The 54355-nt window shown below is 66.4% G+C and carries 57 protein-coding genes and 1 riboswitch (2 of these 58 running past the window's edge); of the genes, 33 read left to right on the top strand and 24 right to left on the bottom strand.

Annotated elements, in window-relative coordinates:
- From AC3WJB_RS14790 to AC3WJB_RS14740, 11 genes are all read left to right on the top strand, one after another.
- Nucleotides 1–23, top strand: the end of a protein-coding gene (locus tag AC3WJB_RS14790; RefSeq protein ID WP_492682858.1) for a PqiB family protein. The gene continues 1699 nt to the left of window position 1, outside the view; 23 of the gene's 1722 nt are visible here — the last part of the coding sequence; its start codon lies off the left edge, out of view; its stop codon occupies nt 21–23.
- On the top strand, nt 20–649 hold the full coding sequence (locus AC3WJB_RS14785; RefSeq protein WP_492682856.1) for a PqiC family protein: 630 nt from the start codon (nt 20–22) through the stop codon (nt 647–649). Before AC3WJB_RS14790 ends, AC3WJB_RS14785 begins: the two co-directional genes overlap by 4 nt.
- 304 nt (nt 650–953) lie before the next feature.
- Nucleotides 954–3740 carry a leucine--tRNA ligase gene (leuS, locus tag AC3WJB_RS14780; protein ID WP_492682854.1) on the top strand — a complete coding sequence of 929 codons (2787 nt, stop codon included), beginning with the start codon at nt 954–956 and terminating at the stop codon, nt 3738–3740.
- Nucleotides 3737–4282, top strand: coding sequence for an LPS-assembly lipoprotein LptE (locus tag AC3WJB_RS14775; RefSeq protein WP_492682852.1), 546 nt, complete (start codon nt 3737–3739; stop codon nt 4280–4282). The genes leuS and AC3WJB_RS14775 overlap by 4 nt, the downstream gene beginning before the upstream one ends.
- The gene (gene holA / locus AC3WJB_RS14770; RefSeq protein WP_492682850.1) at nt 4282–5292 is read left to right on the top strand and encodes a DNA polymerase III subunit delta; all 1011 of its coding nucleotides are present in this window, start codon (nt 4282–4284) and stop codon (nt 5290–5292) included. Before AC3WJB_RS14775 ends, holA begins: the two co-directional genes overlap by 1 nt.
- The gene (gene nadD / locus AC3WJB_RS14765) at nt 5289–5954 is read left to right on the top strand and encodes a nicotinate-nucleotide adenylyltransferase (protein ID WP_492682848.1); all 666 of its coding nucleotides are present in this window, start codon (nt 5289–5291) and stop codon (nt 5952–5954) included. Before holA ends, nadD begins: the two co-directional genes overlap by 4 nt.
- A gap of 83 nt (nt 5955–6037) precedes the next feature.
- On the top strand, nt 6038–6319 hold the full coding sequence (locus AC3WJB_RS14760; RefSeq protein ID WP_492682846.1) for a GNAT family N-acetyltransferase: 282 nt from the start codon (nt 6038–6040) through the stop codon (nt 6317–6319).
- 163 nt (nt 6320–6482) lie between these two features.
- Nucleotides 6483–6875 carry a ribosome silencing factor gene (gene rsfS, locus AC3WJB_RS14755; protein ID WP_492682844.1) on the top strand — a complete coding sequence of 131 codons (393 nt, stop codon included), beginning with the start codon at nt 6483–6485 and terminating at the stop codon, nt 6873–6875.
- A gap of 57 nt (nt 6876–6932) precedes the next feature.
- A complete protein-coding gene (gene rlmH / locus AC3WJB_RS14750) occupies nt 6933–7403 on the top strand; it encodes a 23S rRNA (pseudouridine(1915)-N(3))-methyltransferase RlmH (protein WP_492682842.1) in 471 nt (156 codons plus the stop codon).
- Nucleotides 7404–7477: 74 nt separating this feature from the next.
- Complete coding sequence (locus AC3WJB_RS14745) at nt 7478–7924, top strand: GNAT family N-acetyltransferase (RefSeq protein ID WP_492682840.1); 447 nt, start codon at nt 7478–7480, stop codon at nt 7922–7924.
- Between the two features lie 32 nt (nt 7925–7956).
- Complete coding sequence (locus tag AC3WJB_RS14740; protein ID WP_492682838.1) at nt 7957–8541, top strand: Maf family protein; 585 nt, start codon at nt 7957–7959, stop codon at nt 8539–8541.
- On the opposite strand, the gene AC3WJB_RS14735 is transcribed toward AC3WJB_RS14740, so the two are convergent.
- Nucleotides 8516–9292, bottom strand: a complete 777-nt coding sequence (locus AC3WJB_RS14735; RefSeq protein WP_492682836.1) for a CPBP family intramembrane glutamic endopeptidase — start codon at nt 9290–9292, stop codon at nt 8516–8518. The genes AC3WJB_RS14740 and AC3WJB_RS14735 overlap by 26 nt on opposite strands.
- Before the next feature lie 46 nt (nt 9293–9338).
- Nucleotides 9339–9731 (bottom strand): MAPEG family protein, encoded by a 393-nt coding sequence (locus tag AC3WJB_RS14730; RefSeq protein WP_492682834.1) that lies wholly within the window; start codon nt 9729–9731, stop codon nt 9339–9341.
- 116 nt (nt 9732–9847) lie between these two features.
- Here AC3WJB_RS14730 and ypfJ point away from each other — a divergent pair, with 116 nt between their 5' ends.
- Nucleotides 9848–10699, top strand: coding sequence for a KPN_02809 family neutral zinc metallopeptidase (gene ypfJ, locus AC3WJB_RS14725; RefSeq protein WP_492682832.1), 852 nt, complete (start codon nt 9848–9850; stop codon nt 10697–10699).
- A gap of 85 nt (nt 10700–10784) precedes the next feature.
- Here the strand turns inward: ypfJ and AC3WJB_RS14720 are convergent, their stop codons facing one another.
- Nucleotides 10785–12683, bottom strand: coding sequence for a DEAD/DEAH box helicase (locus tag AC3WJB_RS14720; protein WP_492682830.1), 1899 nt, complete (start codon nt 12681–12683; stop codon nt 10785–10787).
- 142 nt (nt 12684–12825) lie between these two features.
- On the opposite strand from AC3WJB_RS14720, the gene fghA reads away from it, so the two are divergent.
- The gene (gene fghA / locus AC3WJB_RS14715; RefSeq protein WP_492682828.1) at nt 12826–13668 is read left to right on the top strand and encodes an S-formylglutathione hydrolase; all 843 of its coding nucleotides are present in this window, start codon (nt 12826–12828) and stop codon (nt 13666–13668) included.
- Between the two features lie 69 nt (nt 13669–13737).
- Here the strand turns inward: fghA and AC3WJB_RS14710 are convergent, their stop codons facing one another.
- Nucleotides 13738–15060: a DEAD/DEAH box helicase gene (locus AC3WJB_RS14710; protein ID WP_492682826.1), complete on the bottom strand. Its 1323-nt coding sequence runs from the start codon at nt 15058–15060 to the stop codon at nt 13738–13740.
- A 133-nt stretch (nt 15061–15193) separates the two neighbouring features.
- The gene (locus AC3WJB_RS14705) at nt 15194–15895 is read right to left on the bottom strand and encodes a class I SAM-dependent methyltransferase (protein ID WP_492682824.1); all 702 of its coding nucleotides are present in this window, start codon (nt 15893–15895) and stop codon (nt 15194–15196) included.
- A gap of 135 nt (nt 15896–16030) precedes the next feature.
- Between AC3WJB_RS14705 and AC3WJB_RS14700 the strand changes: the two genes are divergently transcribed.
- Both AC3WJB_RS14700 and AC3WJB_RS14695 read left to right on the top strand, forming a co-directional pair.
- Nucleotides 16031–17281 (top strand): MFS transporter, encoded by a 1251-nt coding sequence (locus AC3WJB_RS14700; RefSeq protein WP_492682822.1) that lies wholly within the window; start codon nt 16031–16033, stop codon nt 17279–17281.
- 45 nt (nt 17282–17326) lie between these two features.
- Nucleotides 17327–17812: an FKBP-type peptidyl-prolyl cis-trans isomerase gene (locus AC3WJB_RS14695; RefSeq protein ID WP_492682820.1), complete on the top strand. Its 486-nt coding sequence runs from the start codon at nt 17327–17329 to the stop codon at nt 17810–17812.
- A 75-nt stretch (nt 17813–17887) separates the two neighbouring features.
- Here AC3WJB_RS14695 and AC3WJB_RS14690 read toward each other — a convergent pair whose 3' ends face one another.
- Nucleotides 17888–18424, bottom strand: coding sequence for a C40 family peptidase (locus AC3WJB_RS14690; protein ID WP_492682818.1), 537 nt, complete (start codon nt 18422–18424; stop codon nt 17888–17890).
- Nucleotides 18425–18621: 197 nt separating this feature from the next.
- Nucleotides 18622–19998 carry a hypothetical protein gene (locus AC3WJB_RS14685; RefSeq protein ID WP_492682816.1) on the bottom strand — a complete coding sequence of 459 codons (1377 nt, stop codon included), beginning with the start codon at nt 19996–19998 and terminating at the stop codon, nt 18622–18624.
- Nucleotides 19999–20131: 133 nt separating this feature from the next.
- Between AC3WJB_RS14685 and hutG the strand changes: the two genes are divergently transcribed.
- A complete protein-coding gene (gene hutG, locus AC3WJB_RS14680; protein ID WP_492682814.1) occupies nt 20132–20926 on the top strand; it encodes an N-formylglutamate deformylase in 795 nt (264 codons plus the stop codon).
- 50 nt (nt 20927–20976) lie between these two features.
- Here the strand turns inward: hutG and can are convergent, their stop codons facing one another.
- The 4 genes from can to asnS all read right to left on the bottom strand — a co-directional run bounded on the left by can (nt 20977) and on the right by asnS (nt 24432).
- Complete coding sequence (gene can / locus AC3WJB_RS14675; RefSeq protein WP_492682812.1) at nt 20977–21642, bottom strand: carbonate dehydratase; 666 nt, start codon at nt 21640–21642, stop codon at nt 20977–20979.
- A gap of 194 nt (nt 21643–21836) precedes the next feature.
- A complete protein-coding gene (locus AC3WJB_RS14670; protein ID WP_492682810.1) occupies nt 21837–22151 on the bottom strand; it encodes a hypothetical protein in 315 nt (104 codons plus the stop codon).
- A complete protein-coding gene (locus tag AC3WJB_RS14665) occupies nt 22148–23002 on the bottom strand; it encodes a MalM family protein (RefSeq protein WP_492682808.1) in 855 nt (284 codons plus the stop codon). The genes AC3WJB_RS14670 and AC3WJB_RS14665 overlap by 4 nt, the downstream gene beginning before the upstream one ends.
- A gap of 14 nt (nt 23003–23016) precedes the next feature.
- Nucleotides 23017–24432: an asparagine--tRNA ligase gene (gene asnS, locus AC3WJB_RS14660; RefSeq protein WP_492682806.1), complete on the bottom strand. Its 1416-nt coding sequence runs from the start codon at nt 24430–24432 to the stop codon at nt 23017–23019.
- A 129-nt stretch (nt 24433–24561) separates the two neighbouring features.
- On the opposite strand from asnS, the gene AC3WJB_RS14655 reads away from it, so the two are divergent.
- The 5 genes from AC3WJB_RS14655 (at nt 24562) to AC3WJB_RS14635 (ending at nt 27976) form a co-directional block, all read left to right on the top strand.
- Nucleotides 24562–24888 (top strand): HesB/IscA family protein, encoded by a 327-nt coding sequence (locus AC3WJB_RS14655; RefSeq protein ID WP_492682804.1) that lies wholly within the window; start codon nt 24562–24564, stop codon nt 24886–24888.
- 170 nt (nt 24889–25058) lie between these two features.
- Nucleotides 25059–25469 carry a 30S ribosomal protein S6 gene (rpsF, locus tag AC3WJB_RS14650; protein WP_492682802.1) on the top strand — a complete coding sequence of 137 codons (411 nt, stop codon included), beginning with the start codon at nt 25059–25061 and terminating at the stop codon, nt 25467–25469.
- Nucleotides 25470–25490: 21 nt separating this feature from the next.
- Entirely contained in the window at nt 25491–25721 is a 231-nt protein-coding gene (gene rpsR / locus AC3WJB_RS14645; RefSeq protein WP_492682800.1) for a 30S ribosomal protein S18, read from the top strand.
- Between the two features lie 122 nt (nt 25722–25843).
- A complete protein-coding gene (gene rplI, locus AC3WJB_RS14640; protein WP_492682798.1) occupies nt 25844–26293 on the top strand; it encodes a 50S ribosomal protein L9 in 450 nt (149 codons plus the stop codon).
- Between the two features lie 285 nt (nt 26294–26578).
- Complete coding sequence (locus AC3WJB_RS14635) at nt 26579–27976, top strand: replicative DNA helicase (protein WP_492682796.1); 1398 nt, start codon at nt 26579–26581, stop codon at nt 27974–27976.
- Between the two features lie 58 nt (nt 27977–28034).
- On the opposite strand, the gene AC3WJB_RS14630 is transcribed toward AC3WJB_RS14635, so the two are convergent.
- Nucleotides 28035–28940, bottom strand: coding sequence for a PhzF family phenazine biosynthesis protein (locus tag AC3WJB_RS14630; RefSeq protein ID WP_492682794.1), 906 nt, complete (start codon nt 28938–28940; stop codon nt 28035–28037).
- A gap of 208 nt (nt 28941–29148) precedes the next feature.
- On the opposite strand from AC3WJB_RS14630, the gene AC3WJB_RS14625 reads away from it, so the two are divergent.
- From AC3WJB_RS14625 to AC3WJB_RS14600, 6 genes are all read left to right on the top strand, one after another.
- Complete coding sequence (locus tag AC3WJB_RS14625) at nt 29149–29706, top strand: rhomboid family intramembrane serine protease (protein WP_492683227.1); 558 nt, start codon at nt 29149–29151, stop codon at nt 29704–29706.
- A gap of 116 nt (nt 29707–29822) precedes the next feature.
- Complete coding sequence (locus AC3WJB_RS14620) at nt 29823–30638, top strand: histone H1-like repetitive region-containing protein (RefSeq protein ID WP_492682792.1); 816 nt, start codon at nt 29823–29825, stop codon at nt 30636–30638.
- An 86-nt stretch (nt 30639–30724) separates the two neighbouring features.
- A complete protein-coding gene (locus AC3WJB_RS14615) occupies nt 30725–31195 on the top strand; it encodes a hypothetical protein (RefSeq protein WP_492682790.1) in 471 nt (156 codons plus the stop codon).
- Between the two features lie 78 nt (nt 31196–31273).
- On the top strand, nt 31274–32323 hold the full coding sequence (locus AC3WJB_RS14610) for an aminopeptidase (protein ID WP_492682788.1): 1050 nt from the start codon (nt 31274–31276) through the stop codon (nt 32321–32323).
- 366 nt (nt 32324–32689) lie between these two features.
- Nucleotides 32690–33877, top strand: a complete 1188-nt coding sequence (gene pncB, locus AC3WJB_RS14605) for a nicotinate phosphoribosyltransferase (protein WP_492682786.1) — start codon at nt 32690–32692, stop codon at nt 33875–33877.
- A gap of 85 nt (nt 33878–33962) precedes the next feature.
- Nucleotides 33963–34460 carry a glutathione peroxidase gene (locus AC3WJB_RS14600; RefSeq protein ID WP_492682784.1) on the top strand — a complete coding sequence of 166 codons (498 nt, stop codon included), beginning with the start codon at nt 33963–33965 and terminating at the stop codon, nt 34458–34460.
- Between the two features lie 58 nt (nt 34461–34518).
- On the opposite strand, the gene AC3WJB_RS14595 is transcribed toward AC3WJB_RS14600, so the two are convergent.
- Nucleotides 34519–35607 carry a phospholipase A gene (locus AC3WJB_RS14595; RefSeq protein WP_492682782.1) on the bottom strand — a complete coding sequence of 363 codons (1089 nt, stop codon included), beginning with the start codon at nt 35605–35607 and terminating at the stop codon, nt 34519–34521.
- A gap of 163 nt (nt 35608–35770) precedes the next feature.
- Nucleotides 35771–36115: a hypothetical protein gene (locus AC3WJB_RS14590; protein WP_492682780.1), complete on the bottom strand. Its 345-nt coding sequence runs from the start codon at nt 36113–36115 to the stop codon at nt 35771–35773.
- 295 nt (nt 36116–36410) lie between these two features.
- Here AC3WJB_RS14590 and AC3WJB_RS14585 point away from each other — a divergent pair, with 295 nt between their 5' ends.
- The 3 genes from AC3WJB_RS14585 to AC3WJB_RS14575 all read left to right on the top strand — a co-directional run bounded on the left by AC3WJB_RS14585 (nt 36411) and on the right by AC3WJB_RS14575 (nt 39270).
- A complete protein-coding gene (locus tag AC3WJB_RS14585; RefSeq protein ID WP_492682778.1) occupies nt 36411–37535 on the top strand; it encodes a winged helix-turn-helix domain-containing protein in 1125 nt (374 codons plus the stop codon).
- A 252-nt stretch (nt 37536–37787) separates the two neighbouring features.
- A complete protein-coding gene (locus AC3WJB_RS14580) occupies nt 37788–37997 on the top strand; it encodes a cold-shock protein (protein WP_492682776.1) in 210 nt (69 codons plus the stop codon).
- Between the two features lie 490 nt (nt 37998–38487).
- A complete protein-coding gene (locus AC3WJB_RS14575) occupies nt 38488–39270 on the top strand; it encodes a tRNA threonylcarbamoyladenosine dehydratase (RefSeq protein ID WP_492682774.1) in 783 nt (260 codons plus the stop codon).
- 67 nt (nt 39271–39337) lie between these two features.
- On the opposite strand, the gene phbB is transcribed toward AC3WJB_RS14575, so the two are convergent.
- On the bottom strand, nt 39338–40078 hold the full coding sequence (phbB, locus tag AC3WJB_RS14570) for an acetoacetyl-CoA reductase (RefSeq protein ID WP_492682772.1): 741 nt from the start codon (nt 40076–40078) through the stop codon (nt 39338–39340).
- A 248-nt stretch (nt 40079–40326) separates the two neighbouring features.
- Here phbB and htpG point away from each other — a divergent pair, with 248 nt between their 5' ends.
- Complete coding sequence (htpG, locus tag AC3WJB_RS14565; protein ID WP_492682770.1) at nt 40327–42198, top strand: molecular chaperone HtpG; 1872 nt, start codon at nt 40327–40329, stop codon at nt 42196–42198.
- A 49-nt stretch (nt 42199–42247) separates the two neighbouring features.
- Here the strand turns inward: htpG and AC3WJB_RS14560 are convergent, their stop codons facing one another.
- The 8 genes from AC3WJB_RS14560 to AC3WJB_RS14525 form a co-directional block, all read right to left on the bottom strand.
- Entirely contained in the window at nt 42248–42907 is a 660-nt protein-coding gene (locus AC3WJB_RS14560) for a DsbA family oxidoreductase (protein ID WP_492682768.1), read from the bottom strand.
- Nucleotides 42908–42929: 22 nt separating this feature from the next.
- Nucleotides 42930–43556, bottom strand: a complete 627-nt coding sequence (locus tag AC3WJB_RS14555; RefSeq protein ID WP_492682766.1) for a DUF4124 domain-containing protein — start codon at nt 43554–43556, stop codon at nt 42930–42932.
- A 114-nt stretch (nt 43557–43670) separates the two neighbouring features.
- Nucleotides 43671–45068 carry a M20/M25/M40 family metallo-hydrolase gene (locus tag AC3WJB_RS14550; protein WP_492682764.1) on the bottom strand — a complete coding sequence of 466 codons (1398 nt, stop codon included), beginning with the start codon at nt 45066–45068 and terminating at the stop codon, nt 43671–43673.
- Nucleotides 45069–45130: 62 nt separating this feature from the next.
- The gene (locus tag AC3WJB_RS14545) at nt 45131–46525 is read right to left on the bottom strand and encodes a M20/M25/M40 family metallo-hydrolase (RefSeq protein WP_492682762.1); all 1395 of its coding nucleotides are present in this window, start codon (nt 46523–46525) and stop codon (nt 45131–45133) included.
- An 80-nt stretch (nt 46526–46605) separates the two neighbouring features.
- Nucleotides 46606–47997, bottom strand: a complete 1392-nt coding sequence (locus AC3WJB_RS14540) for a M20/M25/M40 family metallo-hydrolase (RefSeq protein WP_492682760.1) — start codon at nt 47995–47997, stop codon at nt 46606–46608.
- A gap of 136 nt (nt 47998–48133) precedes the next feature.
- Nucleotides 48134–48718: a nicotinamide riboside transporter PnuC gene (pnuC, locus tag AC3WJB_RS14535; RefSeq protein ID WP_492682758.1), complete on the bottom strand. Its 585-nt coding sequence runs from the start codon at nt 48716–48718 to the stop codon at nt 48134–48136.
- A 1-nt stretch (nt 48719) separates the two neighbouring features.
- Nucleotides 48720–50933 carry a TonB-dependent siderophore receptor gene (locus AC3WJB_RS14530; protein WP_492682756.1) on the bottom strand — a complete coding sequence of 738 codons (2214 nt, stop codon included), beginning with the start codon at nt 50931–50933 and terminating at the stop codon, nt 48720–48722.
- A gap of 58 nt (nt 50934–50991) precedes the next feature.
- Nucleotides 50992–51087, bottom strand: a riboswitch (TPP riboswitch).
- A 43-nt stretch (nt 51088–51130) separates the two neighbouring features.
- The gene (locus AC3WJB_RS14525) at nt 51131–52267 is read right to left on the bottom strand and encodes a phosphotransferase enzyme family protein (protein WP_492682754.1); all 1137 of its coding nucleotides are present in this window, start codon (nt 52265–52267) and stop codon (nt 51131–51133) included.
- Nucleotides 52268–52400: 133 nt separating this feature from the next.
- Between AC3WJB_RS14525 and AC3WJB_RS14520 the strand changes: the two genes are divergently transcribed.
- Entirely contained in the window at nt 52401–52934 is a 534-nt protein-coding gene (locus tag AC3WJB_RS14520) for a response regulator (protein WP_492682752.1), read from the top strand.
- Nucleotides 52927–53307, top strand: a complete 381-nt coding sequence (locus tag AC3WJB_RS14515; protein WP_492682750.1) for an RNA-binding S4 domain-containing protein — start codon at nt 52927–52929, stop codon at nt 53305–53307. The genes AC3WJB_RS14520 and AC3WJB_RS14515 overlap by 8 nt, the downstream gene beginning before the upstream one ends.
- 18 nt (nt 53308–53325) lie before the next feature.
- Here the strand turns inward: AC3WJB_RS14515 and mutS are convergent, their stop codons facing one another.
- Nucleotides 53326–54355: the 3' portion of a DNA mismatch repair protein MutS gene (gene mutS, locus AC3WJB_RS14510; RefSeq protein ID WP_492683225.1), read on the bottom strand. The gene runs 1544 nt beyond the window's last position; only the last 1030 of its 2574 coding nucleotides appear in the window; the start codon falls outside the window, past its right edge; its stop codon occupies nt 53326–53328.

The following is a 54355-nucleotide window of genomic DNA, read 5'->3' as shown; positions in this document are numbered from 1 at the left end:
CGCAACCGGAGGACAGGCCATGATGCGCATCGCCGTTGCCTGCTTGGCATGTCTGGGCGCCGTGCTGCTGGCGGCTTGCGCCTCCGCGCCGCTGCACTACTACACGCTGATGTCGCCGGAGACTGCAGGCGCTGCCGCTCCGGCGGCGGGCAGCGCGGTTTTGCCGTTTGCGGTGTTGCCAGTCAGCGTGCCGGCCCAGGTCGACCAGCCACAATTGGTGGTGCGCGACGGGGCGCAACAAGTCCTGTTGCTGAATGGCGAGCGCTGGATCGCGCCCCTGGCCGACGAGCTGCGCAGCGCACTGGCGGTTGACCTCGCGCGCGAGCTGGGTAGCCAAAACACTACTGGCTTGCCGGACAGGGGCGCGCCCGGCTTGCGCATCAAGCTCGAGGTCCAGCAGTTCGACTCCTGGCCGGGCAGTCACGTCCTGCTGGCCGGCGCCTGGAGCGTGCGCGTGGTGCATGGTGACGCCAGGGGGAGGGCGGTGGCCAAGGCCTTGACCTGCGCCAGCAGTCTCCGCGTGCCGGTCGCTGCGGGTTACGCCGCACTGGTCCAAGGTCACCAGCGGGCGATTGCCATGCTTGCAGCCAGGATGGCCACGGTTGCCCGCGCGCTGGGTGCTGACCAGGCGGCAAGCTGTCCGGCCTGATCGGCCTGCACACGGATCGGTGTCGCCGCTCGTGGCCGACGCTGGCCCGCATCGACTGTTGCCTCGGGACAGGGATGGGTGCGTGCGCACGTCGGCCTTGGCCCCCGCGGCTGGCATGTGCTGGAGATAAGCCCGTGGATGGCCACGCCATGCCGCGCCGAATGCCTGCGGGATCGTGGCCAGCGGGTGCGACCATGGCCGTGCGCCGCGGTTTCCGGCTTGGCGACCGGCACGCTCTGGGCTAGGCTGCGACGTTCAGCACGGCAATATGCCGAACGGTACCTCTTGGACTGGCAAGACAACCATGCACGACACCCGAACCACGAACGCCACCGCCCCGGTGACGGCCGGCACCAGCGAATATGATCCGCACGCGGTGGAGTCGGCCGCTCAGGCCTACTGGAATGTGCGACACGCCTATGTGGTGACCGAGGACCCGGCGAAGCCGAAGTTCTACTGCCTGGCGATGCTGCCCTATCCGTCCGGGGCGCTGCACATGGGGCATGTGCGCAACTACACGATTGCCGACGTGATCAGCCGGTTCCAGCGCATGAACGGGAAGAATGTGCTGCAGCCCATGGGGTGGGATGCGTTCGGCCTGCCGGCCGAGAATGCGGCGATCAAGAACAAGACCGCACCGGCCAAGTGGACCTACGCGAACATCGAGCATATGCGCGCCCAGCTGCAGGCGCTGGGCTATGCGATCGACTGGAGCCGCGAGTTCGCGACCTGCCGCCCGGAGTATTACCGCTGGGAGCAGCTGATGTTTACCCGGCTGCTGAAGCAGGGTATCGCCTACCGCAAGAATGCGGTGGTGAACTGGGACCCGGTCGACCAGACCGTACTGGCCAACGAGCAAGTGGTGGACGGGCGCGGCTGGCGCTCTGGCGCCGTGGTGGAGAAGCGCGAAATCCCGCAGTGGTTCCTGCGCATCACCGATTACGCGCAAGAGCTCCTGGACGGCCTGGACGCACTGCCAGGCTGGCCCGATGCGGTCAAGATCATGCAGCGCAATTGGCTGGGCCGCAGCGAAGGCCTGGAAATCGCCTTCCAGGTGCTCGGCACGGACATGCCGCTGCGCGTGTTCACCACGCGGCCGGACACCTTGATGGGTGTCACCTTCATCTCGATTGCCGCCGAGCATCCGCTGGCGTTGGAATGTGCCCGGCAGAATGAGCAGATTGCCGAATTCGTCGCCGAGCTGCGCCGTGGCGGGGTCTCCGAGGCCGAGCTGGAAACCCAGGAGCGGCGCGGCATGGGGACCGGCCTGTACGCGGTCCACCCCTTGACCGGCGCCGAGCTGCCGATCTGGATCGCGAATTTCGTGCTGATGAACTACGGCACCGGCGCGGTCATGGCGGTGCCCGGCCATGACCAGCGCGACTGGGAATTCGCCCAGCGCTACAGCCTGCCGATCAAGATGGTGGTGGTGGACCGCTCGGTGCTGGACGCCGCGCGCGAAATCCATCGCGACCTGGGCCAGGGCGCGTCCGCCAATCCCATGCAGGCCGCGTTGCGCGGGAGCTCCACCGACGCCTACGACGCCGGTTCGGCCGTACGCCTGATCGAGGAGTTCGAGCGCCGCATCATGGAGGAGGGCCCGTACCTCGAGCACGGCCTGCTGGTCAATTCAGGTGCGTACGACGGCCTGGACTTCGATGGCGCCATGCAGGCCTTCGCCGCCAAGCTGCAGGAACTGGGCAAGGGCGAGCGCCGCGTCAATTGGCGCCTGCGTGACTGGGGCGTGAGCCGGCAGCGTTACTGGGGTTGCCCGATCCCGGTGATCTATTGCCCGGCCTGCGGTGCCTTGCCGGTGCCCGAGGACCAGCTGCCGGTGGTGCTGCCCGAAGACGTAGCGTTCAGCGGCGTGCACTCGCCGCTGAAGTCGGATGCCGAGTGGCGCAAGTGCACGTGCCCACAGTGTGGCGGCCCGGCGGAGCGCGAGACCGACACGTTCGACACCTTCATGGAGTCGAGCTGGTACTACGCGCGCTACACCAGCCCGGGCGCCACTGCCCAAGTCGACGCGCGGGCGAATTACTGGCTGCCGGTCGACCAGTACATCGGCGGCATCGAGCACGCCATCATGCATCTGCTGTATTTCCGCTACTACCACAAGCTGCTGCGCGACGCCGGCATGCTGGCCAGCGATGAGCCGGCGACGAACCTGTTGTGCCAGGGCATGGTGATTGCCGAGACCTTCTATCGCGACGATGCCGACGGAGTGCGGCAATGGCTCAATCCGGCCGAGGTCGATGTCCATCGCGACGAGCGCGGGCGGGTGGTGGGTGCCGTGGCCCGCGCCGACGGCCAGGAGGTGCACATTGGTGGCGTCGAGAAGATGTCCAAGTCCAGGAACAATGGCGTCGATCCGCAACTCATGATCGAGCGCTACGGCGCCGACACCGTGCGCATGTTCTCCATGTTCGCCGCGCCGCCCGAGCAGTCGCTGGAATGGAACGAGGCGGGCGTCGAAGGCATGGCGCGGTTCCTGAAGCGGTTCTGGCGCGAGGTCGTCCAGCACGCCGCCGGCGCCGATCATCCTGTGCTCGGCGCCGCCCCCGGCGCGCTCGATCCGGCGGGCCTCGATGCCGGGCAACGGGCGCTGCGCCGGCAGTTGCACGAAACGATCCAGAAGGTCAGCAACGATTTTGGCCGGCGCCACGCGTTCAACACTGCGATTGCCGCGCTGATGGAACTGCTGAACGCGCTGAACAAGTTCGACGACCAGGGCGCGCAGGGCCGCGCGGTCCGGCATGAAGCGCTGGAAGCCATGGTGCTGATGCTGAATCCCGTCGTGCCGCATATCAGCCATGCGTTGTGGCAGGTCCTGGGCCATCCTGAGGCGATCCTCGAGGACCAGCCCTGGCCCAGCGTGGACGAGGCGGCGCTGGTGCGCGCCAGGCTGACCATCGCCGTGCAGGTCAACGGCAAGTTGCGCGGCACCATCGACTTGCCACCGCAGGCGGACGCAGCCGCGGCTGAAGCCGCGGCCTGCGCGCAGCCGCAGGTGCAGCGTGCGCTGGAGGGCCTGGCGGTGCGCAAGGTCATCGTGGTCCCCGGCAAGATCGTCAACATCGTTGCCGCATGAACGCCATGGCCCCAGTGTCCATAAGCAGGTTGCTGCGTGCCGCATGCTTGCTGCTGGTGGTCTGCGCACTCGGCGCCTGCGGCTTTCACCTGCGGCGAAGTGCGGCCCTGCCGCCGGGCATGCAGCGGGTGCATGTGGTGGTGAGCGGAAATTTCGCACTGCAGCAGCGGCTGGTGCGGGCGCTGCAGATCTCGGGTGCCAGCGTGGAAGACCAGCCTGGTGCCGGCGTCGCCGAGTTGCGGGTGCCGGTGGCCGCGTTCAGCACCGAGACCTTGAGTGCTGGCGGCTACGCCCGGGTGAGCGAGTTTGCCGTGCACTTCCAGGTACAGTTCGAGGTGGGCGATGGCGGCGGCCGGACCTTGGTCGCGCGGCAGCGTATCGACATGTCGCGTGAATACAGCTATGACGCCACGAACACGGTCGGCAATGCCTCGCAGGTGCAGGCCATCGAGCAGGGATTGAACGACGACATGGTGCAGGCGATCCTGTTCCGCCTGCAGGCGGTTGGCCGGAATGCACCGGCGACGCCGGCGGGAAGCTGATGCCGGCGACGCCCGCTCGTTGGCCCAAGCTGCTGGCCGCCGATTCGCTGGCGCCGGTGTACCTGCTGGCCGGCGTGCCGCTGCTGGTGATCGAGGCGGCCGACGGCTTGCGCGCGCGGGCACGCGAGCTGGGTTATACCGAGCGCGAGGTGCTTGAGGCGGGGCCCCGTTTCGACTGGGATGACCTGGCGCGCGCGGCCGCCGGCATGTCGCTGTTTGCCACGCGCCGCCTGCTTGACCTGCGCCTGCCCGGCGGCCGGCCCGGGGTCGATGGCGCCAAGGCGATCACCGCGTTTTGCGCCGACCCACCCGAAGGGGTCAGCTTGCTGGTCACCGCACTGGAGTGGAGCAAGAAACACGAGGGTGCCTGGAGTCGCAAGCTTGACGCAGCCGGGGTGATGGTCGTGTTCAACCCGCCGCAGGCCGGCGAGTGGCTGGCTTGGATCGGCGCCAGGCTGGCGGCGCACGGACTTTCAGCCAGCCGCGAGGCAATTGCGCTGCTGGGCGAGCGGGCCGAGGGGAACCTGCTGGCAGCGGCCCAGGAAATCGACAAGCTGGCGGTCCTGCACCAGGGCGGCCGCCTGGATGCCGACCGGATGGCCAGCCTGGTGGCCGACAGCGCGCGTTACGATGTCTTCAAGCTCACCGATGCGGCCTTTGCCGGCGACGGTGCCCGCGCGCTGCGCATCCTCGCTGGATTGCGTGCTGAGGGCGACGACTTGCTGGCGTTGCAGGGCTGGCTGGTCAACCAGCTGCAACTGGCGCTGCGGCTGGCGAGCGCGACCAACCTCAACGCGCAGATGCAGGCTGAACACGTGTTTGCCACGCGCGAGAGATTGCTACGCCAGGCCCTGCGCCGGGCCCCCCGCGGGCATTGGGTGGAGTGCCTGCGCCGCGCCGGGCGCATCGACCGCATGGTCAAGGGCCGCGTGCAGGGCGACCCGTGGCGCGAGGCCGAGCGCCTGGTCGCCGTGATTGCCGAGCCGAGCCTGGCCGCGGCCCTGGCATGAGCGTCGCACGCGCTGCGGCCGTGACCGAGCCCCGCCCGCTGGGCGTGTTTGGCGGCACCTTCGATCCAGTCCACCTTGGCCATCTCAGCGTGGCTTGGGAAGCGGCGGAACTGCTGGGGGCCGAGGTGTGCCTGGTTCCAGCCAATGTGCCGCCGCACCGCCCGGCGCCGATGGCCAGTGCTGCCGAGCGCGTCGCCATGTTGCGCGTGGCCTTGCGCGGACAGGATCGCTTGACGCTGGATACGCGCGAGCTCGAGCGCAGCGGGCCGTCCTATACCGTGGACACGCTGGCTGAATTGCGCGCGGAAGTCGGCCAACGTGCCCTGGTGCTGCTGGTGGGCGCCGACATGTTTGTGCAGCTTCCGGCTTGGCACCGCTGGCGCGAACTGTTCGCGCTGGCGCACGTCGGCGTGCTGAGCCGGCCCGGGGTGGGCGCGCAGTTGCCTGTGGCCCTGGAGCGGGAACTGCAGGCCCGCAGGCTCGCCGACCTGGGTGCCCTTGCGCACCTGCCCGCCGGGAGAATCGTGCAGTTGGAGGTCACCCCGCTGGAGATCTCGGCCACGCGCGTCCGTGCCCTGCTTGCCGCCGGGCGCGACCCGCGCTACCTGCTGCCGGCAGGCTTGTTCGAGGATCCCGACCTGCTGCGGGCGTATCGTGCCTGATGCCGGTGGCACGGAGGGTGCGCACGTTCACGCCGGTTTGCGTCACGATTGCGTACCTGGATCAGCATTGGCAGGAGGGCAACATGGCTCCAGAGATTACCCACGATCCCGAGCGTCGGCGCTTGCAGACCAGCGTCGAGGGCAAGGTGTGTGTGCTTGACTATGTGCTGGATGGCACGGTCATGATCATCACCCACACCGAGGTGCCGCCCGAGGTCGGCGGCCGCGGCATTGCCGCCGCGCTGGTGCGCACTGCCCTGGAGCTCGCCCGGGATGTCGGCTGGAGCGTGTCTCCAGCCTGCTCCTATGCGGCGGCGTGGATGCAGCGCCATCCGGAATTCGACGATTTGCGGGCGCCGCAGTGATTCGGACATGCCTTGGCCGCCCATGCAGGTGGCGGCAATTTTGCCCGCCAAGCGCCGCGCTCGGGAACCCCGTCGCGCCCGCGGGCTTGCACCGGAGCCGGCTTGGCCCGGCGCTATACTCATCGCTCCCAACAGTTGCCACCGCGCATCGAGGCCTGACCACTTGAGCAAAAAACCACACTCCCGATCGGCGCTTGGCGTGGCCGAATTACGTAGCCAGGTGCTGGATGCACTGGAATCATTGAAGGCCAGGGATGTGCGCGAAATCGACGTGCGTGACCGCACCTCCATTGCCGACCTGCTGGTGATTGCCTCCGGCACCTCGGCCCGCCATGTGAAATCAATTGCCGATGAAGTGGGGCGCTTTGCCAAGCGGATCGGGGTCGCGCCGCTCGGCGTCGAGGGCGAGCAGGAAGGCGAGTGGGTCCTGATCGACCTGGGAGATGTCATCGTCCACGTCATGTTGCCGCGGATCCGGGAGTTCTATGCGCTCGAGCGGTTGTGGGCCGTCGGCGGCAGCGAGCCGGACGTGGAGGCGGCGCAGGCCGAAGCTTGAACACGCCGTCCCGGTTGCCTCCGCGCATGACGCGCGCCGCGCCACGGGCCTGAGACCATGCGCGTGCGCCTGATCGCCGTCGGTGAGCACATGCCGGGCTGGGTCGCCGACGGCCTGGCCGAGTATCGCAAGCGCTTGTCGCAGGCCATGCCGATTGAACTGGTGGAAGTGCGCCCCGGTCACCGCGCCAGGCATGGCGACGCGGGCCATGCCACGCATGAGGAAGGGGTTGCGTTGCTGGCCCAGCTCACGCGCGATACCCGGGTCGTCGCCCTGGACAGCCGCGGCAAGGCCTGGTCCAGCGAGGATTTGGCAGTGCAGCTGGGGACGTGGCGGATGGCCGGGCGCGACCTCGCGTTGTTGATTGGCGGCGCCGACGGCCATGCGCCGGAAGTCCTGGCGCGCGCAGACCAGGCCTGGTCGCTGGGCCCACTGACCTTGCCGCACATGCTGGTGCGCCTGCTGGTGGTCGAACAGCTGTACCGTGCGCACACCATCCTGGCCGGCCACCCTTATCATCGCGGTTGACGACCGCCCCCTGCGGTCGTGGACAACGCCAGAGTGAAACGGCGTTGCTACTCCATCCCTCTGGATTCATCAGCATGAACTTTTCCATAGGCCAGGCCGGCATTCGCGATCTCGATACGGTGGCCGGCCTGTTTGACGCCTATCGCCAGTTTTACGAACAACCAGCGGACCCCGATGGATCGCGCCGCTTCCTGCGCGAGCGCTTCGAGCTCCAGGAGTCGCTGGTCCTGCTCGCCCGGAACGGGCAGGGCGCTGGCCTGGGTTTCACCCAGTTGTACCCCTTGTTTTCCTCGGTGCGCGCCGTGCGTACCTGGCTGCTCAACGATTTGTTCGTCGCGCCGCAGGCGCGCAGGCAGGGTGTGGGCGCCGCGTTGCTGCGCGAGGCAGCCATCCGCGCGCATGAGCTTGGGGTGGGCAGCCTCATGCTGTGGACTGCGCTCGACAACGTACCGGCGCAGGCGCTGTACGCATCGCTGGGCTGGCACCGCGAATCGTCCTGCGAATACCTGCTCACCTTGTGATGCCACGCACGAGCAGGACCGTCCGACCGCCCATGCTTTATCTTGCCTCCCAATCGCCACGCCGCCGGGAACTGCTGGCCCAGATTGGAGTGGCGTTCACCGTGCTCGACACCCAGGTACCTGAGCAGCGCGCGCCGGGCGAGGTGCCCGAGGCTTACGTGCGCCGGGTATCCCGGGCCAAGGCAGTGGCCGGACTGGAACTCGTGCGGGGCGTCGATGGCGCGCTGGTACTTGGCGCCGACACCGACGTGGTGCTGGACGGCGAGGTCTTCGGCAAGCCGCGCGATGCCGTCGACGCGGCGGCCATGCTGCGGCGCCTGTCGGGGCGCACCCACCGCGTGATCTCCACCGTGTGGCTGCTTGGCGCGCGTCGCGAGTCCTGCGCCGAGTGCATCTCCAAGGTCACCTTTGGCCCGCTGCCGGCGCGCGACATCGACGCCTACGTGGCCACGGGCGAGCCGTTGGGCCGGGCTGGCGCCTATGCCATCCAGGGCCGTGGCGCCACCCTGGTCGCGCGCCTTGAGGGCAGCCATTCGGGCGTGATGGGCTTGCCCTTGTTCGAAACCGCACGCCTGCTGCGCGAGGCGGGGCTCAGCCCGGCATATTCAGCGCAGTGAACAGTACGGTGAGCGCAAGCGCATTGTTCGCGCCGTGGGCCAGCACCGCTGGCCACAGGGAGCGGCAGCGCAGGCGCAGCCAGGCCAGCGCGACCCCCAGCAGGAGCAGCTCCGGCAGCGCGTACCACTGCCAGCCCAGCCCGGGCAGGTGGATGGCGGCAAATGCGGCCGCACTGAGCAGCGCCGCCAGCGCCACGCCGCAGCGCGGGATCAGCGAGGACAGCAGCACGCCGCGAAACAGCAGCTCCTCGACCAGTGGGGCCAGGGTCACTGCCATGAGGGCGAGGGCAAGGCGCCATCCCGGCGGCGCGTGCTGCGCCAGTTGCTGCACGTTCTGCGTGAGGTCATGGTCGCCGGCCAACAGTCGCGTCACCAGGCCGCCCACGAACGGCGCCAGCAGGCCCACGGCGAGTGCCGCGGCCGGCCAGGCGCGGCGGTGCGGACGGACCAGGCCGAAGCCGGGTGGCATGGGCTGCGACCACAATGCCGGCCACTGTCGATGGACCTGCCACATCACTGCGGCAGCGGCAATGCACACGGTGACGATGGCTTGGGCGACGACCGCGCCCGGCTGCGCTGCCAGCGAGGCCAGCGCCGCGCTCACCGCAGCGCTTGGCGAGTGCCGATGCTGCAGCAGTGCCAGCACGCCGACCATCACGGCACTACCGACGACCTGCAGCGTCAGGTAGGACGCCACCAGGCCCAAGGCCATCCATACGGACGGTGCGGGCGACTGGAAGCGCGATGGCATCGGGGGCGCAGGCAAACGTCGTCACGCGTCGCGCGGAGCGGACGGCTCAGCCTGCGAGCAGCGCCCGGACGAAGCCGATCGCCGCCATCACCAGCAGGACCAGGAAGGCCAGCATGCCCACGGTGAAACCAGGGCCGCGCTTGGCCGCGTCGCCCCAATAGGCGATGGCGTACCAGGTCCGGCCAGCGACCCAGACCAGGCCGACGATGCCGGCCCAGCCACCGAAGCCGTAGCTGGCCGCCAGCCACAACGCCGGCAGGAACATCATGCTGCCCTCGATCGTGTTCATCTGCACGCGGTAGGCACGCTCGTACGCCGGATGGCCGCTGGTCGCCGGGGCCTTGATGCCGTACTTGTACCGTGCGCGCCCGGCCACGGACGAGGTGACGAACAACAGCAGCACGGTGAGCAGGGTGGCCAGGGCAGGCAGTTGGTTCATGCGGCAATCCTCGCGGGAGACGGCTTACTGTAGCGGCAGTGCGCGCCTGGCGTGAGTCGGCGCGGCGGGTTATCTTCCGTTTCAGGCACCGGTAGGGCTTGCGCGGCGGGGGCGGCATGGATTGGCGAAAGGGCGGCAGCAGCAGCAACATCGAGGTCGGCAGTGGCGGCGGCGGACGCGGCTTTGGCGGCGGGCGCATGGGCCTGGGTGGCCTGATCGTGCTGGCCCTGATCGGCTGGATCTTCTTCAAGAATCCGTTGGCCTTGTTCGACCAGGGTGGGGTGCCGCTTGACGACCCGGGGCAGAGCGCGCCGACGCAGGTCGATCCGGAGCAAAAGGCGTTCGTCAGCGCGATCCTGCATTCGACCGAACAGACCTGGGGCGCGATCTTCCAGGCCAGGGGCCTGACCTATGTCGACCCGACGCTGCACCTGTTCAGTGGCGAAGTGGCAACGGCCTGCGGTGGCGCGACCGCGGCGGTCGGCCCGTTCTATTGCCCCGGCGACCAGAAGGTGTATCTGGACCTCGGGTTTTTCCAGCTGCTGCAGCGCCGCCTGCATTCTTCCGGCGACTTCGCGCGGGCTTATGTCATTGCCCATGAGGTCGGCCACCACGTGCAGAAGCTGACCGGCGTGTTCGACCAGGTCGCTGCGGCGCGGCGCCGTGGCCTGCCGATGGACGGCGCCGATGGCTTGTCCGTGCGCCAGGAATTGCAGGCCGATTGCTATGCCGGCGTCTGGGGCAGCCACAGCGAGCAGCAGTTGCAGTGGCTGGAGCCGGGCGACATCGAGTCTGCGCTCAACGCAGCCAGTCAGATTGGCGACGACACGCTGCAACAGCAAGCCCAGGGCCGGGTACGGCCGGACTCCTTCACCCACGGCACGTCGGCGCAGCGCGTGCACTGGTTCAAGGTCGGCTTCGCCAGTGGCGAAATGGCCAAGTGCGACACATTCGTCGGCACGCTGTGACCCCAGCTAATGCGGGTGCATGAACCCTCTCCCCCAACGGTGAAGCCGTCGGGGGAGAGGGGGAGGACGAGGACCTCGTCGCGCGCTATTTGCGCCGGGGTGGCTTGAAGCCGCCGGCAGACGGCTTGCGTGCCGCCGGCGCGTGCTTGCCGGCATGCGGGACGGGTGGCCTGTGTGCAAGGGACGAGCCCGCTTCATCGGGCCCTTCCTGCCCGTCCCATTCGCGGATACGCAGTTGCTGCTGCATCACCCAGACCTTCTTCAGGTGCTCGAAGATCTCGACGGGCATGCCCTCGGGCAGGTCGATCAGGCTGTAGTTGCCGCGGATGCTGAGGCGGCCGATGTAGCGACTGTCCAAGCCCGATTCATTGGCGATGGCGCCAACGATGTTGCCCGGCTGCACGCCGTGCTCGTGGCCCACCTCGATGCGGTAGGTGCGCTTGCCGGTTTCCGTGGCGTGCGCGCGCGTCGGCCGCTGGGCGGATGCCTCCGGGGCGGTGCCTTTGCGGATCGCTTTCGCCCGCGCGCTGCGCACCGGTGCAGCAGGATGCGCGGCCGGCGTGCGGGCCGCAGCATGCCGGGCGCCGGGTGCCGCGTGGCCGCGCAGATCGTCTGCCTCCGCGGGCTTCCGCTGGCCTGTCGCGGGCGCGGCCAGCAGCAGCGGCCGGTCACCTTGCACGACCCGCGCGAGCGCCGCGGCAATACTGGCGGCGGGTACACCGTGCTCGCGCTCGTACTGCTCGACCAGTTCCTGGAACGTCTCCAGCCCGCCTGCGGCCAGGGCGTCGCTGATGCGCTGCTTGAACTTGTTGATGCGGGCGTCGTTGACCGTGTCCACGGACGGTGGCTGCATCGCTTCCATGGGCTGTCGGGTCGCGTGCTCGATCGCGTGCAGCATGCCCTTTTCCCGGGGCGTGATGAAGGTGATCGCCTCGCCGCTGCGGCCGGCACGGCCGGTGCGGCCAATGCGGTGGATATAGCTCTCCGGATCGTAAGGGATGTCGTAGTTGACGACGTGGCTGAGCCGCTCCACGTCCAGTCCGCGCGCGGCGACGTCGGTGGCGACGAGCACGTCGAGCTTCCCGTCCCGCACCTGCTGGATCACCCGCTCGCGCTGCGCCTGCACCAGGTCGCCGTTGATCGCCGCGGCTGCCAGGCCACGGGCCTGCAGCTTGCCGGCAAGCTCCTCGGTGCCCTGCTTGGTGCGGGCAAAGACGATCATGCCGTCGAATGGCTCGGCCTCGAGGATGCGCGTCAGCGCGTCCAGTTTGTGCATGCCGCTGACAAACCAGTAGCGCTGGCGGATGTGCGGGGTCGTGGTGACTGAGTTTTTGATCACCACTTCCACCGGATCACGCAGGTGCTTTTGCGCGATCTTGCGAATCTGGCTGGGCATGGTTGCCGAAAACAGGGCGACCTGGCGCTCGGTCGGTGCCGCCTGCAGGATCTTTTCGACATCGTCGATGAAGCCCATGCGCAGCATCTCGTCGGCCTCGTCCAGCACCACGAAGCGCAATGCCGAGAGGTCGAGCGTGCCCTTGTCCAGGTGGTCGATGACGCGTCCTGGCGTGCCCACCACGACGTGAACGCCACGCTTGAGCGCGTGCAACTGCGGACCGTAACTTTGTCCGCCGTAGATTGGCAGCACCTGGAAGCCGGGCAGATGCGCGGCATAGCTCTGGAAGGCCTCGGCGACCTGGATCGCGAGCTCGCGTGTCGGCGCCAGCACCAGGGCCTGCGGCTTGCCGGGTCGGCGATCCAGCAGGGACAGGATGGGCAGTGCGAACGCCGCGGTCTTGCCAGTGCCGGTCTGCGCGGTGCCAAGCACATCGCGGCCCGCCAGCAGCGGCGGGATGGTGGCGGCCTGGATGGGCGAGGGGGACTCGTAGCCCACCTCGGCCAGTACCGCGCGCACGTCGGGATGCAGGTCAAACGCGCCGAAGCCGGCTTGCACCGGGGCGTCATCGGGGATGGGGGCAGACATGGGGAACCTCGAGGCGGAAGCGCGGCACGCAAATCCGACGCGCAGGGGGAAAGTTTAGCAGCCAGGCCAAGCGCAGCCGCTCAGGTTGTCCAAGCGTGCAGGTTGGCTACACTCGCTCCGTCTGCCTGGAAGGATAATCGGTATGCTCGAGACCCTAAGCGAACAGCGCTGCCACGGCGGCGTGCAAGGCGTTTACCGGCATCCATCACGGGCATGTGGCGGGGATATGCGTTTTGCCTTGTTCCTGCCGCCGCAGGTCAAGGTGCGTTCCTGCGCCTCGCTGTATTTCCTGGCCGGGCTGACCTGCAGCGAGGAAACGGCGACGATCAAGGCTGGCGCCCAGCGCCTGGCCGCGCAATTTGGCCTGGCCCTGGTGATGCCCGATACCAGCCCGCGCGCCACCGGCATTGCCGGTGCCACGGGCGACTGGGAGCTGGGCGAAGGCGCGGGCTTTTATCTCGACGCCACCCAGGCGCCCTGGTCGGCACGCTTCCGCATGGAGGAATACCTGACCCTGGAATTGCCGGCCTTGCTGGCGGCCAACTTCCCGCTGGACGTCGCACGCAGCGGCCTGTGCGGGCATTCCATGGGCGGCCATGGCGCGCTGACCCTGGCCTTGCGGCATCCGCGGCAGTACCAGTCGGTATCGGCACTGGCGCCCATCGTGGCGCCCAGCCGGGTGCCCTGGGGGCGCAAGGCGTTCACTGCCTATCTCGGCCCGGACGAGGCTGGCTGGAGCGCGCACGACGCCTGCGCGCTGGTGGCGCGGCAGCGTTTTCCCGGCACCATCCTGATCGACCAGGGCGAAGCCGATGCGTACCTGGCGGAACAATTGCAGCCGGAGTTGTTCGAGCAGGCCTGCGCTGCCGCCGGGCAGCCGGTGCTGCTGCGCCGCCATGCCGGTTATGACCACAGCTACTATTTCGTGACCAGCTTCATCGATGACCACCTGCGCCACCATGCGACGGCGCTGAACCTGCTTTGAGCCGGCGTCCGCGCCTTCGCGTGCCGGCCGGCAGGACTGGGTTGCCGGGCCGGCGGACCGTTCACGGGCTCAGGCGTTGGCGGCGGGCCGTGGCCCCGATGTACGCCGGCGTTGCTGGTTGCCGGCGCCTCGCGCGCCGCGACCCTGCGCCTGGTGCGGCTTCGGGTTGGTGACGCTGGCCGATTTGCCCTGGAACGATGGGCCGCGCCGCTGCCCGCCGCGCTGCGGGCGGGGCGCGCTGGCATCCAGGCGCAAGGGGGTCGACGGTTCGTAGCCGCTGACCGGGATGATCGCGATGTCCTGGTGCAACAACTTGCGGATGTCGCACAGCAGTCCGGCCTCGTCGTGGCTGACCAGCGAAATGGCATGGCCCTCGAGGCCAGCGCGCCCGGTGCGGCCAATGCGATGCACGTAGTCCTCCGCCACCATCGGCAGGTCGTAGTTGATCACGATCGGCAACTGCTCGATGTCGATGCCGCGCGCGGCAATGTCGGTGGCCACCAGCACGGTGGTGCGATGGGCCTTGAAATCATCCAGCGCGCGCGTGCGCGCGTTCTGGCTCTTGTTGCCGTGGATTGCCGCAGTGCGCAGCCCGGAAGCATTGAGGAACTTCACCAGCTTGTCCGCGCCGTGCTTGGTGCGGCTGAACACGAGGGTCTGGCGGCGGCTGTCGGCAGCCAGCAGATGCAACAGCAGGTCGCGCTTGCGTGACGCGTCCACCGGGTGCACCTCATGGCTGACCAGGGTCGCCACCGCGTTCGGGTTGCTGACGGAAATTTCCTGCGCATTGCGCATGAAAGCCTTGGCCAGCGATTTTATTTCCGGTGCGAACGTCGCCGAGTACAGCAGCGTCTGGCGCTTGGCCGGCACGGCTGCCAGGATGCGCTTGAGCGCCGGCAGGAAACCCATGTCGAGCATGCGGTCGGCCTCGTCAAGCACCAGGGTTTCCACTGCGGATAGCTCCAGCGTGTGCTGCTGCATATGGTCAAGCAGGCGTCCGGGAGTGGCGATGACGATGTCCACGCCGCGGCGCAACGCGCTGATTTGCGGCCCCATGCCGACGCCGCCGAAGATGGTGGTGCTGCTGACGCGCAGGTGCTTGCCGTAGCTGCGGAAGTTGTCGTGGATCTGCGCGGCGAGCTCGCGCGTGGGGGTGAGGATCAAGGCCCGCGGGCGGCGCGCCACGGTCTGGCCGGCGCCGGCGAATCTCTGCAACAGCGGCAGGGCGAACGCAGCGGTTTTGCCGGTCCCGGTCTGCGCCGCGGCCAGCAGGTCGCGGCCTTCCAGTGCGGGCGGGATGGCTGCCGCCTGGATCGGGGTAGGTTCGGTGTAGCCGTATTCGGCAAGCGCGCGCAACAACGCGGGCACGAGGCCCAGCGATTCAAAAGACATGTGACACTCCTGAGCAACCCGGAGTGTCCACACCGTGTTGCGAGATGAAGGAAGGCGACTGGCAGTCGCGGCAGCCGGAACGACTGCGCGGCGCAGTATAGCGTGTGCGGACATCCCGCGCATCCGCTGGCATCTATCCGACGGGAGTCCGTGTGATTGGGACGGATGAAGACCGGTGGCGGCGGGCGACCACCAGATAGCTGTTGTACGGCGTGCGGCCACGCAGGGGAGCGATGTGCACGGCGAGCCCGGCTGCTGCCAGTGGTGTGCGCACTTCATCGGCACTCGGGTAGTACTGGGCGCCGCCAGGAATCCAACCGCTGTAGCGCAGGAAGAATTCCTCGATCCGGGTGGCGTGGAAACGCCAGTTGGGCTCGCGCAACACGTTGCGGATCACCAGCAGGCCATCCGGAGCCAGGTGCCGGGTGATGGCCTGCAACAGCGGGCGGTGGCGGGCGCCCGGCAGGTAATGCAGGATGTCCAGCAACACCACGTGGCCGTTGACCGGGGGCAGCGTGGCGGCGTCGGCACAACGCAGGTGCAGCTCCTGCTCGAGCCCGGCGTGGCGCGCTGCTGCTCGCGCGATCCCGATCTTGAAGGCGTCGTGATCCACGCCCTCGTAGCGTACGCGGGCGCCACTGGCATGCAGGTACTGGCCGAGCAGGCCGATGCCGCAGCCCACGTCCAGCAAGGGCAGGGCCGAATCCTTGAGCAAGGCGGCAGTGGCCGCATAGACTGGATCGGTTTTGAGCTTCCAGCGTGCGTAGAGGCGATGCCGCCGCTGCGCGTAGTGCGCAACGATAGCTTCGCGCGCCGCCCGATCCAGCAAGTGCATGGTGCGTCCTTGGTGCGCGGTACGATCCCGGTTGGCAGCCATCATGCCACCGTGCGGCCGGCAACCGGACAGATCGCGACGCTGGTCAATCCGGTGTGGTAGCTTGCGCGGGGATTTCCTTCCGGGACAGGGGTCATGCGGATCTTCTCGCCGCTGCGCGAACTCGACCACGAACAACGTCACACCGTGGCAGCGAGTTTCCTGGGCTGGATGCTCGATGCGTTCGACTATTTCCTGCTGACGTTCGTCATCGTCGCCATTGCGCAGGAGTTCGCGGTCGAGAAGGTCGAGGTCACTTTTGCCTTGTTCCTGACTCTGGCCGCCCGACCAATCGGTGCCTTCTTGTTCGGGCGGCTGGCTGACCGCTATGGCCGGCGCCCGATCCTCATGCTCGACGTGGTGCTGTTTTCGATCTTCGAGTTTGCAACGGCGTTTGCCCCCTCGCTCACTGCCTTGCTGGTGTTGCGCTTCCTGTTCGGTATCGCCATGGGCGGGGAATGGGGCATCGGCGCCTCGCTGGCCATGGAATCGATCCCGGCACGCGCACGTGGCATTGTTTCCGGTTTGCTACAAAGCGGCTATCCCTGCGGCTTCTTCCTGGCTGCGCTGGTGAACTGGCTGCTGGTCGACCACATCGGCTGGCGTGGCCTGTTCATCGTCGGCGCCTTGCCTGCCTTGCTCGTGCTGTACATCCGCAGCAAGGTGCCGGAATCGGCGGCCTGGCAGGCGCAGCAGCGGCGGCCGCGGCAGGGTCTGCGCCAGACCATGCGCGGGCGTTGGAAGCTGGCCTTGTACCTAATGCTGCTGATGGCGGCGTTCAACATGTTCAGCCATGGCTCGCAGGACATGTACCCGACGTTCCTGCAGACCGACCTGCACATTGCGGCCGGCTCCGGCACCGCATTCCTGCTGGCCGCGCTGCTCAACCTGGGCGCGCTGGCCGGCGGCCTGTTCTTCGGTTCGCTCTCGCAGAGCATCGGCCGGCGCAAGGCCATCGTCATCGCGGCAATGCTGGCCATCCCGGTCATTCCGCTGTGGATGTATGGCGGCTCGTTGCTGTTGCTCGGCCTGGGTGCGTTCCTGATCCAGGTGATGGTGCAGGGCGCCTGGGGCGTCGTGCCGACGCACTTGAACGAACTCTCGCCTGGACCGGTGCGCGGCACGCTGCCCGGCTTTGCTTACCAGGTGGGCAACCTGCTGGCGGCAATCACGGCCACGGCGCAGACCTGGATCGCGGATTGGCACGGCGGGGATTTCGCGTTCTCCATGTCGCTGTGGATCGGCACCGTTGCGGTCATGTTGGCCTTGCTGGCGTGGCTGGGACCGGAGGCCCACGGGGCGTCCCTGGGCGGTGAAGCGGCGGAATCGGCGGCGACGCCTGGGTGATCTGCTGCTAAACTTCGCGGCTGCTTTTCGCCAACGGGGCCCATCATGCAGGCAGGCAAGGACAAGGTCGTCGCGCTTCACTACACGCTCAGCATCGATGGTGGGCAGGTGGAGAGCTCGCATGATCGCGGTGAGGAGCTTTGGGTCCTGCTCGGCCGCGGCCAGCTGATCCGCGGCCTGGAAACCGCCATCGAGGGGCACGAGACGGGCGATACGCTGAGCGTGGACGTTGCGCCGGCCGATGGCTATGGCGAGCGCCAGGAAGGCCAAATCCAGCGCCTGTCCAAGAAATATGTGCCGCTGGCGGACCGGTTGAAGCCCGGCATGACAACGGTGCTGACGCTCAAGGATGGTGGCCGCCGCGTGGCGACGGTGCACAAGGTCGGCATGAGCACGGTGGACCTGGACATGAACCATCCCATGGCGGGCAAGACCTTGCACTTCGAAGTGAGTCTTGGCGCCATCCGCGATGCGACGCCCGAGGAACTGGCCCATGGCCACGCGCACGGCCCGGATGCGCAGGCGCACTGATCGCGGCTGAGGTTCGCGTGGCGATAGCCGCTCTGTCCGCGGCTTGTTGAACGCAACTCACCGGCGGCTGGCAGCTCAGTTCAGCAGGCGCTTGCCGTAGGCAAAGTGACTGCGCCAGTAGGGGCCGTCGAGGTCGTCCAGGCGCACGGTGCCGCCGCTGTCCGGCGCATGCACGAAGCGGCCCTTGCCGACGTAGACGCCAACGTGGCTGATCGCGCCGCCAATGGCGAAGAACACCAGGTCGCCGCTGGCCAACTGCGTCATGCGGCGGATTTTTTCGCCGTTCACCCCTGCCATGGCGCGCGAGGTGCGCGGGAGCTTGATCGCCGCCTCGGTGCGGTAGATGTAATCGACCAGGCCGCTGCAGTCGAAACCGCCGTCGGGCGTATTGCCGCCCCAGCGGTAAGGCGTGCCGACCAGGCCGATCGCCCGGAACAGGATGTCGTTGGCGGTACCGGCGCTGGCGGCGGACGGCGCCCGCGGCGGCAGCTTGGCCAACGATGACGGCGCCGGTGTGCCGGCGGGCGCACGCCGGGCCGGGCCGCTGGCACAGCCGGCAAACTGCAGGCCCAGCGCCAGCACCGGCAGCAGGCGCCACAGGGAGGTAGGCATCAAACCGATGCTCGGCGATGGTGATGGCGACTGATGCATGGCAATCCCGGCAGGCTCGGCCTGGAGGTTAGCAACTCGTCCCGCCCGCCGAAAGTTTGCACATACATCTCCGTTGCGCCGGTGGCTGGCCGATGCTGCCGGTTGCCGCGTCGTGGGCGGGGCAGGCTGGCCTGGTCGACGGCAGGCCGGCATGGGCTTCAATCCGGTGGTACCTGCAGGACCTGGCTGGAGAGCGTGCGGCCAAACATGTTCGCGGTGCGCAGACGGTAAGTGCCAGGGCGCAGGTACAGCGTGCTGCCTGCCGGCGCCGCCAGGAACGCGTAGCGGTCCGCGGCGATGGCGTCGTCAGGCTCGTCTGTGTATAGCGCTTCCACCACGCACGGCGTGACTGCCCGGCATAACGCCGTGCTGATCGGGATGGGATGGCGCTGGCCACCCAGGCCCAGCCAGGATGGGCGTTGCATGAAGCCACCCGTTGCGGGGATTCGCGCCGGCTGCGGCGAGCCGTCCGCGTTGCGGGCGCGTGGCGCCGTGGCCGCGTTGGCGGGCACGCCAAACGCCGCCAGGCTCAGCACGGGCGGCAGGATGACGTTGACGTCATACAGCTCCGGCTGCGCACTCCAGGGCTTGCCATCGGTGCGGGCCAGCAACACTTGTGGCCCGGTCGCCGGGAACGCCTCGACCAGCCGATGGTAGGCATCGCCCTGGTCCAGACCGACCTCGAGGAAGGCCGTCTGGTCGATCGACAACGGCTGCTGTCCGCTCAGTTTCTGCAGGATCTCGCCCATGGGCTGCACATCGCCCAGGCGACCCGGAGCCTTGTCGATGTGCGCATATCCCGCGTGCACGAACAATCGCGCGGACGGGTCGCGCTCCAAAGTCTGCCGGTAGAGGTTACGGGCCTGTTCACGCTCGCGCCCTTGCCCTGGGCTGACCGTGTCGTACGCGATCATGTGATAGCCGAGGCGCAATGCGCTGCGCACGATGTCGCCGTAAAGCGGCTCGCGCAGGTACTCGGTGCCGCTGCCCTTGAGCGGATAACCGCGCGCGTTCAAGTCCGCGTCCCCAGGCAGCAGCGCCTCGGCGGCGAAATAATTGAAACCGAGCGCGCGTAGTCGTGGCAGCAGTTCCAGGGTGAGCTGCCGGGTGTGGGCGTCGTGGTGTGCCTCGTTGATCAGGACGATGCGGCGGTCGGCGGCCAGGGCGGCAATGCTTTCGGCGGCAGGTGCTGCGCGCCATTGCTGCGGATCGGGCAATTCCAGGGCGGCTGGCGGCGTGATCACCAGGGGAAAGCTCAGCACGGCCTGGGTATAGATGCCCAGCTCGCACTGCGAGAAGGAAAGGTATTGCGCCGCCAGCTGGCGGTTCCGCGCGGACAGGCCCGGCATGGCCTGCGCCAGGTAGACGTAGCGTGCCAGGTCGGTGGGCTGCTTCTGCATGTTGCGCAGCAGGTCGAGGGCTGCACCATCAAACATTTGGGCGTGCGCCGTTGCCGCACCGATGAGTGGCGGCAGCACCAGCAGCAAGAGGGCGAGTTTGGCCAGCATGTCGATCGTCCGATGGCCGCGATCCATGTCGGGTTGGTGATGCGAAAGCCCACGGCCCGATCATGCACCGATTGCCGGCGGCTTAGAACCCGCGGCGGCGGTTTTTCGCAAGCGGCTTGCAGCGCGCCGTGCGGCGTGGCGAGCAACTACAATCCGGGGCATGGACACCTATACCTTGCACCGCGGCCATGTGCCGCTCCTGATCAGCCTGCCGCACGACAGCAGCGTGATTCCTGACGAACTTGCGGCGCGCATGGTGCCGCACGCGCGCCGTTCCGTGGACACCGATTGGCACGTCGGGCAGCTGTATGCGGTCATGGCCGAGGAGCTGGGGGCCAGCGTGCTGACGGCGAAGCTGTCGCGTTACGTGGTCGACCTGAACCGGCCGGCGGACGGCGAGCCGCTGTATCCGGGGCGACAGGAGACGGGCTTGGTGCCGACCATGGGTTTCGATGGCCAGGCGCTGTACGCACCGGGCCAGGAACCGGATGCGGCGGAGGTCCAGCAGCGCATCGAGGCCTATTGGCGCCCTTATCACCAGGCCATCGAGCTCGAGCTTGGACGCCTGCTGGCGGCCCACGGGCAAGCCGTGCTGTGGGATGCCCATTCCATTCGCGGCCGGGTGCCGGTGCTGTTTTCCGGACGTCTCCCTGATTTCAACCTGGGGACTGCCGGCGGTGCGAGCTGCAGTCCCAGCCTGCAGGGACGCCTGGAAGAATGCCTGCAACGGCAGGACACGTTCAGCCACGTACTGAACGGACGTTTCAAGGGCGGGCACATCACCCGCCATTACGGCCATCCTGGGCAGGCCATCGATGCGGTGCAGCTGGAGCTGGTGCAGGAAACCTACATGGACGAGGCGAGCTTCGAGTTCCTGACCGGGCGCGCCAAGCCTGTGCAACAGCTCATCCGCCAGCTGCTGAAATTGTGCGTCGACTACGCCCGGCGTGGCTGACCGGCACGGGCCGCCTCCAGGCGCGTGGGCGGTGGAAGCGGTCCGGGCTCCTAGGCTTGGGGTACCAGCCGCTGCACGGCGTGCTCATAACTGGCTTCGAGCGCGTCGAAGCGGTTGACGTCGGTGCCCAGGTCGTGGATGTAGCCGTCCTCCAGGCCGTAGCACCAACCGTGCACGGTCAACTCCTGGCCGCGATCCCAGGCCTCGCGCACGACCGTGGTATGGCAGGCGTTGGCGACCTGCTCGATGACGTTGAGTTCGCACAGGCGGGCATGACGCTGGCCGACCGCGACCTGGTCCATTTGCGCCTGGTGCTTTTCCAGCGTGTCGCCGATGTAGCGCAGCCAGTTGTCGATCAGCCCCAGGCGCTGGCCATCCAGGGCCGCCTTGACGCCACCGCAGCCATAGTGGCCCACGATCAGGACGTGCTCGACCTTCAGGACCTCGATGGCGAATTGCAGCACGGACAGGCAGTTCATGTCCGAATGCAGCACCAGGTTGGAGATGTTCCGGTGCACGAACACCTCGCCGGGTGCGAGGCCCAGCAACTGGTTGGCCGGCACGCGTGAATCGGAGCAACCGATCCACAAGTACTTTGGGGCCTGTTGCTTGGCCAGTTCGGAGAAAAATTGCGGGTCTTCGTGGGTGACGCCAGCGGACCAGCGCCGGTTGTTGTCGAGTAAATTCTGCAGTGGGCTGTTCAAGATGGTTTCCATGCGTGCGGTGACGTTTGCCGGCATCGAGGGGGACGACGGCTGGGTCGAGCGGGGTGCAGACGGATGCTGGAGCCGATGGGGCGGGTGCCGCGGATCGGCGGAGCGCATACAAGTTTAAATCCGGTGCGGCCTGCATGCATCCCTGGGCCAGGCTTCATACACGCAGCGGAGGGCTGGCGATGGCCGTGCCGCGCTCAATGCAGCAACAGGCGCATGCCTACCGCGGCGAGCCAACATAGCCAGCCTAGTCCGGGAGCAAAGCGCCAGACGCGTCGCCAATTGGTGATGCGGGCATCGTTCAACGCCGGCAACACGGGCGATTGCAGCGCGCGCTGCAGCTGGATCCAGGTCTGGAACGCCGTGGCCTGCCCACGCTCAGTGGAGGCGATGATCTGCCACTGCCGCGGATGCGCCCTGCGCATCCGTTGCGCCACGCTCCACTGGGCGACAAACGATGCCGCAAACGAGACCAGGCCCGCGCCCAGCAACCCCAGGTAGAGGACGATCATGGCAGACCCGCACTGCTGGCGTGGGCGGGACTCGAGTGCGCCGGGCTGGGCACGGCGCTACCGCCCCACGGCACACTCGGCATGGCGCTGCGCAGGGTCTTGATCACGCCGTCACCGGTCTCTGGCTTCTTGCAGATGGCGCTGTCGAGGGCGTCCGCGTAAGCCTTGTCCATGAGGCCGATCCACACCGTGCCGTCCGGCCCGTGCGGGACGTTGAAGCTGCCGGCCGAGTTCATCTGCAAGGTCGCCGTGTTGGAAAACGCCGCCGGCGACTGTTCCCAATAGGTCTTGCCAGCCTGTTGCGCCGCGGAGCTGTAGACGAGCAGGTAGCGGGCCTGGGGCTGGGTCACTTCCAGGCTGCCGAAAGCGCCGGTGGTGTCCGAGCTCCAACCCATGTGCTCGCACAGGTTGATGTCCTGCTTGAGCAGCGGCTGGAAACCCGAGTCGAGCAGGATCATGGAGGGCGCAAACAGGTAGCTCGAATGCAGCCAGCGGCCGTTCAATTCGGACTTCACCGCGATGCGGTAGGGCAGCTTGGTCGCGGTGGGCAGGCGGAAGGCAAGGAAATAACTGTGCGTACCATCGAGATTGGCCACCATGCTGCCCGGGCCCAGGTTGTAGCGCTTGGGCTGCCAGGGCAGCATGTTGCGATAAGAGAAGTCGGCCAGGTTGGTGCAGCAGGGGGTGGCCTGTTGCAACGCCGCCAGGGCCGCCTTGCGGCCGTCCTCGGTGTTCTCCGCCGATCGCAGGTTCGGCGGGATGAGTACCTTGGCCGCATGGCAGCCAACCAGGGTGGCGAGCACGGCAGCCAAGGCAGCGGGCGCGGCGAGGTGGGCGCAGCGGTGGAGCATGGAGAGTGCCGTCCTCAAAATTCGGCGCTGCCGGCGGCGCGTGGATAGGGAATGGCATCGCGGATGTTTGCCAGGCCACAGATGTACGCCAGCAGGCGCTCGAAGCCCAGCCCGAAGCCGGAGTGCGGGACCGTGCCGTAGCGGCGCAAGTCGCGGTACCAGCCGTAGGTGGTCGCGTCGAGCCCGAACTGCTGCATGCGCTGGTCGAGATGGTCGAGGCGCTCCTCGCGCTGGCTGCCGCCGATGATCTCGCCGATCCCAGGCGCCAGCACGTCCATGGCCGCCACGGTCTTGCCGTCGTCATTCAAACGCATGTAGAACGCCTTGATTGCCTCGGGATAATTCATGACCACCACCGGGCGGCCCACGTGTTTCTCAGTCAGGTAGCGCTCGTGCTCGGTCTGCAGGTCGATGCCCCAGGCGACGGGATATTCGAAGCGCTGGCCGGAGCGCTGCAGGATGTCGATTGCCTCGGTGTATTCGATGCGGGCAAACGGCTGGCTGATGAACGCCTCCAGGCGTGTGACCGCATCCGGGCACACGCGTTCCGCAAAGAACGCCATGTCATCGGCGCGCTCGTCGAGCACGCTGCGGAAGATGGCCTTCAGGAACGCCTCGGCGTAGTCGGCGTTGTCGTTGAGATCAGCGAAGGCGATTTCCGGTTCCACCATCCAGAACTCGGCCAGGTGCCGCGCCGTGTTCGAGTTCTCGGCGCGGAACGTGGGACCAAATGTGTAGACCTTGCTCAGGGCCAACGCGTAGGCCTCGACGTTGAGCTGTCCGGAGACGGTGAGGAACGCTTCGCGGCCAAAGAAATCCTGGCGGAAATCGATCTTGCCGGCGGCATCACGCGGCAGGTTCGCCAGGTCCAGGGTGGAGAGCCGGAACATGTCGCCGGCGCCCTCGGCGTCGGAAGTGGTGATGATCGGGGTGTTGACCCAGAAGAAACCCTGCGCCGTCAAGTGGCGATGGATCGCCATCATCATGCAATGGCGCACGCGGGTGACGGCGCCGAACAGGTTGGTGCGCGGGCGCAGGTGCGCAACCTCACGCAGGAATTCCATCGAGTGCTGCTTGGGCTGGATCGGATAGCTTTCGGGATCGTCGACCAGGCCGACCACCGTGATCCGGTCGGCCTGGATTTCCACGCGCTGGCCCTTGCCCTGGGACGCGACCAGGGTGCCGTGGGCGATAACGCTGGCGCCGGCGGTGAGGTGTTTCACCTCGCTGGCGTAGTTGTCCAGGGTATCGGCCGCGACGATCTGGATCGGGTCGAAACACGAGCCGTCGTACAGGGTGACGAAGGACAAGCCGGCCTTCGAATCGCGCCGGGTGCGCACCCAGCCGCGCACGCCCACCACACTGCCGACCGGGAGCGCGCCAGCCAGGATTTGTTTCACGCTGTATGTCGCCGGCTTGGGTTCCAGCATGGGTTTGCCACTCCAGGAATGATCGGGGGCGAGCGCAGGTGCTGCGCGGAGACGCCACCGCGCATGATAATGTAGTCGCCACACCCGCCGCGACCGGCGCGGTACCCGCCCATCGAGCAGGTCCATGCCATGAACATCACGATTACGCCCGCCGCTGGCGAACGCATGCGGCGCTTCCTTGGCGCGGCTCCGGCTGCCGCGGGGGTACGTTTCGGTGTCAAGCGCACGGGCTGCTCGGGGTTTTCCTATGTGGTGGACCTCGCCCAGGCCATGGATGCGGACGACCTGCTGGTGCAGGTCGACGGTGTGCCACTCGTGGTGAGTGCAGCCAATGCCGCCCTGGTCGACGGCACGGTGATCGACTTCCAGCGGCAGGGCCTGAGCTCGGGTTTCGTGTTCCACAACCCGAACGCGACCGGCGCCTGCGGTTGCGGCGGGAGCTTTACCGTCTCTTAGGCCCTGCCGTGCCCGCCGCTGCTGGCGCACCGATCTTGCGCGTCCCCTGGCTGCACCAGTATCATGGCCGGCCTGCCCGCGCAATTCATGGCGGCAGGATACTTGCCTCACCGCAATGACGGGAGGCTGCCAGGCCATCATGGCCGCATCCACAAGGAGCAAGTCCCGAGATGACCCTGCGTCATTACGAAGTCGTGTTCATGGTCCATCCGGACCAGAGCGAACAGGTCCCGGCGATGATCGAGCGCTACAAGGCTTTGATCGAGGCCGATGGCGGCAAGGTTTATCGTCTGGAAGATTGGGGCCGGCGCCAGCTGGCTTATCCGATCGCCAACCTCGCCAAAGCCCATTACGTGTTGCTCAACATCGAGGCCAGCCAGGCAGCGCTTACCGAGCTGGAGTCCGGATTCCGTTTCAACGATGCGGTGCTGCGGCACCTGATCATCCGTCGTGACGCGTCCGACGTGGCCAGCGACAGTGAGCCCTCGTTCATCATGCGCAGCAAGGAGAAGGATGACGTCAAGTCCTCCCGCCACCGCCATGACGACGATGATGGCCACGATGATGACAACGACGATTGACGCCTGAACGGGAGCCCAGACATGTCCAAATTTTTCCGCCGCCGCAAGTTTTGCCGCTTCACCGCCGAGGGCGTCAAGGAGATCGACTACAAGGATCTCAATACGCTGCGCCAGTACGTCAGCGAGAACGGCAAAATCGTACCCAGCCGCATCACCGGCACCAAGGCGCGCTACCAACGGCAGCTCGCCACGGCAATCAAGCGCGCGCGTTTCCTTTCCCTGTTGCCGTATACCGACAACCACAACGTGTGACATCGATGGGAAGGGTCGGTGGGGAACCAGCCAGGCGCTGCCCCATCGACCACTCCCGCTCTTCGGACAACCCTTCATCAGGTTGCGTCGGCTCCGGTCGGCGCTAACGAACAGGAAAGATCATGGAACTCATTCTTCTGCAGAAGGTGCGCAACCTCGGCACCTTGGGCGACAAAGTCAACGTCAAGCCGGGCTACGGTCGCAATTACCTCCTGCCGCAGGGCAAGGCCGTGCGCGCCAATGCCGCCAACCTGGCCGCGTTTGAAGAGCGTCGCACCGAATACGAGGCCAAGGCCAATACGGCCCTGGCCGAGGCGCAAGCCCGCCAGGCCCGGCTTGCCGACGTGGCGGTCACCATCGCCGCGCATGCCAGCGCTGAAGGCAAGTTGTTCGGTTCGGTCAGCCCGCGCGATATTGCCGCGGCCTTGACCGCGGCCGGCCATCCCACCGCCAAGGGCGAGGTCATCCTGAGCGAAGGCCCGCTGCGCAACATTGGCGAGTACGTCGTGGCCTTGAGCCTGCATGCCGACGTACACGCCGCGGTAAAGGTTGTCGTCGTCAGCGACAACTGAATCTGCGGGCGCGGGCGCGTCCGGCTGCTGCGAAGCGGAAAACGGATGCCATCGGCATCCGTTTTTTCGTGTGCGGAATCCCTTCGCCGCAATTCTGGCTTGTGCGGCTGGTTGGAACGTCATGGTTGAGCGCTGCGCCGCGCGTGCACAGCTTATCCACAAGGAATCACAGGATTTCCACAGGCTTGTTGTCTCGGCGGATGAGACGGCGCCGCGTATCATGACCGTCGGGCACGGGCCATGCGTATTGTCCGGGCGCCGTCCGTTTTCCCGTGAGGTCATGTGATGCCGTCGTTTGCGTCGGAACGCCAGCTTGCCGCTGCCGCCATCGAGGCGTTGCGTGTACCACCGCACTCCATCGAGGCTGAGCAGGCGGTGTTGGGCGGCTTGATGCTGGCGCCGGACGCCCTCGACCGGGTGGCCGACCGCCTGGCCGAGCAGGATTTCTACCGCAAGGATCACCGCCTGATCTGGCGCGCCATCAACGAGCTGGCCAACAAGGGCATGCCGTGCGATGCGGTCACGCTCGGCGACTGGTTCGAGAGCGGCGGCCTGGCCGACATGGCCGGTGGTGCGGCCTACCTGATTGAGCTCGCGAACAACACCCCCAGCGCGGCAAACATCACGGCCTATGCCGGCATCGTGCGCGAGAAGTCGGTGCTGCGCCAGCTGATCGACGCCGGCACCTCGATCACCGAGGATGGCTATCGGCCCGAAGGGCAGAGCGTGCAGGAGGTGCTGGAGAGCGCCGAGCAGCGCGTGTTCCACATTGCCGAGTCCGGTGCGCGCGGGAGGCAGGATTCCGTCTCCATGCGCGAGGCGGTCAAGGACGCCTTTCGCCTGCTCAGCGAGCGCTACGAAAACCGTGGCCAGCTCACCGGTATTTCCACCGGCTTCGCCGACCTCGATGAGTTCACCTCGGGCCTGCAGCCCGCCGACCTGATCATCGTCGCCGCCCGTCCTTCCATGGGCAAGACCGCGTTCGCGTTGAACATTGCCGAGACAGCGGCCTTGCGCAACAAGAAGCCGGTAGCCGTGTTCTCGATGGAAATGTCCTCATCGCAACTGGCCTTCCGCCTGATCTCTTCGGTAGGCCGCATCCACCAGCAGCGACTGCGCAACGGCGACCTGGAGGAGGAAGACTGGCCGCGCGTCTCCAATGCGATCTCGATCCTCTCGGAGGCCAAGATCTTCATTGACGACACGCCGAGCCTGTCGCCGGTGGAACTGCGTTCGCGTGCGCGCCGGCTGCATCGCCAGCATGGTGGCCTGGGTTTGATCGTGATCGACTACCTGCAACTGATGCAGGTTCCCGGCAGCCAGGAGAATCGTGCCACGGAGATTTCCGAGATCTCGCGCTCGCTGAAGGGGCTGGCCAAGGAACTCAATGTCCCCGTGGTCGCGTTGTCCCAGTTGAACCGCTCACTTGAGCAGCGCGCAGACAAGCGGCCGATGATGTCCGACCTGCGCGAATCCGGCGCCATCGAGCAGGATGCCGACGTCATCATGTTCATCTACCGCGACGAGTACTACAACAAGGACACCCAGGACAAGGGCATGGCCGAGATCATCATCGGCAAGCAGCGCAACGGCCCGACCGGCATGTGCAAGCTGACCTTCCTCGGGCAGTACACCAAGTTCGAGAACTATGCGCCCGACAGTTTCGTCGGGGCGTTCGATTGAGCGGGCGGGGAGCAGGTCGCCGCAAGACCGCCCCCTGCCAGGCGCATCGCCTGGATCATCATCTCGGCGACCAGTCGAGGCTGCCGTCGATGACGGTCCGGCACGGGCCGCCGACCCAGATCGCATCCGCCTCGATGCTTACCCGCAGGCGGGCATCATGGCCGATTTCGCGGCCTTGGCTGACCGCGTAGCCCCGTGCCAGCTCACCCCCAGGCTCGGCCTGGGCCAGGTAGGCGGCAAGCAGTCCGTTGGCTGCGCCTGAAGCAGGATCCTCGGCGATGCCGGCGCCCGCGGCAAAGGCGCGCACTACCAGCTGATAGGCAGCGTGTCCGCCGACGGTCGTGGATTTTTCCGGGTTGCGCGCAAAGGCACACACGCCCATGCACGAGCTGGCCTCGGCCAGCGCCTTGATCGCACGATGCTCGGGTTGCCAATGGCGCAGGCTGGCGACATCGGCAATCTCGGCCAGCCACCAGCGCCGGCCGCCCTCGACCAGGGCCGGTGGCAGGACCCCGGCTGGTGCGCCGGCGAGCGCCGCCGCCAGCAAAGCATGCGCGTCATGGCCGACGGCCAGCACGCGCGCGGGAGGCGTGCGCAACAGCAACTCACGCGCCGTGCCTTCGCCCTCGACGCGGATGGGCAGCACGCCGGCCAGGCATTCCTGCCAAAGAAGCCGGTTCCGCACCTGGGCCAGGCCGCAATACAGCGCCGCGTGGGCACTGCCGACACTTGGATGCCCGGCAAAGGCAATCTCTTGCCTTGGCGTGAACATGCGTACGCGATAGCTGGCGGCAGCGGTGCTTGGCGGCGCCAGGAATACCGTTTCCACCAGGTTGGTCCAGCGGGCGAAACCCTGCATGGCCGCATCGCTCCAGCCATCGGCGTCCACCACCACGCCGAGATGGTTGCCACCACCGGGACTCGCCGCGAAGACATCCAGGTGCAGGTAGCGAAAGGCAGCCATGGTTGGGGTGCTTCAGAGCTTTGCCGCAAGCTTTGGCTGCGGCCGTAGGGTGATCGGGTGCGTTGGGGGCAGGCGCGCCTTCGCGCCGATCCATGAAGTCGACAAGGCGGCGCGTTGGCGCCAAGATGCCGCGTTGCCAACCAGCCTAGCGGAGATCCCTTTGCCGGTCACCCTGATCATCATTGCCATCACCTGCGTCGTCTCGTTCATGGCGCTCAGGAACCATCGCTTGCTGGAGGACTTGATCCTGTGGTCGCCGGCCATCAGTCGCAAGCACGAATACCACCGGCTGGTCACCTATGGGCTGGTGCATGCCGATTTTGGCCATCTGCTGTTCAACATGGTGACCCTGTATTTCTTCGGCCGCATCATGGAGGACTTCTTTGGCGCGCGCATCGGCCCGTTTGGTTTTGCGCTGTTCTACATCGGTGGCCTGCTGGTTTCCATCCTGCCCAGCTACTGGAAAAACCGTGACAACTTGCAGTACCGCAGCCTGGGCGCATCGGGGGCCGTGTCGGCGGTGTTGTTTGCCTTCATCCTGCTGGCGCCGTGGCAAATGATCATCGTGCTGGTCGTGCCCCTGCCGGCGATCGTCTATGCCGTGGCCTATACGGCCTATTCAATTTACATGGACCGGCGGGGAGGCGGTTACGTCAACCACAGCGCACACCTGTGGGGCGCCGCCTATGGTGTCGCGGTGACGCTGTTGGTCGAGCCACGCGTGCTGCCGTATTTCCTGGATGCCCTCACCCATCCGGCATTCTGATTTTGTCGTGTTGCGGGACGGGAATGGCGGACCTACCCGCATCGGCGATTGCTGCCGCGGTGGACCTAAGTGCATACTGGTCGTGGATCGAAGTACCCGCCCAGGAGAGAAGACGCATGGCTACGACTCGCAAGTCAGCTGCGAAGAAGTCCGCGGCAAAGAAAAACGTTGGTGCCGGAAAGAAGCAACCAGCACGATCCGCAGTCAAAGCTGCTGCGGCCAGAACTAGCAAGCCTGCCGCCAGGAAACCGGCCGTGAAGCGACCAGCGGCAAAGACGGCCGCGGCCAAGAAACCGAACCCGAAGAAAGTCGTGGCCAGGAAGGCGGCGGCGAAAAAGGTCGTGGCCAAGAAGGTCGTGGCCAAGAAGCCTGCAGCCAAGCAGGCCGCCGGAAAGAAGCCAGTGGCAAAGAAGGCCGTAGCAAAGAAGTCGGTCGCGAAAAAGGCAATCGCGAGGAAGCCGGTAGCGAAGAAGGCAGTGGCCAGGAAACCGCTGGCCAAGAAGGCAAGCGCGAAGAAGCTGGTAGTGAAGAAGCCAGTGGCGAAGAAAGCGGCCGCGAAGCAGCCAGCGGTCAAGAAGCCGGTCGCCAAAAAGGCGACGGCGAAACCGGTCGCGAAGAAGGTCGTCGCGAAGAAACTGGACAAAGCCACAGCCAAGCCGGAAACGACTGCCGATTCCTCAGCGGGCACCCAGGGGCGGGATGCGCCGGTTCAGCACATCAGTCCCGAGGAGGCCCTGGCACATATCCAGGCCTTGCTCGATGTCAAGCAGGATCGCGCACGCCAAACGCCCGGATGGCCGGGTGCAGGCGATGCCATGGCGGCGGCAAAGGCCCCCGAGGCGGCCGCTGCGCCAGCCCCGAATCCGGCGCCGGCCGGCGGCACGCCGCCCATCGAAGCACCGCGCGACGACGTGGGCAAGCGCGGCGACTGAGGACGCGTGCTGGATTCGCCGTGGTCACTGGCGGTTCAAGCATCACGCTATAGCGTGGATCGCGTCATCGTGATGGGAGATGCCACATGCTGCGTCTGCTTGCCGGCTTGGGTTTGACCGCAACGGCCCTGCTGTTGTCGGGCTGCTACCTTGGGCCGAGCTACAGTTATGTGCGCCAGCCCGGTTACCAGAGCGGCGCCTACTACGGCCAGTCGCGGGTGTATGACGATGGCTATTACGTCGGGTCCGGTTATACGCCGTATTACGGCGCGGGCTATGGCACCCGTTATGGCTACGGGTGTTGTTATGCGCCCGGGGTCAGCGTGGGCGTTGGCGCGGTCTGGTACGACCGTCCGCATTACCGCAGCTATGCTTCGCCGCGTTACCGCGACTATGCACCGCCGCGCCATTACCGCCAGATCGACAACTGGCCGCGCGCCGGGGACGGGTGGCGTGGTGACGCCAGGCGCGGGGCGGCGGGTCCGCGCCACGATGGAGGCCGCACTCGCGACGGAGATCGCACTACGGCGAGGCGCCATCGGTCAGACATTCCCTGACGCCGGCCCGCAAGCCGTGTGCCGTTGCCTGCGTTGAGCGGATCAAGGCGCGCCTGCCTGTACCTGATCGTGGCTGGAATGTCCGCCCTGCCGCTGGGCGCCTGCGGTAGCCTGCACTATTACGGCCAGGCGGTACGCGGACAGGCCGAGTTGGTCCTGCATCGGCGCGGGATCGAGGCCGTGGTCGAAGATCCCACGGTTTCCCCCGTCGTGGCCAGGCGCCTCGGGGTGGCCCTGCGCGCACGGCATTTTGCCAGCAGCAAACTCGGCTTGCCGGACAATCGCAGCTATACCACCTACGTGGACCTGCGCCGCCCGTATGTGGTGTGGAACGTGTTTGCCACCAAGCCGTATTCCGTGGAGGCGCTGCCGCAATGCTTTCCGATTGCCGGCTGCGTGGCCTACCGGGGCTGGTTCAGCCAGGCCGCGGCGCAAGTCGACGCGGAGCGACTGCGGGCGCGCGGCGACGATGTCTGGGTCGGCGGGGTGACGGCCTATTCTACGCTCGGCTGGTTTGCCGACCCGATCCTCTCCAGCATGCTGCGTGGCGACGACACGCAGCTGATCGGCACGATCTTCCATGAGCTGGCGCATCAATTGATCTATGTGCGGGGCGATACCACGTTCGACGAATCGTTTGCCAGCTTTGTCCAGGCCGAGGGCCTGCGCCAGTGGCAGGCGGCACAAGGCTTGCCCGCACAGGCGTCGTGTGCTGCCGCGCATGAACAGGCCTTCACCAGCCTGGTGCTGGATTTGCGCGGGCGCTTGAAAGCGCTGTACGCCAGCGGAGCGCAACCTGCCGAGCTGGCGCCGCGCAAGCAGGCCGAGTTTGCCGCCTTCCGCGCGCGTTACGTGCGCTGGCGCAATCCGCATTGGCCGGACATCCAGACGTATGACGCCTGGGTGGCGGCGCCGCTGAACAATGCGCGGTTGGTGCCTTTCGGCTTGTACTCGCGATGGGTGCCGGCCTTCGCGCAGCTCTTTGCCCGCAGCGGTGGGGACTGGCTCGAGTTTTACCGGCGCGTACGACTGCTGGCCGGGGCAACGAAGCCAGAGCGTGACCGGCGATTGCAGGGCCTGCTGCCCGCCGCGGGCGCCGTCGATCCCTCAACCTGTACGGAATCCTAACCCCAGGCTGTCGTGGAGCTGAACACGCTTGCCAGTAGACATTGAACTCACATTGGGCGGGCCACACTAAGCACCCGTATCGCCGTGACGGCGACAAGAAGCGGTGCAATACATCGCACTGCTGAGGGGCCGGCCTCTCTCCCCTGGTGGCCGCCTGACAAACCTCGTTAGTCCTCCCCTGGCTAACGAGGTTTTATTTTGTGGCTACCATCCCCGACAACCACCCTTCGGGCCATCGCTGCGCGATGTCAAAAATCGTTCCTGACGATTTTTTGCCTGCTGGATGCAGGCTGTCTGCGGCACGTCGGCGTGCCGGCGCGGATAATGCGCAGGACTGGGCCATGACGGCATCTGACTGGGCAAGTGATGATCATTGAATCCCTGCTGGACACGGATCTGTACAAGTTCTCGATGATGCAGGTCGTATTGCATCAATATCCGGCGGCGCAGGTGGAGTATCGCTTCAAGTGCCGCGACCCTGGCATCGATCTGGCGTCCTGTATCGACGAGATCCGTACCGAGCTGGCGGCCTTGTGCCAGTTGCGCTTCACCTCTGACGAGCTCGATTACCTGCGCAGCCTGCGCTACATCAAGAGCGATTTCGTCGATTTCCTCGGGCTGTTCCAGCTCAACGAGAAATATGTCGACATCGCACCGTCGGCGACGGTACCTGGTCAGATCGACCTGCGCATCCGCGGTCCGTGGTTGCACACGATCCTGTTCGAAGTGCCGTTGCTGGCCATCATCAGTGAAGTCTATTTCCGCCGGAACCATCCGGACCTCGTCCTGGACGAGGGACGGCGCCGGCTGCGCACCAAGATTGCCCTGCTGCGCGACACGCCGGGATATACCGAGTGCAAGCTGGCGGACTACGGTACCCGTCGACGTTACTCGCGCGACTGGCACCGTGAGGTCGTTGCCACGTTGAATGGGGGCCTGGGACCACAGCTGGCCGGCACCAGCAATGTCTGGCTGGCCTGGCAGCTGGGGTTGACGCCGCTGGGCACGCTGGCACACGAATACCTGCAGGCACACCAGGCGCTGGGCCCGCGCCTGCGCGACTCGCAAGTCGTCGCCCTGCAGGCCTGGGCCAGGGAATACCGGGGCGATCTCGGCATTGCCTTGTCCGACGTATATGGCCTCGATGCCTTCCTGCGCGACTTCGACATGTATTTTTGCAAGCTGTTCGATGGCGCCCGCCAGGACTCTGGCGATCCTTTTGTCTGGGGCGAGAAGCTGCTTGCGCACTACCGCGCGAACCGCGTGGATCCGCACGGCAAGGTGCTGGTCTTCAGCGACGGGCTGGACATCCCCAAGGTCATGCAGCTGTATGCACACTTTCGCGGCCGCTGTCAGCTGGCGTTCGGGGTCGGTACGAACCTCACCAACGACGTCGGGCCGGCGCCGGTCTCCATCGTGATCAAGATGGTCCGCTGTAACGGCCAGCCTGTGGCCAAGCTGAGCGACTCACCGGGCAAGGCCATGTGTGATGACCAGGCCTACGTCGCCTACCTGCGTCAGGTGTTCGATATTCCGGGCGGGCAGGGAGCCTGACCCCCTGCCCGTCGTGGCGCGGTGCGGCAGCCCGGCACACGCTGGCGTAGACTCGGGCATAGCGCTCGCGTCAAGGATTCGCGCCATGACCAGCATCTACGATTTCAGCGCCCGCGATATCGACGGGCGAATGCGTTCCCTTGATGAGTGGCGCGGCAAGGCCTTGCTGGTCGTCAACGTGGCTTCGCGCTGTGGATTCACCCCGCAGTATGCAGGGTTGGAACAGCTGTGGCGCGAGCAGCGCGAGCTTGGCCTCGTCGTGCTCGGTTTCCCCTGTGACCAGTTCGGCCACCAGGAGCCCGGCGACGAGGCGCAGATCAAGGCATTCTGCCAGACGCGGTACGCCGTCAGCTTTCCGATGTTTGCCAAGATCGAGGTCAATGGCGAACATGCCGACCCCATGTATCGGTGGCTCAAGGGCGAACGCAAGGGCGTCCTGGGCAGCGAATCGATCAAATGGAACTTCACCAAGTTCCTGGTGGATCGCAAGGGGCAGGTGATCGAGCGCTACGCGCCCACCGACACGCCGGCGAAGATCGGCAAGGATACCCTGGCGCTGCTGCAGGGCAAGGCGGGCGGCTGACTTCGAGGGCGCGACGTCGGCGCCACGCCGGCGCGCAATCGACACATGACAGGAGCGCTCAGTACCAGTCGAGCAGCGAGATGCCGACGCCCAGGTAAGTCGCGTTGTGGTTGTAGTCGATCATGCTCTCGCCGTAGCCCTTGAACGCCTGCAGGTAGCCACGCAGGTTCCCTGCCAGCGAGAAGCTCCAGGTGAAGCGCGCAGCGCCGTGGCTGCGCGTGCCGCCGCGCAGCGAATGGCGCAGCATCATGGAAAACTCCTGTCCGTGCCACTCGTGCACGATCTGCACGTCGCCGCGCCCCATGTAATCGCTGATGTCAGGGTTGTTGTCGTCGCTCCGGCTTTCCGGGATACGCCACCATGGCCGGAACATGACCACCCAGTTCGGACGCTCGAAACCGATGTTGGCGACGATCCGGTTCCAACTGCGGGACAGGGGATTGTTGCGGCCGTTGGACTGGTGGTTGAAGCCCACGCCGAGCAGGCGGCCGTCCCAGCCAAACACGCGATACTGAGTATTGAAGACCAGCAGGGCCTCCGGTTCGTAGTTGGTCTCGCGCATTGGCCGTGAAAGGGGCTGGTTGTAGAGCTGCCAGCGCGAGGATTGTGTATAGCCGAGCCACAAGTCGCCGGCATCGCCAAACAGGCCTTGCCAGAGCTTGGTCTTGAAGCTGAGCTGGAAATTCGCCTCCAGGTTGCCGAGGTGTTCGCGTTGCGCGACGGTGTTGTCAGGATTCGGGCTGTGCGGCTGCGCGTTCTGGTTGCTGCTGGCGAATACGGGCATCACGTAGATGGGCTTGTAGCCACGCAGGTTGAACGTGCCGAGCTTGCTTCCCGGCGCCAATTCCCAGCGGCTGTCCAGCAAGGAGCGCGCAGGCGTGGCCGCCGGCGTTCCGGAGGCGGTGGCTTGCGCGGTGTCGTGTCCGAAGACGTTGGCGGCTGCGGCAGCGGTGCGCTCGGCTGGTGGCGCCTCGGTGTTTGCCCGGCCGGTCGCCTGGTCGTAGCAGGCCAGCCGCGCCGCGTCACTCTCGATGCTGGTGCAGGCGCGGATGTCCATGGGATCGGGGTTTTGCGCGGCACCAGGACTTGCAAACAGGACGGCAAGCAGCGCCAGCGCCAGCGTCACCGCGGCAGGACAGGTTTGCATCATGTACTCCCTAAGGGCGCCGGCACACGGGCCGCGCACCGGCGTTTCGTTCGCTGTCGGCGGTCAAAGCGGCTGCACCAGCCGCCTCCGACCCAGCGACGGGTCATGACCCGCCGTCAGCCGGGCCGCGCAGTCGCCACCATCGCTGATGACCGCCAGGGTCCTAGCGCTGCTTGAGCCAGCTCTCGTATTCCGACTTGCTGATTTGGTTGTTGCGGTTCTTGTCTGCATGCTCGAAATCGTTGGCCAGCGGCGGATAGGCATCGGCCTGGTCGGCGCTGATCGACTTGCCGCCTTGGCTCAATTGTTCGAAGGACGGCGCCTGTCCGTAGCTTGGGGCGTTTGCTGGCATGCTGTTCACCGTGAGCTCGCCTTGCGGGGTCTGGTACACGGCGGTATGGGTGGCCGCGCCGGATACGCCGGACGAAGTGTCCTGCGCCAGCGTACCGCCAGCCACCAGCAGGGCGCCGGTGCACAGAGCGGCCAAGAGCGGCAACTGAGGTTTCATGATGGATACTCCTTCGGGTTTGACCAAAATAGCGATCGGGTCCTTGTGGGCCCGGGCGTTGCGGTGCCGGTCTAGGATCGGGTGGAAACCGACGCTAGCAGAGAGTGCGTAAATGCCGCCTCAACACCATGCCGCCCGTGCGGTGAAACTACTGTGTCGTTCAGATTCACGGGGCGGCAGGACCGGGGTCCTTTCGGGGACCCAGGCCCGCTACCTGCATCTGGCCGCGCAGGGGTTGTTGCAGCCATTGCGGCGGAGCGCGCAGCGACGGGATCTGGTCGATGCTGTCCAGCGCATGCGTCTGCTGCAGATCGATTCGATCCACGTGCTCGCTCGCAGCCAGCATCTGGTGTTGCGGGCGCGCCTCGGCGACTACCCAAGGGAATGGCTGGACCAGGCCCTCGCCAGCGGACAACTGGCCGAGTGCTGGGCGCACGAGGCGTGCATGGTCCCGGCGGCCGATATTGCCCTGCATCGGGCGTGGTTGGCACAGCGGGAAAACCACTGGTCGTTCCGGCGCGCCGTGTCTGCCCGGCAGCAGCATCGCCGCGAGATGGAGGCCTTGCTGACGCGGATCCGGGCCACAGGGCCGGTGAGCGCCGCTGATTTTGCCCAGTCGCGTGAGGCATCCGGGCCCCGCTCCGGCTGGTGGGACTGGAAACCCGAAAAGCGATGGCTCGAGGCATGGTTCGTCCTCGGTGAGCTCATGGTGGCGCGTCGCGAGCGTTTCCAGCGCGTTTACGACCTGGCCGCCAACGTGCTGGCGCGGCTGGATCCGTCGCCGGGGCCGATGCCCGAGCCGGATGCGGCAGGTCTGCGCCGGCGCTTCATTGTCGACGCCGTGCGCGCTCTGGGGGTCGCCCAATCGCGCTGGATTGCCGACTACCACCGCCTGCAGGCGGCCGTGACCGCAGACGAGCTTGCGCCGTTGGTGGCCAGTGGCGAGTTGCGCAGCGTGCAGGTGCAGGGCTGGCCGAGCCCGGGTTATGTCCACCGCGATCACGACGAGCTGCTCGAGCGGGCGCTCCAAGGGCGGCTGCGCGCGACCCATACGGCCTTGTTGTCGCCGTTCGACCCGGTGGTATGGGACCGCCGGCGGGTGCGGGAGTGGTTTGGTTTCGATTACGCGCTCGAGTGCTACACCCCTGCGGCAAAGCGACGTTACGGATATTTCGTGCTGCCGATATTGCATCGCGGCAAGCTGGTGGGGCGTCTCGATGCGAAGGCGCATCGGGCGCAAGGGGTGTTTGTGGTCAACGCATTGTTTCTCGAGGACGGGGTAGCCTCGACGCCGCGCCTGTTGCACGAGCTCGCCGCCGCGCTGCGCGCCATGGCGCGCTGGCATGGGACGCCTGAGGTGCGCGTGCTAGCGGCCCGCCCGCCGGGGCTTGCAGCTCGCTTGCGGGCCTTGTGCCACTGAGCTCGCCGGCCATTATCGGCAGGCGCCGATCTTGCGGTGCAGCATAAAAGCACCGCCAGAATGGCCTATTGACAAATCACCAATTGTCAAAAAATCCGTTATGCTTGGCGCGCTGTGTCTGCTCGGCGCCACGCGTGCACGGTTAGGATTCCTTGTGATCCGCATCGTTACACCCGATCGCGGCATGCCCAGTAAACTGTTGGCCAGCAATGGCCGTTTTGTCAAAGCGTCAAGCGAGGATCGGAGCGAGTTATGTCGGATCGTGAAGTAGGTACAGTCAAGTGGTTCAATGATGCCAAGGGTTTTGGCTTCATCAGTCGTGAAAATGGCCCGGATGTATTCGTGCATTTTCGGGCTATCAGTGGCTCGGGCTTCAAGAGCCTGCAGGAAGGCCAGAAGGTGAGCTTCAAGGTCGTCACCGGCCAGAAGGGTTTGCAGGCGGAAGACGTTACGCCGGCTTGAGTGCCACCCCAGCCAGATGGGGCCGGCTCGCCGGCCCCATCTGGCCAAGTGATCGGTTTGGGGAAGGTTTGCACGTCCTGTCGAGATCGCCGGCACTTGCCGGCGTTTTCGTCGGGTAGTGCGCGCTTGCCCGACCGAAGTCCCCGCGGACGGCCCGCGACGGGCCGAGCCTCGTCTTGAGCCGGTCTTCCCGGTATGCCGGACGGGCATACCGCCGATACCCGGAAGTGCCGCGAGCCGAACCTCTGCGGAGCGGCGCAGGCCATCCATTCTGGTGAGCCGACGCGAGGGTATCGATCTCGCCCCAAGAGTTGTGTTCGCCGCCAGGTGACGACCTCTGGACTCGCTTCAGCGAAAGGAAACCGCGTGGAACGCTTTGCCCCGTTTCCCCGGCATGGCCTGGAGTCGCGTGCGTGGTGCGGCTGGTGTGCGAGAACCCGTGCGGCGGCGGCGGGCTTGTGATGCGCGCCATGGTCCGGAGTCGATGCACATGAGTTTGGGTGAATCTGCCGCCGAACGGTTTGCCGGAGTCGAACGCCTGTACGGGCGCGGCAGCCTGGAGCGGCTCGCGCGCGCGCATGTCTGTGTCGTCGGCATTGGCGGTGTCGGGTCGTGGGCCGCGGAGGCGCTGGCGCGCAGCGGCGTGGGAGCGTTGACGCTCATCGATGCTGACGAAGTATGCCTTTCCAACACCAATCGGCAACTGCATGCGCTGGACGGCCAATACGGCGAGCCCAAGGTTGCGGTCATCGCGGAGCGTGCACGGGCGATCAACCCCGCCATTGAAGTGACCGGCATCGAGCGTTTCCTGACCCCGGCGACGCTGGATGAGTTGCTCGATCACGGCTACGACGTCGTGTTGGATGCCTGCGACGCGTTTCGCGTGAAGCTGGAGATGATCGCCTGGTGTCGCCGGCGCAAGTTGCCGATCGTCAGCGTAGGTTCGGCGGGCGGGCGCACCGACCCGACGCAAATCCGCGTACGCGACCTTTCGCGCACGGAACACGACGCCATGTTCAGCCTGATCCGCAAGAAATTGCGGGCGGACTTCCATTTTCCGCGCAACCCCGATCGCTACTTCGGGGTGGCGGCGGTTTATTCGCTGCAGAACGTGCAGTATCCGCAGGCCGACGGCAGCGTATGTGGCCAGCGGCCGCCTGGCAGCGAATCCTTGAACCTGGCCTGCGGTGGCGGCCTGGGCGCCGCCACGCATGTGACCGGCGCGTTTGCGTTTGCGGCGGTGGGCAAGGTGCTGGAGAAACTGCTGGCTTGATTTGCCGATCGGCGTGACTTTCGGCCGCTCCTCGTATTCCCGTGGCCGCGGCTTGGCTGGGCGCCGCCTACCAGCCCATGTAATGCCCGCCGTTGATGGCGAGATTGGCGCCGGTGATCCAGGCCGCCTGCTCGTCCAGGAAGAATGCGACCGCGTAGGCGATCTCGTCGGGATTGCCCAGGCGCCCGAGCGGAATCTGGGCGACGATTTTTTCGCGCACTTCCTCGGGCACGGCCATGACCATGTCGGTGCCGATATAGCCGGGCGAGACAGTATTGACGGTGATGCCGAGCTTGGCGTTCTCCTGCGCCAGCGAGATCGTGAAGCCGTGCATGCCGGCTTTTGCCGCGGCGTAGTTGGCCTGGCCATATTGGCCCTTCTGGCCATTGATCGAACTGATCTGCACGATGCGCCCCCACTTGCGTTTGCGCATGCCCTCGATCACCGGGCGGGTCACGTTGAAGCAGGCATTGAGGTTGGTGTTCACCACCTCCATCCACTGCTGGTAGCTCATCTTGTGGAACGTGCTGTCGCGGGTAATGCCGGCGTTGTTGACCAGGATCTCCACTGGGCCCAGCTTCTCCTCGATCGTCTGGACCATGCTCGCGCATTCGTCCGGGTCAGACACGTCGGCGCGCACCGTGAATACGTCGATGCCGTCTGTGCGCATGTGTTCTTGCCAGGCTCGGGTCTTCTCTTCGTTTCGGTAGTTGGTGGCGACCTTGTGTCCCATGCGGGCCAGGCGCCGGACAATCGCGGTGCCGATGCCGCCCGTGCCGCCGGTAACGAGAGCCGTACGCTGAGTCATGTCGTGGTACCTCCTGGAGTGGGTCATCGCTGGCCGCGACACGCTCTTGCGCGGGCGATGTGGCATTTATAGCCGTTTGCGGGATGGAGTGACCGCTGCAGTGCGACATCGGCCCGTGATTGTCCGGGACGGGCGGCTCGCCACTTGCCCGACGGGCCTTGAAACGCGGTGGACCCGCCCGGATGTTCCGCCTCGCCGGTGCGCGCCGATTGGCTCGCGCCTTCTACCCTCCCGATGGATCCAGACGCATGAACGCCACTGCAGAAACCCGCCCGTTTGAAGCCGAAGTTGCCCAGGTGCTCAAGCTGGTCACGCATTCGTTGTATTCGAACAAGGAGATTTTTCTGCGCGAGCTGGTCTCGAACGCGTCCGACGCGTGCGACAAGCTGCGGTTCGAAGCTATCGCCGACCCCGAGCTGATGGCCGGCGACGGCGATCTGCACATCGACGTCAGCTGGGACAAGGCGGCGCGGACCGTCAGCGTGCGCGACAATGGCATCGGGATGAGCCGCGATGAGGTGGTGGCCAACATTGGCACCATCGCCAGCTCGGGCACGCGGCGCTTCCTGGAGGCCATGTCCGGCGAACAGAAGGCCGACGCACGATTGATTGGCCAGTTTGGCGTGGGCTTTTATTCGGCGTTCGTGGTCGCCGACCGGGTCACCGTGCTCAGCCGGCACGCCGGCGCGCCCGCCGGCGAGGGGGTCAAGTGGGAAAGCGATGGCCAGGGCGAATACAGCCTGTCCACGCTCGAGCTGGCCGAGCGCGGGACGACCGTCATCCTGCACCTGAAGGCCGATGAGGACGAATTCCTCAGCCGCTGGCAGCTGCGCTCGTTGGTTACGCGCTACTCCGATCATGTCGCGTTCCCGATCCGCCTGCCGCAGGAAAAGGATGATCAGCCGACAGGTGAATGGGAAACCGTCAACGCGGCGTCGGCGTTGTGGACCAAGCCGAAAGCGGAGATTTCCGACGCGGATTACAAGGCGTTCTACAAGTCCCTTGGCCACGATTTCAACGACCCTTTGGCCTGGACGCACAATCGGGTCGAAGGCAGCCAGAGCTTCACCACGCTGCTGTATCTTCCGGCGCAGCCCCCGTTTGATTTACTCATGGGTGGGCGCGACGAGCGCAAGGGCCTCAAGCTCTACATCAAGCGCGTCTTCATCATGGACGCGGCCGAGGACATGCTGCCGAACTACCTGCGCTTCGTGCGCGGAGTAGTCGATGCCGACGACCTGCCGCTGAATGTCAGCCGGGAGATCCTGCAGCATAATCGCCAGCTCGAGCGCATCAAGGCAGCCTGCGTCAAACGCGTGCTCGACCTGATCGAGAAGCTGGCTACGGACGAGCCGGAAAAATTCGCCACGTTCTACAAGGCGTTTGGCAATACCCTGAAAGAAGGCATCAGCGAGGACGCGAATCACCGCGAGCGCATCGCCAAGCTGTTGCGCTTTGCCTCCACCAAGGGTGAGGGCGCCGCGCAGGCGACCTCGTTCGACGACTACATCGGTCGCATGCCGCTGGGACAGGACACGATCTGGTACATCACCGCCGACAGCTATGCCGCGGCGCTGGGCAGCCCCCAACTGGAGGCATTCAAGGCCAAGGGCATCGAAGTGCTGCTGATGTCCGACCGCATCGACGAATGGATGCTGGGCAGCCTGCAGGAATACACCGGCAAGAAGCTGCGCAACGTGGCCAAGGGCGAGTTGCCGCTGGATGAGGCGGACAAGAAGAAGCAGGAGGAGGCCAGCAAGCAGGCCGAGCCCCTGCTCAAGAAGCTCAAGGCGCTGTTGGGCGAGCGCGTGGCTGAGGTCAAAGTCTCGGCGCGCCTGACCGATTCCCCCTCATGCCTGGCGCTGAGTGATTACGAGATGGCGCCGCACCTGGCGCGGCTGCTGCGCGAAGCAGGGCAGGCTCTGCCGGAGTCCAAGCCGACACTGGAAGTCAATCCGCGGCACGCGCTGCTGCAGCGCCTCGAGGCCGAGACCGACGAGGCCAAGGCGAAGGATTTGGCCGTGCTGTTGCTGGAGCAGGCGGAAATCGCTGCGGGCGCCCAGCTGGCCGATCCGGCAGCCTTCGTGCAGCGCCTGAACCGCGCTCTGTTGGAACACTAGGCTGTGGGAGCCCGTCGGGTTCCTCCATGGCCGGATGGGGAGGGCCGGTTCAGGGCTGGGCGAACGGGCGCAGCATGCGCTCGAAGACCTCCGCCGGCTGGCCGCCAGAGATCAGGTGCTGGTTGTTGATAATGGTGGCCGGCACCGAATGGATGCCTCGCTCCAGGTAGTACTGCTCCTGTTTGCGCACCTCGGCCGCATATTCGTTGCGCGCCAACACCTGCGCCGCGCGTGATTCGTCGAGACCGACCGTACCGGCCGTCCGCACCAGGGTGGCGTGGGCGCTTACGTCTTCCCCGTCCGTAAAGTACGCCTTGAGCAGGGCGTGCTTGAGTGGCAGTTGGCGCCCCTCAAGCTCTGCCCAATGCAACAGGCGATGGGCATCGAAGGTGTTGTAGATATGGGTGCGCCGGTCCAGGTCGAAGTTGAAGCCCACGGAGTTGCCACGGGCGCGCAGCATGTCGCGGTTGGCCGCGACCTCCTGGGCCGAGCTGCCGTACTTGCGCATCAGGTGCTCGGTGGCGTCTTCGCCCTCAGGCGGCAGTTGTGGGTTGAGCTCGAACGGCTGCACGTGGATGTCGGCATGCAGTTCGCCATCGAGCTTGTCCAAGGCCTGCTGCAAGGCGTTCAGGCCAATCGCGCACCAGGGACAGGAGACGTCGGAAACGAAATCGATGCGGATCTGGGCGGGTGTTGCGGGCTGGTTCATGCGTTGGTCTGCAGTCGAAAGGTCAACATTTCACCCGGCCCCCCGCCAGTTGCGTGCAGGGGTGATAGGCCGGTTCGTTTGCTGGTGGCTTGCCGTCACCGCGGTGGTCGTCGCGCCGCCGGTTGCCATAGGGCCAGTAGTTTGGCGCCGGGTTCCAGTAGAGTGGCGCCGCATTGTAGGGGCGTGACAGCTCGGCTTGGTACTGGCTGTTCTGTTCGCGCAGCAGCTGGTTTTGCGCGCGCAAGGCCGCGCTGTTTGCGGCCTGCTCGGCCAGGGCCTGCTGGCGTGCCAGCTCGGCGCTTTGCTGCGCGGCGGTGGCCTCGGCGGCGGCCTGTTCAGCGCGCTGGGTCAACTGCTGCTGGTAGAGCGTGAGCCGCTGCGTGTACAAGTCATCCAGATGGTGGGCGTGCGCATAGCTCTGTGCGCGGTCGCCCTGTCCCAGCCGGAGGAACTGGTCGATGATCTCGGCGTCGTTGGCCTGGTGCAGGAGCTTGCCCGCCTCGCCGGCGCAGGGCACGTCGGTATAGCTGATGTGGCCGTTGCTGGTGCACTTGTAGATGTTCTGGGCGTGGCCCGGGCCCAACGGGCTTATCGCCCCGAGCAGGATGGCTGCGGTGCAAGCGAGCTGTGTGCGAGCCAGACCGTTCATCATGGCTGCCATTTTGCATCAACCTGCATGAATGCAGGTAGCCCGGAGCTTCGGTGGCAGGGCGCATCTGCGTCCTGCCCTTAGCTTACAGGATCGGGTCTGCGATCAGTCGGCTCAGCCGCCCAGTCGGGTGAGCAGGACATGCCAGAAATCCAGTCCGGCGGCCACTTCGCTCGCCGGCAGCTTTTCGTTCAGGCCGTGGGCGAAGGCATCGTTCGGTTTGGTGAAGGCCGCATCGACGCCGTAGCTCGGCACCCCGGCATTGCGGAAGTACATGCTGTCCGAGGCGCCAGCCGACATGCCGGGCACTACCTCGACGCCGGGAAAGCGCTGGTGCACCGCGCGCGTCACCGCTTCGGTCACGTCCTTGCGCAACGGTGAGGCTGGGCTTTCGACCGGGGGTGGCGGCAGGACCTCGATCTTGGCCGAAGGGTCGTCAATGACCTTGACCAGCGTGGCCTGCACGGTGCTGACCGGGGTGCCGGGGAAGATGCGGCAGTTGATGTTGGCGCTGGCGGCCTGCGGCAAGGCATTGGGTGCATGGCCACCATCGATCAGGGTGGCCACGCAGGTGGTGCGGATCTGGCCCACGTAGCCTGGATCGGCTGACAGTGTGGCCACGGCCTGGGCATCCTTCGGGTTGGCCGCAAAGGCGCGCATGGCGTCACCGATGGGCCCCGGCGTATATGCGCCCAGGGCACGCATCGAGGCCACGGTGATTTCGTCGCTCATCACCGGAAACTGGTAGGCGCCCACTTTGTCCAGCGCGCGCGACAGCCGGTAGATTGGATTCTTCGGCGGGCTTGGCTGGCTGGAGTGGCCGCCGGGCGAGGTAAGCGTGATCTTGAAGTCGGCGTAGGTCTTTTCCGCGGCCTGGATTTCGTACAGGGAGGGCTTGCCTGTCGTCGGGTCCAAGGTGCCGCCACCCGCATCGGCGTTCAGCAGGAACTCGGCATCGTGATAGCGCTTGGCCAGCTCACGCGTGGAGGCCATGTCGGTTTCCTCGTCGCCCGAGAGCAGCAGGACGATGTCGCGCTTGGGCTTGAAGCCCTCCTGCTTGAGCCGGATCAGGGTCTGCACGAGCACGACCACGCCAGTCTTCATGTCGGCGACGCCGCGACCGTACAGGTACCCGTTTTCCTCCACCAGGGTGAACGGATCGCGCGTCCAGTCCTTGCGATTCGCCGCGACGACGTCCATGTGCCCGGACAGGTAGATCGGCTTGCCCTTGCCGGTGCCGCGGTAGCGTGCCACCAGCGCGGCAGTCTCGCCGACCGGGATGATCTGGACGTCCTCGGCGGCAAAACCCGCGGCCTTGAGCTGGTCAGCCAGGTAGGCCGCGAATTTCGGCACCTGGCCCTGGCCTTGCACGGTGGGAACGCCGATCGCATGGCGCAGCATCTGCATGGTCTGCGGCAGGACCTGGGTCGTGGTCTCGGCTTGCGCCATGCTTGTGCCGGCGCCAAAGGCCAGGGCTGCCGCAGCTGCCCAGAGTGCCTGTCCTGCCTTCATCGGTATCCCCTCGTGATGCGTGGTTTGGAGCTGCGAGTATGCATGATGGAGTGCGCGTCGGTTTACTTGGCCAGGTCGGTGAGCAGGTAGTGCCAATAATCCAGCGCCGCCGCAACTTCGCCCGCCGGCAGCCGCTCGTTGAGGCCGTGCGCGAAGGTGTCGTTCGGTTTGGAGAACATCGAACCCACGCCGTAGCTCGCGACCCCGGCAGGCCGGAAATGCTTGCTGTCGGTCGCGCCGGCAGACATGCCTGGTACGATTTCGACACCGGGGTAGCGTTGGTGCACGGCGCGACCCACGGCATCCATCACGTCCTTGCGCAGCGGCGAGGCCGAGGCGGGCAGCGGTGGCGGTGGCACCACGGTGAGTGTGGCGCTGGGGTCGTCGATGACCTTGGCCAGCGTGGCCTGCACGCTGCTGATCGGTGTGCCGGGGAAGATGCGGCAATTGATATTGGCGCTGGCCGCCTGCGGCAGCGCGTTCAAGGCGTGACCGCCGTTGATCAGGGTGGCGACGCAGGTGGTACGGATTTGCCCGACGTACGCCGGGTCCGCCGACAACGTCGCGGCCGCCTGCGCATCCTGCGGGTTGGCGGCGAACGCGCGCATGGCCGCGCCGATCGCGCCCGGCGTATGCGCACCCAGGGCCTTCATCGAGGTCACGGTAATCTCATCGCTCATCACCGGGAATTGGTATGCGCCTACCTTGTCCATGGCGCGCGCGAGGCGATAGATCGGGTTCTGCGGAGGATTCGGCTCGCTGGAATGGCCGCCGGGAGAAGTGAGCGTGACCTTGAAGTCCGCATAGGCCTTTTCCGCAGCCTGGATCCGATACAACGATGGCTTGCCCGTCGTCGGGTCCAACGTGCCGCCGCCAGCGTCGGCGTTGAGCAGGAACTCCGCGTCGTGGTAGCGCTTGGCGAGCTCGCTGGTGGAGGCCATGGTGGTTTCTTCATCACCCGACAGCAGCAGGACGATATCGCGCCTGGGCTGGAAGCCTTCGTGCTTGAGGCGGATCAGGGTTTCCACCAGGACGACCACGCCGGTCTTCATGTCGGCCACGCCGCGGCCGTAGAGATAGCCGTTTTCCTCCACCAGGGTGAACGGATCGCGGGTCCAGTCCTTGCGGTTGGCGGCTACCACATCCATGTGTCCGGAAAGGTAGATCGGCTTGCCTTTGCCGGTGCCGCGATAGCGCGCCACCAAGGCCGCGGTCTCACCGACCGGGATGATCTGGACGTCGTCAGCCGCAAAGCCGCCAGCCTTGAGCTGGTCCGCCAGGTAGGCAGCGAAGGCCGGGACCTGGCCGTGGCCGGCCACGGTCTGCATGCTGACTGCATGGCGCAGCACGTCCATGGTCTGTGGCAGGACCTGGGCCGTGGTGACGGTCTTGGCCAGGCCGACGCTGCCATACAAGGCGAGCGCGACGGCGGCGGTCAACAACAAGTGCGATTTCATCGTGGAAGTCTCCGGGTCATAGAAATGGAAGGACACGGCGGCGGGGCCGTGGCGGTGTCCCCATGTAACGGCGCGCCGCCCTACTTGGCGAGTCGCGTCAGCAGCGTATGCCAATAGTCCAATCCGGCGGCAAGTTCGGACACCGGCAGCCGCTCATTGAGGCCATGCGCGAAGGTGTCGTCCGGCTTGCTGAAATGACCGCCTACGCCATAACTCGGCACGCCCTCGGGACGGAAGTACATGCTGTCGGTGCCGTAGGCGGACATGTTTGGCACCACCGCGACCTTGGGGTAACGCTGGTGCACGGCGTAGCTCACGGCATCGAGCACGTCCTGGCGCAAGGGTGAGGCCGGGCTGGCCGGCCGTAGTGGGGGCAGGCGCACGAGGCTTGCCTTGGGGTCGGCAACCAGCCCGGCCAGCGTATCGCGCACGCTGTCCACCGAGGTGCCGGGAAAGATCCGGCAGTTGACGGTAAGGCTGGCACTTTGCGGCAGCGCATTCAGCGCGTGCCCGGCAGCGAGCGTGGTGGCGACGCAGGTGGTGCGGATCTGTCCGACATAGGCCGGGTCTGCGGAGATGACTGCGGCCGCCTTGGCATCGTCCGGGTGCGCCGCAAACTGCTGCATGGCGGCGCCGAGTGTGCCGGGCGTACGGGCGCCCAGCGCGCGCAGCGAGGCGCGGGTGATGTCGTTGCTCTGCGGCGGAAACTGGTACTGGGCAAGGCGCCCGATGACCTGCGCCAGCCGGTAGATCGCGTTGTCCGGACTCGGTTCGCTGGAGTGTCCACCGGGCGAGCTGAAGCTGATGCGGAAGTCGGCGTACGTCTTCTCGGCCGCCTGCAGCTCGAACAAGCTGGCCTGCCCGGTGCTCGGGTCGATGATGCCGCCGCCCCCGTCGGCGTTGAGCATGAATACAGCGTCGTGGTAGCGCTTGGCCAGCTCGCGCGTCGAGGCCATGGCAGTCTCTTCGTCGCCCGACAAGGCCAGGATCAGGTCGCGGCCGGGCGTGAAGCCTTCGCGCTTGAGGCGGATCAGGGTCTGCACCAGCTCCACCACGCCGGCCTTCATGTCGGCCGTGCCGCGACCGTAGAAATAGCCGTTTTCCTCCATCAGGGTGAACGGGTCGCGCTGCCAGTCCTTGGGATTGGCAGCCACGACGTCCATGTGTCCGTTGAGCACGATGGGCTTGCCTTTGCCGGTGCCGCGGTAGCGTGCCACCAGCGCCGCAGTCTCGCCGACCGGGATGATTTCGACGTCCGCTGCGGCAAAGCCGCCAGCCTTGAGCTTGTCCGCCAGATAGGCGGCGAATGCCGGCACCTGACCCTGGCCAGCCACCGTATGCAGGCTGATCGCGTGCTGCAGCATGGCGCGGGATTCGGGCAGGATTTCGGCGGTGGTGGCAGCTTGCGCCGCACCGATGCCGACAAGCAGACCGCATGCTGTGCCAGCCACCCAATGTAAGCACGCCGTCATTGTCATCCCCTGTGTGGTCGGGTACGCGACCGCCAGCGGTGAATATACGCGGTCATCCGTCGCATACAAACAGTGGACGTGGGAGATGACGGAAGCGGTGCGGAGCGGGCGGCATGCTGCCGCAGCTTGTCTGCAGTCACGCCCGTCCGGCCACTGCCCGCTCCGCGCGCCGCGCGGCTGCCTGCCAGTTGCGCAAGCCGGCGACCGCGAGCAGGACGAAGCCCGCATAGAGCACCGCAGTGATGAGCAGGTGTTTGTAGACGTACTCGCCGATGTACAACACGTCCACCGCTATCCACAGCCACCAGCTGGCCACATGGCGTTTGACCTGCCACCACTGGGCGACCAGGCTGAACGCGGCCAGCGCCGCATCCAGCCACGGTAGCGCCGCATCGGTGTGCCGGTGCATGAACCAGCCGAGTGCCAGCGCGCCAATCATGCCCAGCGCGATATGCAGCATCGCCAAACGCGGCGGCAAGGCGGCGACGCGCACGCGGCCATCGTCGCCCAGGTGCTGCAGCCAGCGATTCCAGCCATAGATGATGGCAAGCGCGAACACGCATTGCAGCAGCATGTCCGAATACAGCCGCGCGTCGATGAACACCCAGGCATACAACGCCACCGAAGTCAGGCCCACGGGCCAACACCACGGGTGCCGCTGCGTGGTCAGCCACACCGCCCAGACGCTGGTCAGTGCCGCCAAGGTTTCCAGCCAGGGCATCTCAGAAATCCATCGTCAACGACAGCCGTGCCAGGCGCGGCGCACCGGGGAACAGGTAATGGTCGCCGCCGGCACTGCCGGTGTCGCGCCAGTAGAAGTGGTCGAAGACGTTGTCCACGTTCAAGCGCCAGGTCAGTTCGTGTCCTTGCCAGCGGCTTGCGTAGCGCAGGCCCGCGTCGAACACGTCGGAGGCCGGCGCGCGTGTGGCCCCGTCTGGCGTGGCCGGGTTGCTGGCGGCATGGCGCCAGCCGGCCAGGAGGTGCAGGTCCGCGGTGAGCGGGAGGCGATAGTCCGCATACACCACGCCGCGCAGCTTGGGCACGTTGACGACCTGGTGGCCCTCGTAGCCGGGCGTGCCCGTGTCCTGGGCCCGGGCCCGGATCAGGTTCAGGCTGGCGGTGAGGCGCAGGCGTTCACTCACCTGTCCGGCCGCGTTGAGTTCCAGGCCACTGTGCACCTCTTCGCCCTGTTGGACGAAACTGAAGCCGGCTGCCGAGTGATCCGGCTGGGCAAACTGGTAGGGCTGACGGATCCGGTATAGGGCTGCTTGCACGCCGAACGCCGGACTCCAGGCGTATTTCAGGCCAGCCTCGGTCTGGCGGGACAGCAGCGGCGCCAGGGTGGTGCCACCATTGGACGTCCAGTACGGCGCCGCCTGGCCCAGGGCCAGACTCTCGCTGTAGCTGACGTAGGCAGTCAGCACCGCGGTCGGCTCCCACATCACGGCAGCCTGCGGCATGGCCTTGGACAGGCGGGTATCGCGTACACCGAGGCCGCTGGTGACGTCATAGGCAAGCTCGTGCAGGCGTACCAGACGGCCGCCGGCAAGGACCTGCCATTGCGGAGCCAGGTGCATGCGGTCGAGCACGAAGACCGCGCGTTGCCAACTGCTCAGGGTGCGCATCGACGGCCCGGGCTCGTTTGGCGACGGGGCGAAATAGGGGGGGGCGACGTCATCGATGTTGGCGGTACCGACGTAATCGTAGACGTAGGCGCGCTGGTCGAGCTGCCGATGAAACGCGCTCGCGCCCGCGGTGAGCTCATGGCCGAGGCTGCCAGTGTGAACGCTGCCATGCAGCACCGCGCGAACTTCGTCGTTTCGGCGGTTGTCGTCGGGACTACGGAAATCGTAGACGTCGTAGTCGCCATTTGGCGCGAAGAAGTAACCCGGCGAGCCGTCGGCGCAGGCTGGTGAATAGAAGCAGCCGTAGGCAAAGGCGACGTTGTCATCGATCACGCTATGGCTGTGGCTGGCCGCGAACTGCATGTTCCAGTCCGCGCCCAGGCGATGGTCCACGCGCAGCGTGGTATTGCTGGCGTCGATGCCCACGGGCCGCTGCCACGGTTCGAAGCCGAGCATGCGCGTGCGACTGGGGTGCGGCGGGATGGTGGTGCCGCCAAGCAACTGGTAACCGGAAACCGAACGCTGGCCGCTGGTCTGGTAGTCGGTATCGAGCTTGATCGTGGTTGCCGCGCCAAGCTTCCAGTCGGCAGCCAGCGAGAAGAAGCTGCGCCTGCCATCGGCGTGCCGGACGTAGGAGTGCATGTCCTCGTGCGCCGCGTTCACGCGCACGCCAAAGTCGGGCGAAAGCCAGCCACCGAGGTCGACCGCGACGTAACGCGAGCCGTGGGAATCGGTGCCGAGCGTGGCGGTGCGCACCTCGGCCGGCCGTTTGGAGACGTAGTTGACCAGGCCACCCGGGGCGATCACGCCGGCCTCCAGGCCGCCCAGACCCTTCAGGATCTCGACTCGCTGCTTGTCCTCCAGCGCGATTGACTGCTCGCCGGTGAGGCTCATGTCGTTGAGCCGGTAGCCGGTGGCGAGATCCAGAGGGAAGCCGCGGATGGCGATGTCCTGGTAATAGCCAACCGGCGCGTAGTTGTCGCCGAGCGCGGCGTCGCTGCGCGCCAACTCGCTCAGCGTGCGCGGCTGGCGGTCGTCAATCTGTGCGCGGGTGATGACGGTGACTGCCGCGGGTGTGTCCTGCAGCGGTGCCTGGCCGAAGCTGCCAAAGGTATCCATTTGCGAGGCGTCGGCGTGATAGCCCTTGTCGCCGCGGGCGCTCACCTCGACCGTACCCAGTTCGGTCGCCTGCGGTGCGCTGGACGCCTCCGCGGGCTGTCCTGCGACCGTGATGACGTGCGCGCTCACGCTGCCGCCCGCGACAAGGGCGAACAGGAGTGCGGGGACCAGGGCCTGGCGTGGGAATCTCATCGGCATCGTCCTCAAAGGCTGTGGACGAAGCGACGGCGACCCGCACGCCCGAATGGGGGTGCTGGATCTGCAAGCTCCCTACGCCGGTACAAACCGGATCAGGTTCCAAGGGTCTCTCTCAGCCCGGCCACACCGGGCACCCCCGCTTCAATCCCTGCATTGAAGCATGGATGACCCTCACCTGCAAAGCTGCGGGGTCAGGCGACGCCGTGGATCGCCGCCAGCAGCGATTGTCCTGCCGGCGTCGCGAACCAGGCGGCGTGGCCGCGCAGGAACGTGTCGTAGGCGACATCGGCCGCCGCCGGGGGATGGCCGGTCGCGAGCAGGTATTCGACTTCCGACAAGGCAAAGTCCAGATGCACCAGGGGCAGCAGGTCGGCCAGCAAATGGACGTCCGTGGCATCCAGGGGCAGCACGTGGCGATAGCCCTCGACCAGGGCCAAGGCGATGCCGACGCGGGCAGCGTCGCGCCCGCGGCCGAGCGCGAGCCAGGCAATCGCGTTGCGTTCAATCGCGGTGGCGAGGTCGAACAGCGCGAAGGTCTCGGCGGCCAGTCCAAGGTCGAGTACGGCCGTAATGCGAGCCGTCTCATCGACGCTGCTCCAGCACAGGTTGGAGACGTGCCAGTCACCGTGGGTCCACTGCGCCGGCTGTCGCTGCAGGCGCTCGCGGAGCGTGCCATGCCATGGCGCCAGCGTCGCCGCCAGCTCCGCCTTCCAGTCACGCCGGGAGAGGTAGGCGGCCAAGGCTGGACGAGCGGGCAACTGCGCCTCGAGCGCCACGATGGGATCGGCGGCACCCAGCAGTTCGGCACGGGCGACGAGCAGGTGTGTGCCGCGCTGCGCGGCGCCGTAACTGGCTGCTGCCACGCCGAGCCGAGCGAGCATTTCGCCCGCGGTTCGCGCATGCGCAGCGCTGTTCGGCGCGGCCCAGGAAACGCTGTCGCGATAGGCGTCATCGCCGGCGGCACGGGCATGGACCTCGTAGACCCAGTCACCGCTGCGCGTCGCGCGGCAGCCATTGCCGGCGGCCAGCACGCGTGGGATGGGGATGCCGCGGTCGCGCAGATGGTCCATGAAGCGGTGTTCCTCGCCCAGCGTCACCACGCTGCGCACCCCGATGTGGTGGCGTTTGACAAAAACCGTGGTGTCGGCGCCCCGTACCAGGCAAGCCGCCGACAAGGGGCGTGGGCTGTGCCAGACGATTTCCAGCGGGCCGTGGATACCCGGGTAGGCGGCCAGCAGGCCTGCCACTTCCGCGTGGGTGAGTGGCGGCCAATGCGCGGGCTCGCAGTGGCCGGCCATGCCGTGTACTTGGTGGACGCTGCCGCTCATGGCTTGCCCGGGTCGCGCTGTGGATCACACCATTATGCGGATGGTTGGCCGCTGCCAGGGTCCGCTGGCGTGGCGGGCCTTGCACGCACGCGGGCAAGTGACGAGACTACGGGCTTGGCGTTCGGAGTATGCCATGGCGCAGCCCAGCCTGATGAGACGCATCTTCGGAAGCGCGCGCCCATGGGAGCGGCGATATTGGCCGCGTGCGGGTACGCCACGTGGTTTGCAAGTGCTGGTGGTGGATGACTCGGCGACCACGCGTGCCGTACTGGGCAAGATGTTGATCCAAGACGGGCACGTCGTGTTCAATGCCGACGGCGGTGAAGCGGGGCTGGAGCTTGCCCGCCAACGTGTCCCCGACCTCATCTTCCTGGACGTGGTCATGCCGGGCCTCAACGGCTGTGCGGTCTTGCGCGCACTGCGCCACGAGGCGCGTACGCGGGACATCCCCGTCATCATGATCAGCGGCAATCCACAGGCCACCGAGCAGTTCTACGTGCAGCGCTTCGGGGCGGATGATTTCATGAAGAAGCCGTTTGGCCGCGGCGACGTCTTCGGACGCATTGCACGCCTGGTCACGGCCGGACGGCTGAGCGCGCCGACGCGCGCGCCGGACTTCGCCGCGGACCGGGGCGGCGCGGTCGAGTCGCCGGAACTTCATGGCTGAAGGCGAGCTGCGGGTTGACGTGTGGTTGTGGGCTGCGCGGTTCTTCAAGACCCGGCGCCTGAGCCACGAGGCGATCGTCGGCGGCAAGGTGGAAGTCAACGGCAGTGCCTGCAAGCCCGCGCGGACGGTCAAGCCTGGGGACCGCTTGCGCTTGTTGCGCGGTCACGAGCGCCTGGAAGTGGAAGTGCTGCAAGTCTCAGCCAAGCGCGGGGCGGCCAGCATCGCCCAGGAGCTTTATCGCGAAACGCTGGAAAGTCGCGCGGCGCGTGAGTTGGAGCGCGAGGCGATCCGGCTGCAAGGCGCGAGCGGGCCGGAGCGCCGCCCGGGCAAGGCCGACCGCCGCCTGCTGCGGCGGCTCAAGCACGGCGGTTGAATCGCGGCGAGCGGAGCTTCAGCGTAGTTGCTTGAGCTTGAACAGGACTTCCAGCGCCGCGCGCGGGGACAATGCCTCGGGGTCGATGCGCTCCAGCTCGCGTTCCACTGCGGATGGGACCGCGGATGAAAACAGCGCCAGCTGCGCCGTGTCCGCCTGCTTGGCGGCATGGCTTGACGGCTGCGTGCGCATGCTGCGCTCGAGGTCGTCCAGGGTACGCCTGGCCTCGGTGATGACCGCGCGTGGCAGTCCGGCCAAGGCCGCCACCTGCAAGCCGTAGCTACGGTCTGCCGGCCCAGCCTTCACCGCATGCATGAACACGAGTTGCTCGGCGTATTCGATCGCATCCAAGTGCACGTTGGCGATCGCGGTGTGCTCGTTGGCCAGCTCGGTCAGTTCGAAGTAATGCGTGGCGAACAAGGTGTAGGCATGATTGTGCTCGGCCAGGTGCACGGCCACGGCACGGGCCAGCGCCAGGCCGTCGTAGGTGCTGGTGCCGCGGCCGATCTCGTCCATCAGCACCAGGCTTTGCGCGGTGGCGTTGTGCAGGATGTTCGCCGTCTCACTCATCTCCACCATGAACGTGGATTGCCCGCGCGCCAAGTCGTCGCCGGCGCCAATGCGGGTGAAGATGCGGTCGATCGGGCCGATCACCGCGCGGCTTGCCGGCACGTAGCTGCCGACGTGGGCCAGCAGCACGATCAGCGCGTTCTGGCGCATGTAGGTGGACTTGCCGCCCATGTTCGGGCCGGTGATCACCAGCATGCTGCGATCCTCGCCCAGCCGCAGGTCGTTGGGCTCGAACGGTTCGTCGCGGACTTTTTCCACCACGGGATGCCGGCCGCGCTGGATGTCGATGCCGGGCTCGTCACTGAGTTCGGGAGCGTTCCAGTCAAGGGCCTCGGCGCGTTCGGCCAGGGTGGCGAGCACGTCGAGTTCGGCGAACGCACTGGCCGCAGCCTTGAGCGGCTCCAGGCTGTCGGTGAGCGTGTCGAGCAGGCCCTCGTAGAGCACCTGCTCGCGCATCAGCGCGCGCTCCTTCGCGGAC

The organism is Rhodanobacter sp. FW510-R10 (assembly GCF_058781105.1).
This window is presented reverse-complemented; position numbering and strand designations above follow the sequence as displayed.

Coding starts and splice junctions, on each gene's coding strand:
- AC3WJB_RS14785 (WP_492682856.1), top strand. CDS start 20: ATGATGCGCATCGCCGTTGCCTGCTTGGCATGTCTGGGCGCCGTGCTG.
- leuS (WP_492682854.1), top strand. CDS start 954: ATGCACGACACCCGAACCACGAACGCCACCGCCCCGGTGACGGCCGGC.
- AC3WJB_RS14775 (WP_492682852.1), top strand. CDS start 3,737: ATGAACGCCATGGCCCCAGTGTCCATAAGCAGGTTGCTGCGTGCCGCA.
- holA (WP_492682850.1), top strand. CDS start 4,282: ATGCCGGCGACGCCCGCTCGTTGGCCCAAGCTGCTGGCCGCCGATTCG.
- nadD (WP_492682848.1), top strand. CDS start 5,289: ATGAGCGTCGCACGCGCTGCGGCCGTGACCGAGCCCCGCCCGCTGGGC.
- AC3WJB_RS14760 (WP_492682846.1), top strand. CDS start 6,038: ATGGCTCCAGAGATTACCCACGATCCCGAGCGTCGGCGCTTGCAGACC.
- rlmH (WP_492682842.1), top strand. CDS start 6,933: ATGCGCGTGCGCCTGATCGCCGTCGGTGAGCACATGCCGGGCTGGGTC.
- AC3WJB_RS14745 (WP_492682840.1), top strand. CDS start 7,478: ATGAACTTTTCCATAGGCCAGGCCGGCATTCGCGATCTCGATACGGTG.
- AC3WJB_RS14740 (WP_492682838.1), top strand. CDS start 7,957: ATGCTTTATCTTGCCTCCCAATCGCCACGCCGCCGGGAACTGCTGGCC.
- AC3WJB_RS14735 (WP_492682836.1), bottom strand. CDS start 9,292: ATGCCATCGCGCTTCCAGTCGCCCGCACCGTCCGTATGGATGGCCTTG.
- AC3WJB_RS14730 (WP_492682834.1), bottom strand. CDS start 9,731: ATGAACCAACTGCCTGCCCTGGCCACCCTGCTCACCGTGCTGCTGTTG.
- ypfJ (WP_492682832.1), top strand. CDS start 9,848: ATGGATTGGCGAAAGGGCGGCAGCAGCAGCAACATCGAGGTCGGCAGT.
- AC3WJB_RS14720 (WP_492682830.1), bottom strand. CDS start 12,683: ATGTCTGCCCCCATCCCCGATGACGCCCCGGTGCAAGCCGGCTTCGGC.
- fghA (WP_492682828.1), top strand. CDS start 12,826: ATGCTCGAGACCCTAAGCGAACAGCGCTGCCACGGCGGCGTGCAAGGC.
- AC3WJB_RS14710 (WP_492682826.1), bottom strand. CDS start 15,060: ATGTCTTTTGAATCGCTGGGCCTCGTGCCCGCGTTGTTGCGCGCGCTT.
- AC3WJB_RS14705 (WP_492682824.1), bottom strand. CDS start 15,895: ATGCACTTGCTGGATCGGGCGGCGCGCGAAGCTATCGTTGCGCACTAC.
- AC3WJB_RS14700 (WP_492682822.1), top strand. CDS start 16,031: ATGCGGATCTTCTCGCCGCTGCGCGAACTCGACCACGAACAACGTCAC.
- AC3WJB_RS14695 (WP_492682820.1), top strand. CDS start 17,327: ATGCAGGCAGGCAAGGACAAGGTCGTCGCGCTTCACTACACGCTCAGC.
- AC3WJB_RS14690 (WP_492682818.1), bottom strand. CDS start 18,424: ATGCCTACCTCCCTGTGGCGCCTGCTGCCGGTGCTGGCGCTGGGCCTG.
- AC3WJB_RS14685 (WP_492682816.1), bottom strand. CDS start 19,998: ATGGATCGCGGCCATCGGACGATCGACATGCTGGCCAAACTCGCCCTC.
- hutG (WP_492682814.1), top strand. CDS start 20,132: ATGGACACCTATACCTTGCACCGCGGCCATGTGCCGCTCCTGATCAGC.
- can (WP_492682812.1), bottom strand. CDS start 21,642: ATGGAAACCATCTTGAACAGCCCACTGCAGAATTTACTCGACAACAAC.
- AC3WJB_RS14670 (WP_492682810.1), bottom strand. CDS start 22,151: ATGATCGTCCTCTACCTGGGGTTGCTGGGCGCGGGCCTGGTCTCGTTT.
- AC3WJB_RS14665 (WP_492682808.1), bottom strand. CDS start 23,002: ATGCTCCACCGCTGCGCCCACCTCGCCGCGCCCGCTGCCTTGGCTGCC.
- asnS (WP_492682806.1), bottom strand. CDS start 24,432: ATGCTGGAACCCAAGCCGGCGACATACAGCGTGAAACAAATCCTGGCT.
- AC3WJB_RS14655 (WP_492682804.1), top strand. CDS start 24,562: ATGAACATCACGATTACGCCCGCCGCTGGCGAACGCATGCGGCGCTTC.
- rpsF (WP_492682802.1), top strand. CDS start 25,059: ATGACCCTGCGTCATTACGAAGTCGTGTTCATGGTCCATCCGGACCAG.
- rpsR (WP_492682800.1), top strand. CDS start 25,491: ATGTCCAAATTTTTCCGCCGCCGCAAGTTTTGCCGCTTCACCGCCGAG.
- rplI (WP_492682798.1), top strand. CDS start 25,844: ATGGAACTCATTCTTCTGCAGAAGGTGCGCAACCTCGGCACCTTGGGC.
- AC3WJB_RS14635 (WP_492682796.1), top strand. CDS start 26,579: ATGCCGTCGTTTGCGTCGGAACGCCAGCTTGCCGCTGCCGCCATCGAG.
- AC3WJB_RS14630 (WP_492682794.1), bottom strand. CDS start 28,940: ATGGCTGCCTTTCGCTACCTGCACCTGGATGTCTTCGCGGCGAGTCCC.
- AC3WJB_RS14625 (WP_492683227.1), top strand. CDS start 29,149: ATGGCGCTCAGGAACCATCGCTTGCTGGAGGACTTGATCCTGTGGTCG.
- AC3WJB_RS14620 (WP_492682792.1), top strand. CDS start 29,823: ATGGCTACGACTCGCAAGTCAGCTGCGAAGAAGTCCGCGGCAAAGAAA.
- AC3WJB_RS14615 (WP_492682790.1), top strand. CDS start 30,725: ATGCTGCGTCTGCTTGCCGGCTTGGGTTTGACCGCAACGGCCCTGCTG.
- AC3WJB_RS14610 (WP_492682788.1), top strand. CDS start 31,274: ATGTCCGCCCTGCCGCTGGGCGCCTGCGGTAGCCTGCACTATTACGGC.
- pncB (WP_492682786.1), top strand. CDS start 32,690: ATGATCATTGAATCCCTGCTGGACACGGATCTGTACAAGTTCTCGATG.
- AC3WJB_RS14600 (WP_492682784.1), top strand. CDS start 33,963: ATGACCAGCATCTACGATTTCAGCGCCCGCGATATCGACGGGCGAATG.
- AC3WJB_RS14595 (WP_492682782.1), bottom strand. CDS start 35,607: ATGCAAACCTGTCCTGCCGCGGTGACGCTGGCGCTGGCGCTGCTTGCC.
- AC3WJB_RS14590 (WP_492682780.1), bottom strand. CDS start 36,115: ATGAAACCTCAGTTGCCGCTCTTGGCCGCTCTGTGCACCGGCGCCCTG.
- AC3WJB_RS14585 (WP_492682778.1), top strand. CDS start 36,411: ATGCGTCTGCTGCAGATCGATTCGATCCACGTGCTCGCTCGCAGCCAG.
- AC3WJB_RS14580 (WP_492682776.1), top strand. CDS start 37,788: ATGTCGGATCGTGAAGTAGGTACAGTCAAGTGGTTCAATGATGCCAAG.
- AC3WJB_RS14575 (WP_492682774.1), top strand. CDS start 38,488: ATGAGTTTGGGTGAATCTGCCGCCGAACGGTTTGCCGGAGTCGAACGC.
- phbB (WP_492682772.1), bottom strand. CDS start 40,078: ATGACTCAGCGTACGGCTCTCGTTACCGGCGGCACGGGCGGCATCGGC.
- htpG (WP_492682770.1), top strand. CDS start 40,327: ATGAACGCCACTGCAGAAACCCGCCCGTTTGAAGCCGAAGTTGCCCAG.
- AC3WJB_RS14560 (WP_492682768.1), bottom strand. CDS start 42,907: ATGAACCAGCCCGCAACACCCGCCCAGATCCGCATCGATTTCGTTTCC.
- AC3WJB_RS14555 (WP_492682766.1), bottom strand. CDS start 43,556: ATGAACGGTCTGGCTCGCACACAGCTCGCTTGCACCGCAGCCATCCTG.
- AC3WJB_RS14550 (WP_492682764.1), bottom strand. CDS start 45,068: ATGAAGGCAGGACAGGCACTCTGGGCAGCTGCGGCAGCCCTGGCCTTT.
- AC3WJB_RS14545 (WP_492682762.1), bottom strand. CDS start 46,525: ATGAAATCGCACTTGTTGTTGACCGCCGCCGTCGCGCTCGCCTTGTAT.
- AC3WJB_RS14540 (WP_492682760.1), bottom strand. CDS start 47,997: ATGACGGCGTGCTTACATTGGGTGGCTGGCACAGCATGCGGTCTGCTT.
- pnuC (WP_492682758.1), bottom strand. CDS start 48,718: ATGCCCTGGCTGGAAACCTTGGCGGCACTGACCAGCGTCTGGGCGGTG.
- AC3WJB_RS14530 (WP_492682756.1), bottom strand. CDS start 50,933: ATGAGATTCCCACGCCAGGCCCTGGTCCCCGCACTCCTGTTCGCCCTT.
- AC3WJB_RS14525 (WP_492682754.1), bottom strand. CDS start 52,267: ATGAGCGGCAGCGTCCACCAAGTACACGGCATGGCCGGCCACTGCGAG.
- AC3WJB_RS14520 (WP_492682752.1), top strand. CDS start 52,401: ATGGCGCAGCCCAGCCTGATGAGACGCATCTTCGGAAGCGCGCGCCCA.
- AC3WJB_RS14515 (WP_492682750.1), top strand. CDS start 52,927: ATGGCTGAAGGCGAGCTGCGGGTTGACGTGTGGTTGTGGGCTGCGCGG.